Raw genomic sequence first — 57671 nt, forward strand, 5'->3', positions numbered from 1 at the left:
AGCGCCTCAGTACTGGGCACCCCGGCACGCACCTCGGCGTTGACCAGCGCCAGTTCCATGGCCAGGTCAGGCTGGCTGACGGCCATTTCCTCGGCCACCCGTTCAATAGCCTGGGGCAAGGCCAGGCCCGATTCCACACACACCACCATCAGGTCGAGGGCATCCGGGAAGGCAATGAGCAACCGCGACATGCGCGACTTCTTGCGTGAGCTGACATAGATCGCCGGTATCAACCAGCCCACCCCGAGCGCTACTGCCAGGATGCCGCCCCCCAGCAGCAGCGACATGTTGGGAATAAACGGCAATGCCAGAAGCGCAATACCCATCAGCAGCAGTGGCAGCAGCAGACGAATCGCCCAGTACACCTGCACCGCAGACGGCGAGCGATAACCGGCATGGATCAGCAGGGTCCGGGTGGCCGATGCCCCCCGGGTCTCACCGGAGCTGAAACGCTGCCCGACCTGCTCCAGCATCATTTGCAGATTGCTCGGCGGCGCCCGGTGGTCGACACCATGCCCGCGCTTGATCAACATCAAGCGCCGCTGTACCGGGCTTTGCAGGCCCTTGACCAGCACCGCCAGGGTGACCACCACCAACACCACACTCAGGCCGATAAGCCCGGCAAACAGCATGCGGGTCAGTTGCTCGTTACCCACCATCCGGTTGATCAGTTCGAGTAAATAGTTCATGTCACCCTCCAGGGCGAGCCGTGTTCAAACCTGAATCCGGATGATTTTGCGAATCCAGAAAATCCCGATGATCATGGCCACAAAAGCCCCCATGATCAGCTTCTGGCCCATGGGCTCCTTGAACAGCAGGGGCATATAAGTCGGGCTGGAAATCAGGATGGCCAACGCCAGCACAAAGGGCATCGACACCAGAATCCAGCCGGACATCCGCCCTTCAGCCGAGAGCGTCTTGACCTTGCGATGGAAGCGAAAGCGCCCGCGGATCAGGCTGCTCAAGCGGGTCAACACCTCGGTCAGGTTGCCGCCGGTTTCGCGGTGGATCAGCACCGTGGTCACCAGCATCATCACCGTCATGCTGGGCACCCGTTCCAGCAGGCCGAGCATGGCCCGGCGCACATCATTGCCATAGTTGATATCGGCAAAGGCCAGGCCGAACTCGTAAGCCACCGGCCCGTGATGCTCTTCGGCAACCAGTTGCAGGGTTTCGTTAAACGGATGCCCGGCGCGCAAAGCCCGGCACATGGCATCCAGCGCATCGGGCAAACCCTCTTCAAACTGGGCAAAACGCTTGATGCGATCGTGGGAAATCTTCCAGATGGGTAGCCAGAAGCAGACAAACGCCGCCGGCAACGCCACCCACCACAGCTGCAACAACGACCACAGCACCAGCCCCACCGCCGTAGCCAGCACCAGCCCCAGCAGCAACACGCGGTAGGCCCTGTATTCATGGCCGGCCTGCTCGATCATCTGCGCCAGGGTTTCCATCATCGGCAACTGCTCAAGGCGGGCCTCAAGGGGTGGCAGACGCCGCAGGTATTTCTGGCGCAGGATCGACTGCATATTGGGCAGGTTACTCGCCCGCTCCAGCAGGTTCAGGCGCCCGCGAATGCGCTTGCGCACCTGGTTGGCCTCACCGAACACCGGAATGGTCAAACCCTGACTGAGCAGGAACATGGCAGTGAACACCATGCCCAGGAACGCCAGGATAAATTCGCCAGGAACCTGATTCATGACTGCCCCTCCATCCATTCCGGCCGGAACAGGCTGAGCGGCAGCTCAATACCCCGTTTGGCCAGCACATCACGAAATGCCGGCACCATGCCGGTTGAGCGGAACTCGCCCAGCACTTCCCCTTTTTCGCCCATGCCGCTGCGTACAAACGCGAAGATCTCGGTCATGGTAATGATGTCGCCTTCCATGCCGTTGATTTCCTGCACGCTGACCAGGCGCCGGGTACCATCCTCCTGACGCTCCAGCTGGATGACCACGCCGATGGCCGAGGCAATTTGCTGACGCATGGCCTTGATCGGAAAGGTGGCGCCGCTCATCGACACCATGTTTTCGATCCGCCCCAGCGCGTCGCGGGCCGTATTGGCGTGAATAGTGGTCAGCGACCCGTCGTGGCCGGTGTTCATGGCCGTCAACATATCCAGCGCCTCGGCGCCACGCACCTCACCGATCACGATCCGGTCAGGGCGCATACGCAGGCTGTTGCGCACCAGTTCACGCTGACCCACCTCGCCACGCCCCTCGATATTCGAGGGCCGGGTTTCCAGGCGCACCACATGGGGCTGCTGCAATTGCAGCTCGGCGGAGTCTTCAATGGTGACGATGCGCTCGTTGTGCGGGATAAAGCTGGAGAGCACATTGAGCATGGTGGTCTTGCCGCTGCCGGTGCCGCCGGAGATCAGCACATTGAGCCGCCCGCGCACGATGGCCTTGAGCATCAGGGCAATGGCCGGGGTCAGGGTGCCCATCTGCACCAGGCTCTGGGTATTGAGCAGGTCTACGGCGAAGCGGCGGATCGACATGCTCGGCCCGTCGATGGCCAGCGGCGGGATGATCGCGTTGACCCGCGAGCCGTCCTTGAGCCGTGCATCCACCAGGGGCGAGGACTCATCGATACGCCGCCCTAGGCTGGAGACAATACGGTCGATGATATTGAGCAGATGATGATCGTCGCGAAAGCGCACATCGGTTCTCTGCAATTTACCGAAGCGCTCGACGTACACCGAGTCAAAACCATTGACCAGAATGTCCGATACGCTGCTGTCACCCAGCAGCGGCTCCAGCGGCCCGAGGCCCAGCACCTCGTCGGTAATCTGCTTGATGATCAACTGACGGCTGCTGGCACTGACCGGTGCCGAGTATTCATCCAGCAGGCGCTGACTGATCTCGCGAATCTGGCGCCCTGCATCGGCCAGCTCCAGGGTGTCGAGCAAGGACAGGTCCATGACCTTGAGCAACTGCTGGTAAATCTTCTCCCGCCACTCGGCCTCCATGGAGCTGAGCTTGGTGCGGGTTTCATACACCACATCCGGCACGCTGGCTTCCCAGGCCATCAATACACTGGTGCAATCGGCGCCCTCGACAGGCAGTGCCACCACTTCTGCGGAGGCCAGCTTCCCGGCTTGCTGACGCAGACGATTACGAAAGTCGCTGAGCATGGCTTATCCTCCGAATAGACGGCTGAAAGTACGTTTGAGCAAACCTGCTTCAGTGGCCTCGATGCCGATCAGGCTCTGGCTCAGCTCACGCAGGCTCAAGGTGATGCTGGCACGGGGAGCATGCAGCTCCAGGGGCACCCCGGTATTCTGGCTTTCACTGACCACCGCATAGTCATTGGGCAACTTTTGCAGTTCCGCGCAGCGCAAGGCTTCGCTGATGTCCTTGGGTTTAAAGGGCGACGCCTTGTCAAAGCGGTTAAGCACCACATGCAGACGATTGCCCTGCACGCCCAGGTCGTCGCGCAGAATGCGCACCAGGCGGTTGGCGTCCTGCAGATGGCTCAAGCTTTGCTGCAGCACGATATAGACCCGGTCCGACTGTTCCAGGGTGATGCCGGTGAGGTGATCAATATGCCGCGGCAAATCCACCACGACCCAGTCATAGGTGCTGCGCGCCAGTTTCAGCAAACTGTCCAGTTGCTCCAGGCGAATTTCCTGGGACAGGCACAGCTCATCGGTGCGGCCGCCCAGCACATGCAGACTGGGGCTGAAATGACTGCAGAAACCCCGCAGCGCCACGCTGTCCAGGGTATCGATCTGTTGCAGCACATCGGTATGGCTGTGGGTGGGCAACACATCCAGACTGTGAGCCAGGCTGCCGAATTGCAGGTCCAGATCCAGCAGCAGGGTTCTGCCGCCCTGCACACTTAATTGATGAGCCAGATTGCAAGCCAGCATCGAGGCACCCGAACCGCCCTTGGCATTCATCACCGACACCAGTTTGCCCTTGCTCCCATACTCGCTGTGCTGCTCCAGCTGCATGCGCTCCAGCGCCGACTGCAAGTCCTCGGCCGACACTGGCTCCGGCAAAAAGTCACGGGCCCCGGCCTGCATGGCCATACGCATGCCTTCATGCTCATCCAGCGACCCGCACACCAGCAGTGGCGGACGCTCCTTGAGCGGATGCTGCAACAAAGCCGCCAGTTCCTCGCGCCATAAATGACTGACGCGCAACAGCAGAAAATCAGGCTGCTGTTCCAGGCCGTAGAGCGGGTCAGTGTGGCCATTGCTCACCAGCCGCGTACTCACCTGCAAGTGGGCTATGCCCTGGCTCAAGGCCTTGAGATGATTCAAGGCCGCGGCATCACGGCCGCTGATCAACAGGCGCATTCCCTGGCGGTCTGATGACGTAGCCGCCGTCACTTCTCGGACACTTAACATGGCGTAATCCCCGGTGTAACCGCCGGATCAGGCTGGCGGCCAAGACTCTCACGAGGCACGGTCGACCTGAACGTGGGCAGAATGAAGACCCCCCTGAAGCCGGGGATCAACAGATTGAAACTGAAGTTGGTCACCTGCAGTTGCACATAACGAATGGCGGCAAAACCGCCGGCCCCCACCAGATCATTGGGGCTGGAGACCACTGCACCGTTGGCGTCCAGATAGATCAGGTTCAGATTGGCACTGGTCAGGCTGGCGATCAGGCTGCTTGGCCCGGCATTGCCCGCCGTGTTGAACATGGCACGACGCAGGATGACCGGGTCCTGGATATTGCACACCGCTGCCAGCCGCGCGCCGCGACGCACCGACTCGCTCAGCACATTGACGGTGAAGTACAGCCGGCCCATTTCCAGTGCGCCAAACAGCAGTGTGAAGAGCACCAGAGCGGTGATGGCGAACTCGACGATATACACGCCACCCATGCGTTTGCGGTTCATCACAAGGCCCTCATTACGACCGTTGAAGTCAACAGCAGGCCCAGTGGCACGCTGCTGCCATACAGCGCAGGAATGGCGCTGCCGAGCGCCGGGACAAAGGTGTAGGCAATGCTGACCCGTACATGGTTGGTGCCCACCGCACTCACCGTGACATCACCGGTGGTCAGGCCTGGTGCCGCCGCCGGATAACCGTTGGGGTTGGCCGGCAGGCCATAAACGGCAACGTTCTTGGTCTTGGTGACCAGCGCCGCGTTCAGGTCCAGCGTGCCCAGGGTGGCGTTCCACGCCTGGCTGGCCACATAACGCCCGGCATCACGGCTGGCCTGCTGCAGGCTGTTGTACTGGAACAGCATGCGGCCGAACTCGGCGAAGGCCAGCATCAGCAACACCAGCAGCGGCAGGGTCAGCGCCAGTTCGACCATCGCCAGGCCCCGCTGGGCGCGGGACGACCTGAATCCACAGCGTCTCATGAGACCTCCTAGGAGTCGGTGCTCGGCGTCTGGTTGTTGTCGATATAGGTTTTGTACAGCTGGATCACCTGTGGCCCGGCGTTGGCCGCAGGGTTGGGACCCGGTACGTTGTCGCCTTCGCACACGCTGACGAACTGGCCGAAGATTTGCGCTTCATTACCCTGCTGAGCGGCTGGCTGCATCACGAAATAGCAGCCAAAGCCCAGCACCGGAATCGCCGAGGCTCCGTCGTTCTTGCCCGAGCAATCGCCGATCACGATTTTCAGGATCCGTCGTTCAAATACACCATTGCCCTGGCAACCGGCGCCGCCGCCCACACAAGCTGCCTCGTCCTGCTTCCAGTTGTTGTAGTCGTACAGGGCACCGCTGCTGGTGGACAGGTTGCCGCTGCTGGACGTGACCGTATTGCCGTCATACAGAATCGGCGCAGGCGACCCGGCGTAGGTAAATGACTTGGGATTGACGGTAACCACCAGGTCCGGCGGATAGTCAGAAGCACTGAGGCCACCCTTGTATTCGTTAAAGCGCGTATTGAGGCCCTGGGAAGCCGGGCCCACGGTGTTGCCCGGCTTGGTCTGGGCAGTTGCACCGACGATATTGCACTGGTCGATCCCCCCCGCCAACGCTTCCCTGACCGTCTTGCCGCCCGAACCGAAATCCAGCAGCTGAAAATTGCCCGGACCGATGGGCGAATTGTTGTTGGCGGCAGTTTTCAGTACCTGCAGATCACCGAACGTGAAACCCCAGAACATCCCCGCAGCCGGATTGTTCTGCGCAGGGTTGCCGCACACCAGCAGCGGCGTCAGATCACAGGGGCCGCTGCTCGGGCTGGGCCCGGCAGTGGCCACCGCCGCGACGGCCTTGCCGGTGGCGTTACCGTTGTCCAGCGCCTGGAATACGCCCCAGAAAAAACTGCTCAGGGGATAGTTGTTCACCGTGACCCGAACAAAGGTCGCATTGGTCGGCCCCGGGAAAGAAAACGGCCCGTAGACACTGGTGGCCAGTTCCACCGAGGCAAAGCCTGACGGGTTGGCCGTGATGGCCCTGCCCAATTCCTCGTTGCCCGTCGCATTGGCATTGAGGCTCAGGGTATTGAGGGCCGCTGTTTGCGTCAGGCTGGCCGAGCCGGTCGCCCCCACTACCATGCTGAGCGTCTTGGCCCCGCTCAACGCCGCCGCATCCACGGCGTTTTGCAACCGGGTCTTGTTCAGCAGCATATGGCTGCCGTCCAGGGCCAGGGCGCCCATCAACAAGAGCGAAGCCATGGCAATCACCACCAGGACCAGCATGGCGCCGCGCTGTTGCCGGGGAAACGCGGTGTGGGGCTGTTGGATACGCGCGTTCATGATGGTTCACCTTGATAGTCTTGCGCGGCCGCTGCCCGGCCCTCTACATCGCCTTTTCTACCGTGGCCGCGACACCGCGGATGACAATCACGCCACCGTCATTGGCCGGTGCACGACGGCGAGCCACCGGCTTGGCCATCACGGTCGGCAGTACCGGCGCCGCCATGGCAACGGGCTCAGCCGCAATGGGTGTCTTGTTGTTATCCAGAGGGTTGCGCAAGGCCAGTTGCACCTTGCCAGCGCTCATGCCCTTGACCAGCACTTCGGCCTGGGCGGGGGTCATCTCCAGGGTTACCGCACGCACCACCACCGGTTGGGTCTTGTCAGTGCTGGCGGTCTGGTCAACAGCCAGTACCCGCAGGTCCTGGAGAATGGTCTTGGACTCGGCATTACCTTCGCTACCAACCTGCCGGGTTGCCAGCACGTCGACCCGATTACCCGGCAGCAGGAAGCCGCCGACGCCAACCACGTCATCCACCCGCACCGAGATGGCCCGTTTGCTGGGTTCGATCAGCGAGGCCAGGGTGCTGCCACCCATATGCTCGGCCAACCGTGCCCCCCGCAGAATGTCGCCGCGCAGCAGGGAGAAGGTGGCGATCTTGCCGACCACTTTTTCAGGGGTGTCGAAGGCGTCTTCGGGGGCTGCATCCCTGGGCATGCGCACCACCGTCACTTGCTGGGGCTCGATCATCTGCCCGAAAGCGATTTCCACCGTGGCAATCACCACGTTTTGCTGGTTATCGTCAGGGCTGGTGTTCAGCCGTGCCGTGAGCCAGTTATTGGCCATCCATGTAGCCCCCAGCCCGAGGATCACGGACAGGACAATCAAAGTCAGCGTGCGCGAGTTCATGACGGTAACTCCTTAGCCAAGAAAATCGAGTTGGACGAAATAGTTGCGCCACGCCCACTCAAGCTCCTGAGTAGTCAGTGGCCCCGCCCCCTCCAGATAACGCTGGCGATCGCACGCCATATTCAACAGATCCCGGGGATGACATGGCACCAGGGGCATGTTTTCGGCGCCATACAGGTCGTGCAGCACGAAACTGAGCAACAGCGGGTCATAGGGGATACCCAGGCGCTGCGTCTCTTGAATCCAGATGCGTTCGTATTCGCCAGGCTTGAGGTAGCCAAATTGCAGCTTGTAGCCAATGCGCCGCAAAAATGCTTCGTCAGCCAGCTCCAGCGGATTGAGGTTGGTGGAGAACACCAGGATCAGGTCAAACGGCAGTTCGCAGTGGCGCCCGCCCCCCAGGTTGAGGAAGTCTCGCCTCTCTTCCATGGGCACAATCCAGCGGTTCAACAACTCGCCCGGGGTCATGCGCTGACGCCCCAGATCGTCGATGATCAGCAGGCCGTTACTGGCCTTGAGTTGCAACGGTGCCTGGTACTGACGGGCATAAGGGTCATAACGAACATCCAGTTGTTCCATCGTCAACTCACCACCGGTGATCACGATCGGCCGTTCGCAGCACAGCAAGCGGCGGTCTATGCCCTCGTTGAGCATCAAGCCGTTTTGATGTTCGTCATCGCCCAGGCGCTTGTGTACCTGAGGGTCAAAGATCTCGATCACCGATTCATTGATGGCGATGGCATGAGGCACCCAGATCGCTTCGGCAAACAAGCGGATCAGCCGACTGCTGACATAGGTCTTGCCGGTACCCGCAGGCCCGTAAATCATGATGGCGCGCCCGGAATTCAAGGCAACACCCAGTTGATCGAGCATGCTTTGCGCCAGCACCATCGAACCGAAACAGTGGTGCATGTCATGGGCGCTGATACGCCCGTGGTGAATGGTCTGCAACTTCAGCAGCGAGCGGTAGGCACTCACCGGGTAAGGCGCTGCACCTATGTAGCCACTGCGGGCCAGGGCATCGCGGGCACTGTTGCGGCCGCGCTCGGTCAAGCCGTAGCGCATGGCCTGCCCCCCTGCCTGGCCCAGTACTTCGACGCGACGGTCCTTGCGCAGGAACGTGAGGATTTCTTCCATTACCGCACCGGTAAGCGCCAGTCGCGCCACCAGCTGCACCATGTCCAGCACACCCGCATCGTATAAATGCTTGCACACCAGATCACCGAGAAAATTGTCTGCCAATCCGGTTTCAAGGATGGTCCGTGGTTGTGGAGCCAGTAGTTGTACCGCTTCGCGCTCATCGAGAGAAACACGGTTGCTGCTGATGGCGTACATGGTGTTCTCCTGAACTAGTGGCCCAAGGTCAGCCAAAAGACGCTGGCCAAGGTGCCGAGCAAAACGGCGACCGAATAAGGGAAAGGTTTGCCGGCCACTTCAGCAGCGTGGGGGGGGAAGTAGGCGCGTGCCCTGAGCATCAACCAGTAGCGGCCCAGGGTTTGCAGGGCCTGGCCCTGCACCAGGACGATCAATAACCCGCATACCCCACCTGCAATCAGGCTGAAAAACGCAGCCCAGAGGGCGTCATGGGGGGTTAAAAATGCGCCGGCCATGGCCATTAGCTTGACGTCTCCGGCGGCCATCCCGCCAACGGCGTACATGGGCAGGAAAATTCCGAAACCGATCAGCATGCCCAGCAGTGAATGCCCCAACCCGATAAAGCCTGCGGCCCAGGTCTGGCCGACCAGGCCCAGTACCAGCCCCAGCAAAACAAGAAGGTTGGGAATGCGGTGACTGCGAAGATCGCTCACCACCGCAACTCCCAGCAGCCCTAAAAGCAATACGACAGGAGCAATCAGTAACTCGCTCATGGCTGCACCCTCAACAGGAGACATCGTGTTAGCAGACAGTGCCCTTGACAGCACATCCCAGACTGGTGATTGCTGTTTTCACATTGCCGCCCAGGGTGATAAACGCGGCGACAGCGCCCAGTGTTATCAGCCCGCCTGCCACTGCATATTCCACAATGGTCAGGCCATCTTCGTCGTTGATAAACTTCACTACGGAAGTCTTGATTGATTGCAGGCTCATTTCGTCCACCTCACTCAATGTTTGATATCAAGAAGCAGGGCTATTTGCGCTGCTTGATTGGATCTTAGCCAGAGGGTTATTTGAGGGTTAGGAGATTTTTGCTGACTGCTAGGACTTTATTGACATTACCCAGAAACAGTTAAACCCCACCTATTCAAGAGCAGGTAACTGCCACTAACAGACTCTTTATATGCAATCCGTACTACAACTAATCAGGCACAAAAAAACCGGCTTAAGGGTGCTGGGCTAGAGGGGACGTATAGCGCAACAGACTAAGCCGGGGGTTTCATAGCAGGATTTAATCTTCACAACCTCACAGCAACAGCGATACTTATGTACGGGTTGGTATCATTGGCGCTGCAAACCGGCAGCCAGCAACTGCAAAGGAGCCATGCCCCAGTGATCATTGCCCGTGCATCAGCAGGTAGTACCCTTGACCGCACACCCCAGGCTGGTAATGGCGTCCTTGACGTTGCCACCCAGGGTGACGAATGCCGCAACCGCCCCCAGGGTTATCAAGCCACCGGCCACGGCGTATTCAACAATGGTCAGGCCGTTCTCATCCTTAATAAAGGCCTGGACGGAAGTTTTAATGGTTTGCAAGTTCATTTTGTTCACCTCACTCGAGTGGCTTGCCCAAAGCGATTACTAAATGCACCGCCTGATTGAAGGCTAGCCATCGGTGGAAGGAGCGGTTAGGAGTTTATTGTCGAACAGCAGGATTTTTTTGCACTTATTAGATAGGCAAACACCCTGATCGGATCCAATTAAAACCAACTTGAAAGTGCGCGTACATATTGATTCGACCTATCAACCCGACAGCGCTCTGCACAAGAAAGGATTAGGTGAATGAAATCTGAAGCTGTCAAACAACCTCATCTCCTATGGTTCGACCTTACCCGCACTCAATCCACTGAAGCCCTCATGCTGCCCTTTCGTTCCGCCTGTCACTGCCTGCTGGACACCCCCCGGGCCTGGGCCAACAAACACCGCGAACCGGTGCCAGACATGATCTGCATGCATTTTGACTGCCCCGACCTGGCGGGGCTCAGCCTGTTGCAGGAAATCAAACTCAAGTCGCCCTCTATCCCGATCACCATGTTTACCGTGCAGCACTCCGAAGAGCTTGCGATCTGGGCCATGCGTTCGCGAGTCTGGGAATACGTGGTGCTGCCCCTGAGTGCGGCCGAGATCAACCGTTACCTCAACGCCCTTGAGCAACTGTGTACATTGAGAAGCGCCGCCGGGAACAACAAGGCATTGCCGATCGAACATGGTCCTGCTCTGCCCGACAGCATCCGCCTGACCACCGACCATCAAAAGCACAACGCACTGCACAATGTGCTGCAGTACATCGATCAGCATTACTGCGAAAGCATTGACCAGAAAGACCTGGCCAAGCGCTGCGGGATGACCACTTTTCGCTTTAGCCGCCTGTTCAAGGAAGTCTACGGGCTGGGCTTTATGGACTACATACTGGGCAAGCGCATGGACAGCGCCAAGGACCTGCTCGACAACAGCCAGATGCCCATTACCAGTATCGGCTATGAAGTCGGCTTCAAGGACCCCTCCTACTTCGCCCGCGCATTCAAGCAATACGCGGGCAGTACCCCCAGCGAGTATCGCCAGGCGCGACGCAGTGATGTGCCATTATCGGATGAAATCCTCACCCAGGTCATCCAGAGCCTGGCGCGCAGTGCCGAGGGCTGAAGACCTCAGCGTTGCAGCGGTGCATAGGGCGTGAAAAAGTCCGAGCCCAGCCACTGCGGGGTTTTTTCATCCACCGCGTTTGGGCTGCGCACATAACTGTCGGCCGATTTAACATCGCCCTTGCCGTCATACACCGCCACATCCGGGTACGGAAACACCAGGCGTGTACGCCCGTCGTTGGCAGGGTCCTGGGCGACAGACCGGGGCGCCATCATTGACGGTTTTTGGTCCGCAGCAGCCCGGCCCGGCAGATTGGTCGGTGCGCCAAACTCGCTGGCAGCGGCCTGTTTGCTGCTGGCCTGCAAGGTCACAATGGCAGCGGGGGCCTGACCCTTTTCGACCCATGACATCATGGGTGTCAGCAGGTCCAGCAGGCTCGGGCCTTCACCGCCACCACAGTGGTAAACCCCTGGCAGCAGATAAAGCCGCTCGAAGGACTCGGCCTTCGACTTGCCCATCTGCACCTGCACCGCCTGGTGGTAGGCGATGGTGTTCAGTGGCGAGATATGCTGATCGGCCCAACCGTGCCACAGGATCAGCTTGCCGCCGCGGTCTGCGAATGCCGACAGATCCGGGTTGGTGGCGTCATACAGTGGGTGCAGGGCGCGCAATTGATCCAGGGTGCTGCGATCAAACTTCACGTCCGCCAGGCTGTAATCTGCTCCCGGATTGCGCTCGAAGGCCAGATTGCGCAAGACATCCAGGGCCATCTTTTCACTGTTGATCGGCTGATCGACGCTGTCCGGCACAAACACCCCGGCCCAGGCCAGTTCGGAACCCGGCTGTGGCCCGGCAATGGTCAGGCGTTCACCGGTAGCCGGGTCACGCGGGCCGTCATAAAGGCTTCGGGCCGCCTCCACCTCCCTGGCGCTCAGGCAGTCCGAAGTATCCGTCGCAGAGGCCTTGCACTGCACAGTTGCAGGATCAAAACGGCAAGCCCGGGGGTCGCTGATCAGACCATCGACCTGCCCGTCCAGCGCGTCGCACTGCTGCAGCACAGCCTGGTGCAGGATCGGCAGGCGCGAGGCTACAAGAATCGCCTTGCCCTCCCCGTCCTGATTGGCGCGGGCCTGCCAGGCATGATAAATCGAATTCTGCACCAGAAAATTCAATGCCGGCGCCCCGGCAATGATGCCGTTGAAATCGTCGGGATAGCGCTGGGCTTCGATCAGGGCTTCGCGCCCGCCATCGGAGCAGCCGGTAAAATAAGCGTACGCAGGTTGCTGGCCGTAATAGGCGCCAATCAGTTGCTTGGCGGCCAGTGCCGTCAGGTGGACGCCGCGATGGGCGAAATCAGCACGTTTTTGTGCATCGTTGCCCCAACTGTTGTCCATGCCCTCGTGACCCATATCGGTAGCTGCCAGCACAAAGCCGCCGCTGTTCAGGGGGGCACAGCCTTCGGCCGCGCCCACCTGCAATGAAATCCGCCCGCACAGGCCGCCGCAACCCACTTGCAGATAACGCTGGGTCCAGGTGTGGGTTGGCAGCATGACCTTGAAACCGATGCTCGGCGCCAGCGTGCCTTGCACTTCACAGGCGGTAACCCCATTGCTGGTGGTTTCGCTGGCCGACTCCACCTGGCTGCCCTTGCCGCCGATTGCCTGCAGATCAACCCGGGTCAGGGCCGCGCAGCTGATGGCGGGTTTGACCACGGGCAGCGCGGCGATGGTCGTTTCGGCATGGGCCAGGTTCGGCAGTTGCAGGAGAAGCACTGTGCTGCCGAGTAATAGCCGGCGCAGGGTTTGGAGGGCGATCATGACAGCTCCTTTTCAATGAAAAATCCGGGGTAAACCTGCGCTCAGTTCCAGCCACCGCCCAGCACTTTGTATAACGTCACGCGGTTGCTTTGTTCGGCCAGTCGCAGGGTGATCAGGTCTTGTTCGGCGCTGTACAGCGAACGCTGGGAAACCAGTGCTTCAAGAAAGCTTTGCGAACCACTGCGGTACAGTGCATCCGACAACTCGTAGCTTTTGCGACTGGCCTCGGTCAGCGCTTGCTGGGCGCTCAGGCGCTGGTCCAGGGTGCTGCGCACCGCCAGTGCATCGGCCACTTCCTTGAACGCAGTCTGCAAAGTCAGCTGGTAGGTCTGCGCCTGTATCTCGCGCTCCACTTTGGCTGAGTCCAGCGTAGCCCGATTACTGCCGGCGTCGAAGATCGGCAGGCTGATACTCGGCGCAAAGCTCCACGCGCCGCTGCCGGCCTTGAACAGGCTCGACAGGCTGGTGCTGGCTGACCCGGCACCGGCGGTCAGGGTGATGCTGGGGAAGAACGCCGCCCGCGCCGCGCCAATGTCGATGTTGGCTGACATCAAGGTATGTTCAGCGGCCAGTACGTCCGGGCGACGCTGCAACAAGGTGGACGGCAACTCGGCTGGCACTTGCACCAGCATCGCCGCCGATTCCAGGCTGTCGCCCGGCAGCAGGCTGGCCGGGATGTCGCTGCCCACCAGCAGACGCAACGCATTCTGATCTTGCAGCACCTGACTGGCGTATTCGGCCACATCGACCCGCGCCGATTCCACGGTGGTTTGCGCCTCAGAGACTGCCAGCCCCGATGAACCACCCAAACCATGGCTGCGCTGGGTCAGTTCGTAGGTGGACTGCTGGCTGGTCAGCGTCTCTTGTGCCAATTTCAGGCGCTCGTTGTCCGCCGCCAACGTCAGCCACGCGGTGCCCACTTCGGCGACCATGCTGATCTGAGTGCTGCGGCGGGTTTCGGTCAGCGCCAGATAGGATTGCAGCGCTTCGTCCTGAAGGTTTTTGACTCGCCCGAACACGTCCACTTCGTAGCTGCTCAACCCCAGTTCGGCACTGTAGCTGTGGCTGGTGCTGCTGTTGGCCCGACTGGAACTGCCACTGACGCTGGCGTCGATCCCCGGAAACGAGGCGGCACGCTGAATACGGTATTGCGCCTGCGCTTTTTCGATATTCAGGCTGGCCACCCGCAGGTCGCGGTTATTGGCCAAGGCCAGGGTCTGCAACTGCGCCAGACGCGGGTCGGTGAAAAACTGCTGCCATTGAATGTCCGCCGCCACCTGCCCTTTGGGCGTAGCGGTGCCCGGCAGCCATTGTTCGGCCACCGGGGCTTGCGGGCGCTCGTACTCAGGCGCCAGATTGATGCAGCCGCCCAGCAGTGCGAAAACGGCCAGCAGCGACCAACGAAAGCGACTCATGCTTCACCTGTACGGTCAGTGGTGGGGGTCGACACGCGGCTGAAACGGCGGCGAATCAACACGAAGAACAGCGGCACAAAGAAGATTCCCAGCACCGTGGCGCTGAACATGCCGCCCAGCACCCCGGTGCCGATGGCTTGACGCCCGGCCGAACCTGCACCGGAACTCATGGCCAGCGGCAACACGCCAAACATAAAGGCCAGCGAGGTCATCAAAATCGGCCGCAGACGTTGCCGTACCGCGATCAGCGTGGCGTCGATCAAACTGTTGCCCTGCTCTTGCAGATGCTTGGCGAACTCGACGATCAGAATGGCGTTTTTCGCCGCCAGCCCCACGGTGGTCAACAGCCCCACCTGAAAGTACACGTCATTGCTCAAGCCGCTGAAGCGAGTGGCGAGCACCGCGCCCACCACGCCCAATGGCACCACCAGCATCACCGAAAACGGCACCGACCAGCTCTCGTACAGCGCCGCCAGGCACAGGAACACAAACAGCACCGAAATCGCATACAGCAACGGCGCTTGCGAGCCGGACAGGCGCAGTTGATAGGACTGCCCCGTCCATTCGTAGCTGATGCCTTCAGGCAGTTGCTTGATGATCGACTCCACAGCGTCCATCGCCACCCCGGAACTCACGCCCGGTGCCGGATCACCCACCACTTCCAGCGACGAACTGCCGTTGTAGCGCTCCAGCAGCGGCGAACCCGAGGTCCATGAGCTGCTGGCGAACGAGGAGAACGGCACCATTTCGTCATTGCTGTTGCGCACAAACCAGTGATCAAGGTCGTCAGCCTGCATCCGCGACGACGCCTGCCCCTGCACATAGACCTTTTTCACCCGGCCCTGATTGAGGAAGTCATTGACGTAACTGCCGCCCAACGCCGTGGATAACGTGGTGTTGATATCGCTGGTGGTCAGGCTCATCGCCCCGGCTTTGCGGTCATCAATCGTCACCTTGAGCTGCGGCGTGTCGTCCAGACCGTTGCTGCGTACGCCTTGCAGGCGCGGGTCCTGTCTGGCCAGCTCGATCAGTTGCTCACGCGCCGCCACCAGCGCTTCATGGCCCAGCCCGGCGACGTCCTTGAGTTGCAAATCAAACCCCGAGCTTTGCCCCAATCCGCGCACGGCTGGCGGCTGCATGACAAACACATCGGCATCGCCGATGCTCGACAGCGCCTGCGTGGCGCGCTGCGCGATCGACGCTGAATCCTGCCCGGCGCCGGTGCGCTCGCTCCAGTCCTTGAGACGGATAAACGCCCGCGCCGAGTTCTGGCTATTGCCACCCATGCCCATGCCGGAAATGCTGATCATGGCCTCGACTTCCGGCTGTTGCAGGATGTAGCTCTCGAACTGTTTGAGCACAGCCTGGGTGCGGTCATCGGTGGCGCCTACCGGCAATTGCATCTGCGCCATGAGGATGCCCTGATCTTCATCGGGCAGGAACGAGGTGGGCAGTTTGGTGTAACCCACCGCCATCGCGGCGACCACCAACACGTACACCATCAGGCTGCGGCCACTGCGCTGCAAAATCTTGCCGACTACCCGTTGATACGCCTGGGCGCCGCGTTCAAAGGTGCGATTGAACCAGCCGAAGAAGCCGGTCTGCGGGCCGTGCCCGTTTGGGTCAACCGGCTTGAGCAAGGTCGCACACAGGGCCGGGGTCAGGGTCATGGCCACCAGCACCGAGAGCACCATCGCCGACACAATCGTCACCGAAAACTGGCGGTAGATAATCCCGGTTGAACCGCTGAAAAACGCCATGGGGATAAACACCGCGCTCAGCACCAGGGCGATGCCGATCAAGGCGCTGGTGATTTCATCCATCGACTGGCGCGTTGCCTCCAGCGGCGACAAGCCCTTCTCGCTCATCACCCGTTCGACGTTTTCCACCACCACAATGGCGTCATCCACCAGCAAGCCGATGGCCAATACCATGGCAAACATGGTCAGGGTGTTGATCGAGTAACCAAACATCGCCAGCACGCCAAAGGTGCCCAGCAGCACCACCGGCACGGTGATGGCGGGGATCAGCGTGGCGCGAAAATTCTGCAGGAACAGGAACATGATCAGCACCACCAGGACGATGGCCTCGCCCAGGGACTTGACCACTTCTTCGATGGACAGGCTGACAAACGGCGTGGTGTCGTAGGCGATCACGTTTTTGAGCTGCATTTCGCTCGGGTAGTACGGTTCCAGTTCGGCGAGCTTGGCCTTGACCGCCTCACCGACTTCCAGCGCATTGGCGCCGGTGGCCAGTTGCACGCCCATGGCGGCGGACGGTTTGCCATTAAGGGCCGAGTTGACGTCATAGCTGTCACTGCCCAGCTCCACCGTGGCCACTTCGCCGAGCAACACCACGGCACCGGCGCTGTTGGACTTGACCACCACATTGCGAAATTCTTCGGCGGTTTGCAGCTTGCTGCGCGCGGTGATGGTGGCATTGAGTTGCTGGCTGGCCACGGCGGGCAAGGCGCCCAATTGCCCGGCCGACACTTCGGTGTTTTGCGCCTCCAGGGCGGTGGTCACGTCAGAAGGCATAAGGGAATATTTTTGCAACAGCGCCGGGTCCAGCCAGATGCGCATGGCGTAGCCCGAGCCCATGGCTTTGACTTCACCGACGCCGTCGATGCGGCTGATGGAGTCGAGCAAGGTGCTGGAGATGTAATCGCCAATCTGCGTGCCGGTCACGCTCGGGTTATCCGAGGCCAGCGCGGCAATCATCAAGAAATCCGAGCCGCCCTTGGTCACGGTCAGGCCTTCGCTCTGCACCGAGCTGGGCAGGCGCGATTCCACTTGCTGGAGCTTGTTTTGCACCTGCATCTGCGCCACGTCGGGATCCGTGCCGGCCTCAAAGGTGAGGTTGATACTGGCGCTGCCCGCCGAACTGCTGGAGGCCGACATATAGGTCAGCTTGTCGATGCCGGTCATTTGCTGCTCGATCACCTGGGTCACCGAGTCCTCGACCGTTTTGGCCGATGCGCCGGTGTAGGTGGCGGCGATTTTCACCGTGGGCGGGGCAATGTCAGGGTACTGCTCAAGGGGCAATTGGGTGATCGACAGCGCGCCCGCGAGCATGATCACGATGGCGATCACCCAGGCAAAAATCGGCCGATCAATAAAGAAGCGCGCCATGTTCAACCCTCCCGGGCAATTGCAGTGGGTGCCGCACGGGTCGGCAGCGAACGGGTTTCGCTGTTTTGTGCCAATACCTCGTTGCCCACCCGGACTTTCTGCCCGCCCTCGACAATCACCTGATCACCGGCATTCAACCCGGAGGTGACCCACCATTGATTGCCCACGGCACGGTCAATGGTCAGCACGCGCTGTTCGACCTTGCCCTCGACCACCACCAGCACCGAGGTCACGCCGCTGGCGCTGCGGGTGACGGCTTTTTGCGGGATCAAAATCGCCCTGTCGTCGGTGGCCTGATCCAGCACGGCGCGTACATACATACCCGGCAATAACAGGTGATCGGGGTTGGGGAAGACAGCGCGCAGGGTCACGGTGCCGGTGCCTTCAGTGACGGTGACGCCACTGAACTTGAGGCTGCCGGCGTGGTTGTAGGTGCTGCCGTCATCGAGTTTGAGCAACACCGGGGTTTCGCCCTGGCCATTGTTTTGCAGGGTGCCGCTGGCCAGGTCGCGTTTCAGGCGCAGCAACTCGCTGGTCGACTGGGTGACGTCGACATAGATCGGGTCCAGTTGCTGCACGGTGGTCAGCGCAGTGTCCTGGCTGGCCACCACCAAGGCGCCGGGGGTCACGGTGGAGGTTTCGATGCGGCCACTGAGCGGCGAACTGATGCGCGTGTAAGCCAGATTGATGCGCGCGGTTTCGACGTCGGCCAAGGCCACTTGCAGGTCGGCCTCGGCCGTTTGCAGGCTGACCTGCGCGTCTTCATTATCTTGCTGGCTGATGGCGTCTATTTTCGCCAGTTGCGCGTCGCGCCGGGCCGTGGCCTGAGCCGATTTGACGGTGGCGCGGGCCTTGGCGGCGGTGGCCTGCATCTGGGCAAAGGCGGCCTTGTATGGCGCCGCATCAATTTGATACAGCGCCTCGCCGGCCTTGACCTCGGCCCCTTCGACGAACAGGCGCTGCTGCACAATGCCGCTGACCTGAGGACGGATCTGCGCAACCATAAATGCCTGGGTGCGACCGGCCAGCTCGGTGGTCAATGCCTGACGCTGCGGTTGCACAGTGAGCACCGAAACCTTGGGTTTTTCGGCAACGGGCGCGGAATCACCGGCCGAGCATCCGCTCAACACAACGAGAACCAGCAAAGACACAATAACAGCGGCGGTTACCAGGGATTTGGTAAACAGTTTGATCGACATGGCGGCCTCTACAAGACAGTTGGCTGATGTCATGGTGCGAGGCAAATGTGCAGGAAAATTGAAGATTGCCCGCAAGCCTTGAATCTTCCCCGGCGCAGGGCCTAAATGAGCAGGCCATTTCGCCAGTAAGCCGAGCCGATGAAACTGAGTATCTCCACCAAGCTGTTTATCGCCGTCCTGGCCAGCGTGCTGTTCGTGATTCTGAGCATGGGCCTGGCCACCAGCTGGAGTTTCACCCGGGGCTTTCTCGGCTACCTCAATGAACAGGCGCTGGAGCGCATGGAATCCGTGCAGCCGCGTATGGTTAGCGCCTGGCAGCGCGAAGGCAGTTGGGATTTTTTGCGACACAATCCAGAGCGCTGGTTTCAACTTATGCGGCCAGACGCAGGGGATGAACCCAAACGCGGCGACCTTAAAAACCCGTTGCCCTCGGACCTGACCGGCGCGCTGTTTCGCATTGCCCTGCTCGACCAGGATAAAAAGCGCGTCACCGGCTACCCCTCCATCGGCGACGATGCTCTGCTGCGGCCAATTGAAGTCAATGGCAAAACCGTCGGCTGGCTGGCCGTGACCCCGTTCCAGAGCGTGACCGAGGCCGGTGGCGAGCGTTTCCAGCAATACCAGTTGCAAACCAGTCTGGGCATGGGCGTGCTCTCGCTGCTGCTGGCCATGCTGATTGCCTGGTGGATCGCCCGCACCCTGCTCGACCCGGTCAAGCGCGTGGCTGCGGCCACCCACAAACTGGCCACCGGGGAATACAGCAACCGGGTAGCCGTATCGTCCAATGACGAAGTCGGCCAGTTGGCCCGCGACTTCAATCAACTGGCCTACACCCTTGAGCGCAACGAAAAAATGCGCCGCGAATTTATGGCCGATGTCTCCCACGAACTGCGCACGCCGCTGTCGATCCTGCGCGGCGAACTGGAGGCCATCGAGGACGGTGTGCGCACCCTTGATCACAGTTCGATGAAGTCACTGCAAGGCGAAGTCGGCATGCTCAGCAAACTGGTGGACGACCTGTATGAGCTGTCACTGGCCGATGTCGGTGCCCTGACCTACCGCAAAAGCCAATGCGACCTCAACGACCTGCTGCAGACCTCGGTGGCCATGTATCAGGAACGCTGCAAGGCGGCCGGCTTGCGGGTTGAGCTGCGCCTGCCATCCTGCGCCCTGCTGCTGGAAGCCGATGCCAAGCGCCTGCAACAGCTGTTTGGCAACCTGCTGGAAAACGCCGTGCGCTACACCGATGCCGGCGGCATGCTGCTGATCAGCGCCTCCATTGAAGATGAGCACATACTGGTCAGCTTTATGGACTCCGGCCCCGGCGTAGACCCGCAGCAACTGCCGCGGCTGTTCGAGCGCTTCTACCGCGGCGAAGCTTCGCGCAATCGCGCCAGTGGTGGCGCCGGCCTGGGACTGGCGATCTGTCACAGCATCGTACTGGCCCACGGCGGCAGCCTCACGGCCGACCACTCACCCCTGGGCGGCCTCTGGCTGAGCCTGCGCTTGCCACGCAAGGTGTAAAGCATGGACACGATTCTGATCGTTGAAGATGAGCCTAAACTGGCCGCATTGATGCATGACTACCTGACCCTCGCCGGGTACGCCGTGCATTGCCTGGACAACGGCCTGGACGTGGTGCCGTGGGTACGCAGCCATGCGCCACGGCTAATCCTGCTGGACCTGATGCTGCCCGGTCGCGACGGCCTGGAAATCTGCAAGGAGCTGCGGGATTTCAGCGCAATCCCGGTCATCATGATCACCGCTCGCGTAGAAGAAGTGGACCGCCTGCTGGGGCTGGATCTGGGCGCTGACGACTATATCTGCAAGCCGTTCAGCCCGCGTGAAGTGGTGGCCCGGGTCAAGGCCATCCTGCGCCGCAGCCCGCAGTTCGAGCAGGTGGCCCGGGCCCGCCTGCAGATCGACGAAGCGCAGTATCGCGCCTCGTTCGATGGCGTGGCGCTGGACCTGACCCCGGTTGAACTGCGCCTGCTCAACACCTTCGCCCGCGCCCCGGGGCGGGTATTTTCCCGTGACCAGTTGCTGGACAAACTCTACTCCGACCATCGCGTGGTCACTGACCGCACGGTGGACAGCCATATCCGCAACCTGCGGCGCAAACTGGCCCAGGCCAGCCCCGGGCACGACCCGATCCAGTCGTTGTATGGCGTGGGCTACAAGCTGGAGTTGTAATGCCAGCGCCCACAATAAAGCGACTCACCCGGTCAGCGCTGACCACCGTGCTGACCACCGCCACCATGACCGCCACCACCGCCCCCGCCACCGCCGCCTGGCGGCATAAACATCCAGCAGCCCGACAAGGCCGATACCGCCACCGCTACAACCATCGCTTTAACAACAGACTTCAATTTCATGACCGAACGCTCATTTTCAACAGGGAAAAAACGCCGCCCTTATACCAGTGCGAGCAAGGCTCGAAGCCAAGATTTACCCAACTTTACAGTCCTTGCACAACTGCCAAGCACCTGTAGCCGCTGTCGAGCGGAGCGAGGCTGCGACGAGCATCGGGTGATTGTCAGCTACCCATTGAATATTCTGTAAAGGAACCGGCCTCAGGGGCTATCGAGCAATCCGTCATTGGCGAGGGGTTCAGGATTGCCCCCCTCGCACTCCGGTTTCAATTGAAACTTTTCAACCCCAGATGCCCACGCAAGGTCGGGTGTTCATAGGCGCTGCGCAGGTAACCGCGGCGTTGCAGGATCGGCACCACCGATTCGGTGAACTCGGTGAAAGTGCCGGGCAGATAGGCAGGCGACACCACATAACCGTCACAGGCACCCAACTCCAGCCAGTCGATCAATTGCTGCGCCACGCTCTCTGCGGTCCCCGCCAATTGCGGCACGCGGATACTGGCGGCCATGATCGCACCGTACTCGCCAAGGGTGATGTCACGTTCCAGACGCAGTTTTTGCGCAATCACGTCGGGGGTGGCCGAGTGCCGGGCGATATCCAGCAGGCGGGTGTCCAGCGGGAATTGGGCAAAGTCGAAATTGGACTGGGTCGACAGGGTGATAACCCCCAGTTCAGGGTTGGCCAATGCATTGTGCTCATCGCGCTTTTTGATCGCTTCAGCTTCAGTGCCGCCAATAAATGGCATGACCGCCGTGAGGATTTTGCAGTCATCCGGGTTGCGGCCAATGGCGCGCATTTGCTGGTGGATATCCTGGCGGAATTCGAGCATGCGCTCTACCCGGCTGTTGATGCTGAAAATCACTTCAGCCCAGCGTGAACCAAACTGGCGACCCCGCCCCGAGGCTCCGGCCTGGATCAGCACCGGCTGGCCCTGTGGCACTCGCGGAATATTGAGCGGGCCTTCGCAGTCGAAGTAGGTGCCGCTGTGCTTGAAGGCATCGATCTTGCTCGGGTCGGCGAGGATGCCGCGCACCTTGTCCAGCACCAGCGCATCCGGCTGCCAGCTGTTCCACAGTTTGAGCACCAGTTCGACAAACTCATCGGCGCGGGCGTAGCGCTGATCGTGGGCCAGGTGCTGGGCATGGCCGAACAGACGCGCTTCGCTGTCGTTCATCGAGGTCACGATATTCCAGGCGCTGCGACCTCTGGAGATATGGTCCAGGGAGGCGATGGCCCGCGCCACATGGGGCGGTTGGTAGTAGGTGGTAGAGCGTGTCAGCCCCAGGCCAATATGCTTGGTGTGACCGGCCAGCAAGCTGAGAATCGGTAGCGGATCGAGCCGCGCCGCATCCTGCGCACCCAACTCGAAGGAACGCGCCCGGGATTGCCCGGCCTGATCGCCGACCGCCAGGCGATCAGCGAAAAACAACAGGTCAAAACAACCCTCTTCCAGGGTCTTGGCTATTTCGATGTAGTAGTCGGGGTCGAGAAAGTGGCTATGGGTTTGCGGGTGACGCCACACCGCGTGGCTATGTACCACGGGGCCCGAAAGCATAAACCCCGCCAGTGCCATTTGCTTGGCCATAAGGTTTTCCTTGGTTGTCAGAGTGCGCGGTCAAACATGGGAGTGACGTCGTACGGCTTTTTCAGCAGTTTGGCGTCGTATAGAAAGTCAGAAGTGGCCTGGGCTTCGCTGACAATGGTGGGCGAGATCGGCAACACGGTAATGGCGTCACGCTTGAACCAGGCCTTGGCGATTTCCGGGGAGGACTGGTTGGCCTTGGACCAGGCGGCAGCGTATTCATCAACATGGCTTTGGCTCCACTCCCGGGCGCGGGTCAGGCGCGCAACAAAGTCCTTGATGATCTCGCCCTTTTGCGCCAGCACCGGCTCATAGGCAACCACATAAGTCGGTGCGCTCATCAGCCCCTTGGCGTTGCGGATCAGGGTGCTGCCTTCTTTTTCCTGCAGCGACACATAGGGTTCCCACGTGCCGAAGGCATCGATATCGCCCTGGCTCAAGGCCATGCTGGCTTCCGCCGGCAACAGGAACTTGTAGTTCACGCTGTCACGTGGCACGCCTGCTTCATCCAGAGCCTTGAACATCATCTGCTGACTCCAGGAGCCGTTCCAGATCGCCACGGTCTTGCCTTTGAGATCCGCCACCGAATGGATGCCCGGGCGGGCCACAATGCCGACACCGTTAAGGCTGGTCTGGGTGCTGGCCACGACTTTGACCGGGGCACCGTTGGCCGCCAGGCTGATCACCGGGGTATCGCCCACCACGCCAATATCCAGGGCGCCGCTGGCGACGGCCGAGGCTACCGGCGAACCGGTATTGAAGCGCTTGAAATCGATGGTATAGGGCAAATCTTTAAGCTCACCCGAGAGTTCGAGAACAATGCGGTTGGAGAAGAACTGATCGCCCACCACCAGGGTCTGCGGGGTAGCGGCGCAGGCGGGAGTGCCATGCAGCACCAGAGAGGCCAGACCCAACAGGCCGAACAATTTTTGACGTGTTGTCATTAAGAATTCCTACAGAGTTAACAGCTGAATCAACCATCTGTAGGCATGCAGTCTGGCTTTGAGAAAAGAGGCTTTTTGAGTCGCCAAGCGTGGCGTTTTTAGAAGCTAGCGCAATAAAGACATAAGCAACCAATACTTTTAAGGCATATCCATAGAACCCTGTCCGGGTATTTGGTTAGCTGTTTTTGGTATTAAGCATTTGACCAATCTAGTATTAGGGTGGCTTCACCAGACCACTGGGCCTAACCGTATTTACTTCACTCATTTCAGCGCCAGCGCGCCTTTGAGCGCAGGCCCGGCAAGGTCAGACTGCATGCCTAATCCACAACTTGATATCTGGGGCAGCGCCCCAAGCGCCCGTTACGAACAACTGGCCGCTCCCTTTCGCCCGCTGTTTGCCCAAATCGGCGCACAAGCCGCCGAAGCTGATGGTTCGCGCAGCCACCTGGGCAAGGTTATCCAGCAACTGAACGCCCTGGGCTTGCCGCGCTGGCGTCTGCCGACCAGCTATGGCGGTCAGGACGCCACGCTGGTTGAGTTGCTCGCCCTGTTGACCGAATTGTCCGCAGCCGACTCCAACATCACCCAGGCCTTGCGCGGGCATTTTGGGTTCTGCGAAGAAGTGCTGGTCTCGAAAAATCTCGACTGGCAGGCCCGCTGGCTGGACACACTCAGCCAGGGCGTTTTACTGTCGCCGGGCAGTACCGAGGTGGGCACCCAGACCCGTGGCGAATTCGAAACCCGCATCCACCGGGCTGAAGACGGCTCGCTGCGTATCAGCGGGAAAAAGTTCTACACCACCGGCGCCCTTTACAGTGACCTGATCAACACCATCGGCACCGGTGACGATGGCACGTTGTACAGCGTAGTGGTCGATCTCAAGGCCCCCGGCGTACAAATCATTGATGACTGGAACGGCTTTGGTCAGCGTCTGACGGCCAGCGGCACCTGCATTTTCGACAACGTGCGGGTGAACGATGAACCCCGCGCCACCGACCAGCGTTTTGCCTATGGCCAATCGTTCTTCCAGATCTACCACCTGAGCACCCTGGCCGGCATCGCCCGCCGCGCCGCCTTGAGTGGTGCCGACGAACTGCACAGCCGCTCCAGAACCTTCTCTACGGGCAATGCCGACAGCGCCGCGCAGGACGTGCAATTGCTGCAAGTGATTGGCGAGGTGGCCAGCCAGGCCTATGCAGCACAGGCCATTGCCCGGTACGCGGCGCAGCGCCTGGAAAGCACCGCGCAATACACCATTGCCAGTGAGCAGCCGCTGACCCATGAAGACCCGCAGGTGGCACTGGCCGAACTGGAAGTGTGCCTGGCGGTCAACCCCGTGGTAGACGCCACCCTGGCCGCGACTACGGCGCTGTTCGATGCCCTGGGCGCCAGTGCCACCGCCAGCAACAAGGCGCTGGACCGCCTGTGGCGCAACGCCCGCACCCTGGCCAACCACAACCCCCGGGTCTACAAGTCACGCATTGTCGGCAACTACCTGGTCAACGGCCTGGTGCCCCCTTCGCAGTGGCGGGTGGGGGTGGCCAAGGGCTGATTATTGCGCAGGCGCGGCTTTCAGCTCATTGCCACCCTTAACGGTAATGAGTTGGCCTGCGCTCGCCAGATAAAACCCGGGCAACTTGTAAACGCTCATCAAACAACTGTCGTGAAAAACAAATACAGAATGAGCCGCTGGTTTTTCCGACTACAAATCCTCTAACAGTCTGGAAGTTGACGCTTTCAGCCAGCTTGAGCATAACTTCGTCGCCCATTTAGGCAATTGCGATGTACACCCGTACGTGTACGCTCAACCCACTGCGATGAAGATAAAAACATGAGCACTCTTGTTAAAATCCTGGCGGGGTCAATCCTCGCTGTATCTATAGGCAGCGCGTTCGCAGCAACTGACACCGGTATTGAACACAACACCCGGAACTTCCTTAATGCATTGAATTCCAGTGGCGGTACACCCATCGAGAAGCTCTCGCCTGAAAATGCGCGTGCGGTGCTGGCGGGTGCCCAGTCGGGGGTCGAGCTGACCCTGCCCAAAGCCGATATCAGCCAAAAGACCATTTCCGTCGAGGGTCAGGATATCAACCTGACCATCGTGCGCCCGGCAGGCGTGAAAGGCATCTTGCCCGTGTTCATGTACTTCCACGGTGGCGGCTGGGTGCTGGGAGACTACCCGACCCACGAGCGCCTGATACGCGACCTGGTCGCGGGTTCCGGGGCAGTGGCGGTGTATGTTGACTACACCCCCTCCCCCGAAGCCAGGTACCCGACAGCCATCAACCAGGCCTACGCGGCAACCCAGTGGGTGGCCGAGCACGGCAGCGAAATCAATGTAGACGGCAAACGCCTGGCCGTTGCAGGCAACAGCGTGGGCGGCAATATGGCCGCTGTGGTCAGCCTGATGGCCAAAGACAAAGGCACACCGGCGATCAAATACCAGGTGCTGCTATGGCCAGTGACTGATGCCAACTTTGATACCGGATCCTACAAGCAATTTGCCGAGGGCCACTTTCTCACCCGCAACATGATGAAGTGGTTCTGGGACAACTACACAACCGACCCCAAGCAACGTGCCGACCTCTACGCCTCGCCACTTCGCGCATCGGTGGATCAGTTGAAGGGGCTGCCACCTGCACTGGTACAAACCGCCAGTGCCGATGTACTGCGTGACGAAGGCGAAGCCTACGCCCGCAAGCTGGATCAGGCAGGAGTACCGGTCACTGCGGTTCGCTATAACGGCATGATTCACGACTTTGGTCTTTTGAACGTGGTCAGCCAGGTGCCTGCAGTACGCTCTGCCATGTTGCAAGCCTCGCAAGAACTCAAGGCACATTTGCAGTAACGCTGAATGCTGGCAATGGCATGAGCGGGCAACCAACCCCATCAGCGCTCACCAAAAGTCCGTCTCGATCAGCCGGGCTTTTATAACCCATAAACAAATTGTTAATTGTCCAGAGCCGCTCCCCCGCAGAACATGGCTGCCTGTCACGTCAATTCAGCACAAGGGAACCCTGCTCCATGCATAAGCACACTCGCGCACCGCAGCGCATTGCAATCCACCGCCTGGGCCTGCGCACGGCGGCGGCGGTAGCCATTACCCTGGCGACCCTGAGCGGTGCCCAGGCCGCCACCTCCACTACCGACACCATCAAGGCCTACAAATTGTGTACGGGTGCGGACAACGCCTCCCATGTTCTGCAAGGCCGTATCGACCAGAACATGCGCAACGACGTGACCGCCATCCATTTCAAGCAAAGCCCGGCGCATGCTTCCTATGACTGGCACAACGACCCGGAGCCGCAGTACGTCATCACGTTGTCGGGCACGCTGGCATTCGCGACCCGCAATGGCGAGAAATTCACCCTGCATCCGGGCGAAGTGCTGATCGCCGAAGACAACACCGGTACGGGGCATCGCTGGAGCATGGTCGATGACCAGCCCTGGCGCCGCGGCTACGTGGTGCTTAAACCCTCAGCCAAGGACTCGTTTATCCCCGACGACCCGGTTGCTGCCAAGGTGTGTAGCGGTTCTTAGAAGCGAGCGAAAGGCTATTTGAAAAAATGGCTGGGGGTTTTGCCGAACTGCTTTTTGAACATGTTGGTGAACGCACTCGGACTTTCATACCCCAGTGAAAACGCCACATCGATAATCTTCTCCCCCACCGCCATGCGCTCAACCGCCAGCAGCAAACGCGCCTGCTGGCGCCACTGGCCGAAGGTCATGCCGGTCTCCTTGCGAAACAGGCGCTGGATGGTTTTTTCGTCGAGGCCCAGATGGGTACTCCAGTCAGCCAGCGTCGAACTGTCGGCGGGATTTTTTTGCAACCTGAGGCAAATATCGTTGATGCGATGATCGGCTGGCCGGGGCAGATGCAAGGGTAATGCGGGCAGTAGAGCCAACTCGTCCAGAATCAGCTGCATCACCCGACCTTCGCGGGTGTGCGCGGTATATGGCAGCTTCAGGCCCACGGCAACCTTGATCAACTCGCTCAACAGCGGCGAGATGCTCACGGCCCTTATCTCGGCAGGCAGGTCCACAAGTGCATCGGGTCGCACAAACACACTGCGCATTTTCAGCGGCCCCACACAGCGGATCGAATGAACCCTGCCGCTGGGCATCCACACCCCCCGATTGGAGGGAACGGTCCACTGGCTCGACTCGCTGTAAACCACCATGACACATGCAATGGCATACAGCAGTTGATGCTTCTCATGAGTATGGGCCGGGATGATCCAGTCCTGAGGATAATCGGTCGCGCTGCCGATCACCGTCCAGTTGCTCCGATCGATCTCCAGCAAAAAATCATTGAGTGGTTTGATCGCGACGCCCCTTTTGCGATGGTTTGCTCCCTTATACAGCGAGACAGGCATGCAGGCGAATTCTAGGATAGCGTCGAGCATTGAGCTCGCACCCCTATCGCCCCGGAAGATTTGCCATGTCTACAACAACCGCATCCCCGGCCTCTGCGTCTGCGTCAGCCTCAGTGGCCCAACAAGCGAGCCCGCTGGTCATGAAGGTGATCGGCGCCTGCGCGCTGGCACATTTGATCAACGACCTGATCCAGGCCGTGCTTCCCTCGATCTATCCCATGCTCAAGGCCAACTATGGGCTCAGCTTTACCCAGGTGGGGCTGATTACCTTGACCTTCCAGCTGACAGCCTCCCTGCTGCAGCCCTGGGTGGGTTATCACACCGATCGCCACCCCAAACCCTGGCTGCTGCCGGCGGGCATGGTGTGCACCTTGATCGGCATCCTGCTGCTGGCCTTTGCCGCCAGCTTTGCGTCGATCCTGGTGGCCTCCGCCCTTGTCGGCATCGGCTCATCGACCTTCCACCCCGAGGCCTCCCGTGTGGCGCGACTGGCGTCAGGCGGGCGCTATGGCCTGGCCCAGTCAACCTTCCAGGTCGGCGGCAACGCCGGTAGCGCATTCGGCCCGCTGCTGGCTGCGGCCATCGTGATCCCTTATGGCCAGGGGCATGTCACCTGGTTTGGCCTGTTTGCCGCCTTCGCCATCTTCGTGCTGTACGGCTTGAGCCGCTGGTATCGCAACCACCTGGCCCTGTTCAAGCTTAAACAGGGCAGCCAGGCGAGCCACGGCCTGTCCAAGGGACGAGTAACGTTTGCACTGGTGGTGCTCGCAATGCTGGTGTTCTCCAAATACTTCTACATGACCAGCTTTACCAGTTATTTCACGTTCTACCTTATCGAGAAATTTCACCTGTCAGTGGCCAGCTCTCAACTTTACCTGTTCTTGTTCCTCGGCTCAGTGGCAGCAGGTACCTTCTTTGGTGGCCCGATTGGCGACAGGATCGGGCGCAAAAAAGTCATCTGGTTCTCGATCCTGGGGGCAGCCCCTTTTACACTGGCCTTGCCTTATGTGGACCTGTTCTGGACAGGCGTATTGAGCATGGTTATTGGATTTATTCTGGCGTCGGCGTTCTCTGCCATCGTCGTCTATGCCCAGGAACTGGTACCCGGTAACGTCGGCATGATTGCCGGTGTGTTCTTCGGCTTGATGTTCGGTTTTGGCGGGATTGGCGCCGCGTTGCTGGGGCATCTGGCGGACATCCAGGGCATCGAGTATGTGTATGGACTCTGTTCCTACCTGCCGCTGCTGGGGGTATTGACCATCTTGCTGCCGAATACCAAAGGGGTTTAAGGGAGGGCCGCGCTGGGAAATCACTACCAGCCTGACGCAACGCATGCAATTAATGGGAGTCACGCAAGAGCTCGGGTTGGGCTCTTGGTGTTCCCTAAGTTAACTCTCAAAGGCTAAGAACCTGCCCCAAGCCTCAACGAACTCAGTAGCCGGTTGGACACCATCAAACCCTTGCCCTCGGGCCAACTCCAGTTGCGCCTGAGCTATTTCATCACCCGTAGCGTCCTTGCTTTACATATCTGCTGCGAGGGTAGTGGCTGCTTGTCCATACTCAACCAAACCAGGCGGCAGATGGTTCAAGAAGTTGTATTGCGTCAGGTTCTGCGCAATCCATTTGCCTTTCTCAAGCTTGCTGGCGTCCACATCATGTTGAGCGGCAGCCGCCAGCACACCAACGATCTGGGAACTCATGGTCAGCAGTTTTTCACCACCTTGGACCAAGCCATTCAAGTGACTAACCAGCGCTTCGTTGGCACCGCCCGCCAAAGCCCCGGTTTTGAAGTCTCCCCCCATGGTTTCAGCCAGCAAGCCTCCGACCATGGGTTTACCGGTCGTCAACGTGACATTCGGGGTGTTGATAAAACCGCAGCCATTACAGGTAATACCGTACGGGTTGGCCACGATCACCCTGGCCGACTGACGACAATGTTTTCGGCCTGCACAAGCAAAGGTTGCCAGAACATCGTGTTGGCCAAAATAAGGGCCAGGCCACGTTTGGGTACTCCCAAAAAGGATTCCCAGGGCTGAAGGGTTGCTGAAGGCTGGCGGGCCAAAAAGGCTAAATGTCGATCATCCATGTCTGTTTCTCAATACAACACAGCGTTGAATTACAGGAAAAAATCCATACGGAAATAAATCGGTGCCTCAGGCTCGCTGAGCACATCCGGTCGCTCCAGGGAATGAGCCAGGGTCACACTGGCGCTGAGGTTGCGGCCCCGGGCAAACAACTCCAGCGAATTGCTGGAGACCCGGCCATGTACCTCGCGGTTGTAACGCCCGTGGCGAATCACGCCCTGGTCGTAGCCAAGGCTGGTGCCGTAATCGGTAAATACCGGGCGCAGCCACCCCCACGTCACCGGACGCCACCAGCGCAGGTCATTGCGCCAGTAACCTCCGCTGTCGCCGGACAGTTGCTGGTCCTTGTAGCCCCGTACCGAGGCTGTACCGCCCAGGCTTAAGCGTTGTGGACTAAACAGCACATCCTCACTGCGTTGACCGGTGGCCATACTGGTAAAGCTGAAGGACTCACCCCACAGCTTGAAAGGCTGTAAATAGCTGATGGTCGCGGTGTATTTGCGGTAGCGGGCCTCTGGCATGCCCCGCTCGGGGCTGTGCTCCCCCTGGGCATCGAAGGCGCCGATACCGTTTTGCATACCGACATCGAGGTTGACGAAGGAACTCGCGATACGTCGACCGTGGTTGATGCCAACCTGGAATTCGCTAAGACGGTGGCTGCTGTTGCGCAGTCGTGAATCGCTTACGTAGTTATTGGAACGCATATGCGCCAGACCGGTGTTGAGGGAGGTTTTACTCATCGCGTCGCGATGGACCACCCGCTCGGCACGCAGTTGATGGTTTGCACTGTCCCCGGTTTGTTTGAAATCAAACGTATTGGCCTGGCCGACCGAGCGATAATCGCTTTGGCTGTAGCTATAAGCGAAGTTCCACCAGCCCCACGGCAGGTTGTAGTAGAAGCTCGCATTTTTCGAAGTTTTCCGGTGGTCACTGATTGCATCGTGGCCCCCACGCAGCACCAATTGATCGGCCAGACCCAGCGGGCTGTCCCACTCAAACCCCGTACCCCACTGCTGTTCACCGGTACTTTTCTGACCGTCGTTAGTACGCGACAAGCCGACACGCCAGGGCTTTTGCGGCGCGTTTTTGACCACTACCGCACTCCCCCCCACCTCACTGCCCGGTGCCAGTTCCATTTGTGCCTGGTTGGATGGCAAGCGGTTGAGCTGATCAATCGCCTGCTCGATTTCCCGCAAATCCAGCTGATTACCAGGCTGACCGGGAAAGCTCATGGCCAATTCGCGGCTGGATAGCTTGCTGTTGTCGTCGCCCTTGAAACTTTCAAGCTTGCCTTCAACCACCAGGACTTGCAGATGCCCTTGGGAAAGGTCCTGCTGCGGCAAGTAAGCACGACTGGTCACCAAACCCCTGTCGATATATTGGTTAGTGATGACCTTGAGTAGTTCATTGAGCTGAGACACGCCCAGACACTGGCCGATATAGGACTGGAACACCGATTCGCGCTCACTGGCGGACAGGATGTCGGCGCCCTTGAGCTCGATTTCTTCTATGGGGAAACAGCGACTGTCGGCTGGCTGAGCTGGAGCCGTAGGAGAAATCTGTTTGCCGGGAAGCTCCTGAAGCTCCTCAAGCCGGCGCCGTTGCTCTTCGAGCAGACGTTCTTGACGATCACGAATCAGATCCTGCTCACCCGGCGTCGGGCCCGCTTCGGCCACAAGGGAACTCACCCCGGCCAAGCCAGCCAGTAAAGTTGAACAGTAAAACCTCTTAGCGAGGTGAGATGCCGACATGCTTGCTCCATCCTTGGTTCGCAAACCTTGCTGTGTGAGCCAAAGCCTTTTGACAGGGGCAACTCGTAGGCAAATGCCTAGGAGCGCCCGTGGATGGCGTAAGTTTTAAGCTTCTCAGAGGGAAATGATTTAGGACGTTTCCTATACCAACGACGAAACCTCTCGCCAGGGAACTAGATTTTTCGAAGCAGGTAGATCTGGTAGTTGAGGGGGTCCGCTTGCCCCCATGTGCAAAGCCAAATTGTCAGAGCGCCCAAGAGCACTGCGTTGGCCTTATCGATGAGTGCCGATCCGTGGTTGATATCAACGGCCAACGGGGTGAGCAGATTAAAAATCCGCCGCTCTTTGAATATTTACTGCCGATCGCATACCGATAAACCACTCACGGACACCATGATTAAAATCAGTCACCCAATCATCTGCCGGGTAAAAAAGGGACTGCCCCGCCTGACCTCTATGCTTGGTGAATGCTAAAAATGGGGGGATTACCCGCCCTTCTGAACGAACGTTGGCCGCTCATCCTGAAATAAGCACTCAGACGCGCCGTCGCGATGCCCTCACGATGCATCGGCGAATATTTCGCTCAACCAGTCGACAAATACCCGAACCCGTGGCGACATGTGCCGGTTCTGCGGGTAAAGCACAGAAACCGGCATCGGTGGCGGTGGCGTTTCGGCGAGAATTTTCTGCACCAGGCCTTGGGATATCTGCGTTTTCATCCGGTAATGCGGGCACTGGATGATGCCGAGCCCGGCAATTGCCGACGCCGCATAAATTTCTGCACCAAACACCGACAACGCCCCGTCAATGACCACTTCCTTGACTTGGCCATCGACCATGAACTCAAACGGAAACTGCCTGGCGGTGGTGCGCGAGACGTAATTCACGGCGCGGTGATGGCCCAGGTCGTCGAGGCTTTTCGGTACACCGTATTGGCGCAGATACCCCGGACTTGCACAGGTGATCTGTTCAAGGTTGGCCACACGCTTGCCAATCAATGCCGAATCGCCAAGGGTTCCGGCACGCAGGACACAGTCCACACCTTCGGTAATCAGGTCGACAAAGCGATCGGCCTCGCTGATGGACAACTCTATCTCCGGATACCGGGCCATAAACTGCGGCAACGCCGGGATAACGAAGTGTTTGGCCAAAGTGCCATGCAAATCTACGCGCAACTGGCCTTTGGGGGCCACGCCGCGAAATGCCAGCTCGGCCTCCTCCAGTTCCGCCAATAACTGCACACAACGCTGGTAGTACGCCTCGCCATCAAGCGTAGGGCGCACTTTTCGCGTACTGCGTTCCAGCAGACGCGTACCAAGCCAGGCCTCGAATTGATTCAGGGTATGGGTCAGCGTCGCCCGCGGCAGGTTCAAGTCATCGGCGGCTTTCGTGAAGCTGCTGCGCTCATAAATCCGCACAAAGGCTTTCATCGCCTTGACTTGATCCACGCAGAACGCCCTCTTTTTGATTGTTGGTATTTATTGAACAGTTAAGCCAACTTTCATGCATTTAACACCAAGAGTAAACATGTGAAATTAGCCTCGTCCCCAGCAACCCCCCCCACTGACACAAGGAATGACAGCCATGACGACTCACAATTTGAAAGTTGCCATTATCACTGGCGCCTCCCGCGGCATCGGCGCTGTTATTGCCAAACAACTGGCCACCGAAGGTTTCGCAGTCGCAATCAATTATGCCAACAGCGCCAACGAAGCCACGGCTCTGGTTGCCCAATTGCGTCAGGCCGGACACCAGGCCATCGCGATAAAGGCAGATGTTGCCAGTGCCGAAGATGTACGCCGCCTGTTTGATGAAACCGAAGCGCAACTGGGTAAAGTCGACGTGCTGGTCAACAATGCGGGCATCCTCAAAGTCATGCCGCTGGCGCAACACAGCGACGAGCTGTTCGATCAGAATTTCAATATCCACGCCCGCGGCACCTTCAACACGCTGCGTGAAGCCGCTACCCGCCTGAACAATGGCGGCCGGATCATCAACTTTTCCAGCAGTACCGTCGGCATGAACCTGCCGGGTTACGCCGTGTACATCGCCAGCAAAGCAGCGGTGGAATCCCTGACCCAAGTGTTCGCCAAGGAAATGCGCGGTCGCAACATCACCGTCAACGCCGTGGCACCTGGCCCGGTCGCCACCGATCTGTTCTTGCATGGCAAGAGCGAAGAGCAAATCCAGACCTTCGCCAAAATGCCTCCGCTGGAGCGCCTGGCTCAGCCAGAAGATATCTCTCGCGTGGTGTCCTTCCTCGTCGGCCCTGATTCGGCCTGGGTGAACGGACAAATCCTGCGCGTCAACGGCGGCCTCGTCTGAACCGTCCTGCTTGAGACTCAGGGCAGGTGAACATGCTGCGAGCAATCGCAGCGGATGTTCACATTGCTCAGCGCAGTGACGGCAGGTTTTATCTGCTGATTTTGGAGAGGTCTTTATCTTGAAATCCGTCATTCTGATTACCGGTGCCTCCAGCGGGTTTGGCGCGCTCACCGCACGCGCCCTGGCCGACGCTGGCCATACCGTCTACGCCAGCATGCGTGAAACCCTGGGCCGCAACGCAGCGCAAGTACTCGAAGCACAGCGCTACGCGGACGAACACCGGGTTGACTTGCGCAGCGTTGAACTGGACGTCGCCTCAACCGAGTCGGTCCAGGCGGGCGTCGCGAAAATCATCGGCGATTGCGGCCAACTGGACGTGATCATCCACAATGCCGGGCACATGTCCTTTGGTCCCGCCGAAGCCTTTACGCCCGAGCAGTTCGCCCAGCTCTACGACATCAACGTATTGAGCACTCAACGCGTTAACCGAGCGGCCTTGCCGCAACTGCGCAAACAGGGACGGGGGCTGGTGCTGTGGGTTTCCTCCAGCAGTGCGCGCGGTGGCACCCCGCCGTATTTGGCTCCGTACTTTGCGGCCAAGGCGGCCATGGACTCGCTGGCAGTGTCCTACGCCAGCGAACTGACGCGTTGGGGGGTGGAGACGTCAATCATCGTGCCGGGTGCGTTCACCAAGGGCACCAACCACTTCACCCATTCCGGTTCCCCTGCAGATCAGGTTCGAGCCGCCGAATACAACGAAGGCCCTTACTCCGGTGTGCCGGATCAGGCACTCAAAGGTCTGGCAGCCCTGGAACCGGCTGACGCGGATGTCGGTGAAGTGGCCAAAGCCATCGTCGAAATCGTCGGAATGCCATTGGGTACCCGTCCATTTCGGTGTCATATCGATCCATCCCAGGACGGTGCCCAGGTCGTCAATGCCATGGCCGACCGGGTACGCGCTGAAATGTTTCGCCGCATAGGCCTTGAAGACCTGCTCAAGGTCGCTACTCGCTGAGTCTGCCCTCGCGGCCCGAGGGGTACTTCGGCGACTAAGTGGAATACACACACTCCAGGTTTTACGCAAAGGCCAAAGCCCCCCGGCGACCTCCCACAAGACCGCCAATCACATAGGGCATGACTATGATGAACATCAACTTGAGCCACGGTACGGCTACCCTGCGCAGGCGCTTTCGAAATGCGGGTCTGAGCGTTTTGACCACCATGGGGTTTGCAGCGTGCGGCGATCATCGTACGCCCGATGCCATGCAGGAAATGACCATGAAACCTTCAATCACGTATCTGCATTTGCTACGCCACACGCCGTTTTTCACGTCGTTGACGACCGAACAACTGCGGTGGGTCATCGACCACTCAAACGAATGGGAAACCGAAGCCGGAGCGGTCATCGCCAAGAAGGACCAGGGTGGAGCATCGGCACCGGACACCTGGATCCTGCTCGATGGTGGATGGCAGGTTCATTACAACGGCCATACCTTCGCAAGCGGGCATGGTGATGCGGGCAAATGGTTCAATATGGGCGAAACACAAGGTGCGGACTGTGCGCTGATCACGACCGGGCACAGCTACATCATGCGCATTACCGAGGCCGACATGAACACAATGCTGGAACAAGGTTTTACGTTCGGGCCTCATCTTGAAGCCGGGCGAAGGTACTACCAGTCGATATTCACTACGACGCAAGGGCTGAACTGCCCCTGTGAAGTTGGGGATTTTGCAGCTGGTTTGGATTGAGGCTATGACTGAGGACGATGCTGGCAATCAAAGCTACGGGTTGGCCCCACTCTTGAATGACCTGGGCTTTGAAAGATCTGGAATACGAACGTCATTTTGGCTGCATTAAATACCCGCTTAAAAGGCTAGAACTGCTGCCCACTTAAATCAAAGTGCACACCATGTCACAGCTTTGGGAGCTGGGTAGATGACGTGGATAGACGCATACGGTAAATTGAGTGTTGACGTATATTTTTACACCTTATATTCAGACTGATATATAAATCCGAACCAGTCATTTGAGCGTAGATCTTTTGAAGACTCCCCCCTTTATTTCGCTTGAATCCCCTGATCAACCGGAAGTGATTGCCCTCATTGAGGAGCTTGATGCTTACCAAGCCCCGCTTTACCCCGCAGAAAGTCATCACGGCATAAACATCGAAGCTCTTTCTTCGAAAAATGTGCTTTTCGCTGTTGGGCGTTCCAGTAACGGAGAGGCCGTGGCATGTGGAGCCTTGGTGGTGCACCCGACGCACGGCGAGCTGAAGCGGATGTTTACAAAACCAACATTCCGGGGACAAGGGCTGGCCAGTCGGCTTCTTACAACCCTAGAAAACGAAGCTCGAAAGGAGGGCTGCTTTCATTTAATGCTTGAAACCGGCTATCGACAACTGGAAGCAATTTCATTTTATGAGCGCAACGGATATCAGCGTCGAGGGCCATTCGGCGGGTATGAATATGATCCCAATAGTATATTTTTGGAAAAGCATCTCGAATCATAGCGTCCATATGCAGCTGTGCTGGCCGGACAGATATTGCTATAAGCGCAGCATTGAATTACTGCGATGAAACCCTCAGCAATCATCGCCTGGGTTCGCGGAGGTGTCTTTACACACTTTGTGCCGAAAGCAGACTCTCAAGCTATTTTTATTAGCTTCAACATGCACCTGGCGGCCCATTGGCCCTGGCGAACCAAACCACGGACAGACCGAGCAGCGCCAGTATCAGCCGTGTTGGGGAAAAAGAGCTCGGCCCCGCCTGTTCCAGCAACAAGTCACCAGCAATGCCACCTCCGGCCACTGCCAGATTGAAGATGGCGACCAGCATCGACTGCGCTACATCGGCCCCGTCACCGGCGGTATCGGCAATGGCCGTCTGTAGTAACGAGGGAGCGCCACCAAACGTCAGCCCCCAGGTCGCAACGCTGAGGAGCACAATGTTGGGCGAGCTGCTTGCCATTCCCAACACCTGCGCCGCCATCGCGAAAACCGCCAGACTAAGAAGCGTCAGCACATGCAACCCACCCACATGCCTGTGACCCCGTTGCCGACAATAAGGCGGCACCGAAGACCATTAGCACGAGATCTATGCGCTGAGCAATCCCGACGGAGTCCAAAAATGGCCCGATTCAAGGTTAATCTTGCTAATGCCGCAGCATGAGTGCAAAGAGTTTTAATTACTCGACCTTATTACCTGGCAGTGGGGCCGTATGAATTTCGTCATACATAGCGGTTGTCACTGAAGCAGCATAAACAATGTACTTTACATCACCCTCTTGGCTGCTGACTTCATAAATTTCACAAAGAAGACTTCTGTTATCCTTAGGTAACGCTATAGGCGACCAAGATGAAGGGCTCTTGAAGTTATACTCAGGGCCTTTGTACGTTAAAGACCTTAGACCAACCACTACGCGTTTATATTGTTGCCTATCAGATCTTTTGGAGTTTTTATAGTCACCTATAAATGACCCTAAAGAACCAGAGACAACATCTATGCACGCCCTGTCTAGCTCGGCCTCATAATCAGTAGTCGCGTATATTCCAACGCTGCCATGATTGGAATAGAATTTTTGGCGTGGCGACAATTTCTCTTCGGGGTACGCGGGGATATATTTATCACCCTCGAAATAGTATTCGATGTACCCTCGCGAAATATCAACTCTGTTATATCTGCTTCTCTTTTCTATCACATCTTCGAAAGTATACCAGCGCTGCTCAATTAGCTTGTGCTCGACATCTAACCCGCTCGCCAAAACCTTTAAAGAAAGCGCGGAGCCGAACAAGACAGATGCAATCAAAATATTTTTCACGAGCTCACCTAACGCATGGTTTTTAAATTTTATTTTATTTTATTTTATTTTATTTTATTTTATTTTATTTTAATCAGCACTCGATAGAGCTGTAAATTTATTCAATAGAAAAATCAACCTTATCAATTGAGTTGCCTTGCTTTTTTATAAGCAACCTATGAGCACTTTTAGCCGATAGCTGCCTGTAACGAAGGACAGCTTTCGGCCAAACCAGTGGCGATTCATTTCAGGTCACCCACTAAATGTGTCGCGTATCTGCTTGTGAGCGTGCCTCAGTTACGCCCACTCTTGCATGAACCCACTCGGTTATCGTTTCAAGGGCACCGGGGGCGTAGGCATGACGACCTTCCATCAGGAATCTCAGCGTGGTTAGCCAGGGCCATTCGCTGGTTAGTTGTGTGTTGTAGGGATCCGCCCTCAAGAGTCCATGACTTGCATTCGGTATGACTTCAATCCGGTTTGCGGGATGATTGCCTCCTACAGTCTTTCGGTAAATATCTGCATTGACCTCAGAGTTTACATTCAAATCTTCCGCCCCCCACAACGCAAGCAATGGAATCTCGAGTTCTTTCAAATCATGGGTTGCATCTTCGTGAAGATTTCGTCGCACAAAAGCCCACCGCTCGGGGCTCATATCGCCCAGAAGGGCTGCTGACGGCACTTGCGAAGAGGCAAACAAACGTTCGTCATCTGCGGCAATCTCCGCCATCACTCGCTCAATGTCAGGCTGAGACATCCCTGTGCGCTGCAACCGCTGCCTGGTGTAATAGTCTCCTTGCCGTTGCCAAGATACGGCACCTCCGACAAGTACAATAAAGTCCGCACTATTCGGCTTAAGGCGGGGTAGTACCCAACCGGCTTGCGAAAACCCAAGAACACCCACAGGAATCCCTTGAAACTTGTTGCGCAGGGTAGAAATCGCGCTGCGCACGTTAACAGAGCGGTCAGTCATCGATTGATTGAGCCAATTCCCTTGCGAATCCCCAATGCCTGGTTTGTCCCACGATACAACTGCAATGCCTGCATCAAGAAGAGCGTTGATGAGTGGATCGAAACCCTGCTGTGATGTGCGATCTTGTGGGCCATCCCCATGGACTAGAACGACTGCCGCGGTTGTAGTTTGGTCAGGAAGCCAGAGCGTACCCGCCAGGAGCAGTCCATTTGCTTCGAATGCAAAAGGCTCACTTACTCTGCTATCCAGGCCATAAGTGTCAAGACGGGATAGAACAACAAAAGCGATTACCATGGCGAGACAAACGACGGAAATCAACCATCCGCGATTACGCTTCGCCCAGATTACTTTATTCATAGTCACTACCTTTTCGTTTCATGAGCTCCGGCCAACTAGCCCAAATCGTCAGCGCCAGACGAAGCAGAGCTTATGGTTCGTGACTGCAATGCTTTGCGCAAGGACGGGAGCGTTCACACCGGTCAGGCTAACCCCATTTTTTCGACCTCAAATTACTCGGCGCTCCGTCCTTGCCAGGCCCCAGCCATGTGCGGCGCCCGTCATCATTAATCACCCCTAGCTTCTTAGAAGCCTTCGAGAGGCTACGTATGGCCGAGAAGCAACTGAACCGCCCGCAGATTCTTCGTCCTGCGATAGATCAGTGATGCCTTCGTACTTCTCATTGTGTGCGTGCCATACATGGTTGGATCAAGGCCCACAGCTTTCACCCTGCCATTGACGATACGAGCGTATTGACGAGTAGATAGATGGTCTGAAGTATGCAGCCGGCTAGGAAAAAGGCAGTCCTCGCTGCGTAGCTGGGCCCAATGTATCCAGGCCGTGAGAGCAGACCGTGTTTGCTCAGTGATATCAAACTGCACCGGCTGCCGCGTTTTCTGCTGCATCACCATGGCTCGTGCTAATGCGTGCTCGCCATGAGCGACATCGCACACGCAGAGCTTGGTTAAGTCGCAGGCTCGAAGCTTGCTGTCGATGGCCAGATCGAAGAGAGCCAGATCACGGGTTCTTTACGCAATTTGAAACCTTACTCGGATGGCCCAGACATCTCTCAGTCGGAGTGGGGTTTTCTCCCCGACCAGTTTTCCTTTGTGCCAGGGCTGACGGCTGCAGGTAGCGTTGATGTTCATGACAGGTCCTCCACGTGTGGGGGGAACAAAGATGGCTAATCGGAGAAACGCTCCCTAACCGGCCAAGGTCGGTTGTTCAATTCAACGAAGCACGAGATTGAGAGCTAGTAAAAGTTACAGCGCCAGTGCGTACGCAAGCTTGTAGCATTGGCTTACGCTTCGACCTTTGTAGCCCCATCGAAGCCTCCATCCTGCGATACATTTCGGACGAACCATGCGTATAGAACCTCTTCCCCCGCTGCAAAACCTAATCGCATTCGAAGCCACCGTACGACACGGCAGCTTCACTCGCGCCGCGGCCGAGCTTCATCTGACACAAAGCGCGATCAGTCGGCAAGTTGCGCAACTGGAGGAGTTTCTTGGTCGTGCGCTGTTTCGCCGAGAGCACAAGCGTATTCATTTGACCGTGGCAGGTCAGATTTATGCTGAGGAGGTGCTCCGAGTACTGACGCATTGCGCAGAAGCAACAGCACAGGTCATTACCCACACCGGAGAGCAGGAGTTGACCTTGGCCAGCTCAAGTGGTGTGGCTGCTTTGTGGCTCGGGCCTTTACTAGGTCGTTACTCTGATGAATTCCCCTCAGTGGAGATCCGATTACGTGTTGTAGACAGTCTGGAATCACTGGTTCGTGCCGAATTCGACTTGGCTCTGTATTTCCTGCGCAAGCCATCACCGCCAGGGTTCGACAGCCGGTTACTGTTCGTCGAATCCGTGGGGGCCTATTGCTCGCCGGATTTTCTCAAGGGCGAAGTACTGGAACCGGAGCAGTTGACTGAGCACCGCTTGTTGATGCTGGAAGACGGGCAGCGCAAATGGCTTTCCTGGGTTGACTGGTTTAGTTACTACGGTGTTGATGCGTCGCTGATCCGGCAGCGCATGAGCGTCAACCACTATCCGGTATTGGTAGATCTGGCCATTGCCGGACATGGGATCGTATTAGGCTGGCGCCCGATGATCGACCGTCATCTGCGCTCCGGCGCGCTGGTTCCTGCGTGCAACGTGCATGCGGGTGCAGCCGGTGGCGGTTATTACCTGCTCAATCCCCAGGGACAGGTTCCCAGCCGCGCTGCGCGCGCGTTCGAGAAGTGGATGATGAGTACAATTGCAATTTAGCCCTTAACATTTGCATGCGCCTGACGCATGCAAACCTGCGTAATAAGCGTTTTCCGTCTTTTGAGGCTCCCTTTATTCTCAATCAAAGGGCACGAGACTCGATTGATTCGCACCTAAATCGACTCTCCTCCAATACTGCAGGGTCAATCCCTGCGCGTGATGCATGCAGGAGCCATTCGTGAACACTATAAAAATAAACACAACGGCAACACACAACAAACAGGCTCGTCGCGCCATTGTTGCCACTGTAATCGGCAACGGTCTGGAGTGGTTTGACTTCACCGTTTATAGTTTTTTTTCGGTCATTATCGCTAAGGTATTCTTCCCCACCGATAACGAACTCACTTCTTACCTAATTGCCCTGGCCACATTCGGCGTGGGATTTTTCATGCGCCCTGTTGGCGGCATTGTCATTGGTGTTTATGGGGACAAGCACGGGCGCAAAGCCGCCTTGTCTCTGACCATCCTGCTGATGGCTCTAGGCACACTGATCATCGCGATAACCCCCAGCTATGCTCAGATTGGCCTCATGGCCCCCATACTGATCGTGTTGGCGCGATTACTACAGGGCTTTTCTGCCGGTGGCGAGATGGGGAGTGCCACTGCCTTCTTGATCGAGCATGCACCCGCCGGCCGCAAGGCATACTACTCCAGCTGGATTCAGGCGAGCATCGGTGTCGCGGTGCTGCTCGGCTCTGCACTGGGCGCAGCACTGTCGAGCTACCTGACGCAGGCACAATTGGAAAGTTGGGGTTGGCGCGTACCGTTTATCATTGGCACCCTGATCGGTCCAATCGGGTTCTACATCCGCAGCCGGATTGACGAAACTCCCGCCTACACCGAATCCAAGCCTGTCGACTCTCCTCTTCGTGAGGTATTGCGCACGTACCCGCGCCAGACCTTAATCAGCTTTTCGCTCGTGGTGCTTTGGACTGTCTGTACCTACGCCATTCTGTTTTACATCCCGTCGTACTCCACACGAGTGCTGCAACTGCCTTCCTGGATGGGGTTTTGTGCCGGAATGATGGGTGGCGCCGTGTTGATTATCGTCACTCCGATCGTCGGCGCGCTGGCAGACCGATATGGCCGTCGTCCGTGGCTGCTGTGGTCGGCCTTGGCCATCTTCGTCACGGTGTATCCGATGTTTGTCTACATCAACCAGATGCCTGGGCTGATTTCATTACTGGTGTTCGAGTTAGTACTCGGCGTGCTAATCGCCGGTTACATCGGTTCGATACTCGCAGCCTTCGGAGAATTGCTTCCAACCCACGTGCTTTCAACAGGACTTTCGGTGGCCTACAACGTCGCAGTGACCATCTTTGGCGGCTTTGCGACCTTCACCATCACCTGGCTGATCGCCCAAACGGGCTCAAATGTCTCACCGGCCTTCTACATCATGTTTGCGGCGCTCATCAGCAGTATCGGCGCGATGCTATACCGCGACCATGAGCCTGCATTGCGCCCTACCCTGACGGGAGCTTACTAGTGAATACTCAGACCTCTAACCGCTTGATTCTGCGCAACGGCCAACTACTCGACTTGCAGCAAGGCCGATTGATTGCCGGCCAGGAAGTGCTGATCGAGGGCGATCGAATTATCGCTGTACGCCCCCAAAGCAGGGTGCCCGAGGCTGGCGTACAAGCCTATGATCTGAACGGCAAGACCCTTATGCCTGGCATGATCGATTGTCACGTACATGTGCTTGCGTCCAACGCTAATCTGGGCCTCAATGCACTACAACCGAATGCCATCATCATGTACCGAGCCCTGCCGATTCTCGAGGCAATGCTTGGCCGAGGCTTCACCACTGTACGTGATGCAGGAGGCGCCGATTGGGCACTTGCCCGCTCAATCGAGCTTGGACTGGTTCCCGGACCGCGGATTTTCGCCTCAGGCAAGGCGCTATCGCAGACGGGTGGTCACGGCGACATGCGCGCTCGGGGCTCGTTACTGCTTAACGAACCCTGCTCGTGCTGCTTCCGGGCCGGAGCCATCGCACGAATTGTGGACGGTGTCGACAACGTCCGCCTGGCTGTACGCGAAGAGCTTCAGCAAGGGGCCAGCCAGATCAAGATCATGGCGTCTGGCGGCGTGGCGTCTCCCACAGACCCCATCGCCAATACGCAATACAGTGAGGCAGAAATCCGCGCAATCGTAGATGAAGCCGAAGCCGCCAACACTTATGTAATGGCTCATGCCTACACTCCCCGTGCGATTCGACGTGCCATTGAATGCGGCGTACGGACCATAGAACACGGCAATCTGGTTGACGCTGACACCGCCCGCCTGATGGCAGAGCGAAACGCCTTCGCAGTACCGACTCAAGTCACTTACGAAATGCTGGCGGAGCACGGTGCACGCTTCGGATTGGCGCAAGAGTCTGTCGCCAAGATCGAAGAAGTGCGCCTGGCCGGGCGCAATGCTTTGCGGCTTTTCGCCGAAGCGGACGTACCGATGGGTTATGGTTCCGACTTGCTGGGTGAGATGCATGAGTACCAAACGCATGAACTGAAAATACGCGCCGAAATCCTGGGCAATCTTGCCGCCTTGCGAAGCGCCACAACCGTGGCTGCACAGATATTACAACGTGAAGGGGAACTGGGCTGTATCGCCCCAGGAGCGCTGGCCGACTTGCTGGTAGTCAACGGCAATCCGCTCACGGATATCGATTGCCTGATCGGTCAGGGTGAAAACCTGGCGATGATTATCCAGGACGGCAGTATTAAGAAAAACACACTTACGTAGTAGTTGCGAACTTCGGGGCTCCCCCCATGCAACGGATGCCAACAATAACGCAGCCATTGTGAGTTGCTACAAAATTCAGTGCATTCAGGAAATCAGTTAATGAAAAAGCAACTACAGGGTTTTGCCTTGGGTACGGCTGTGCTTGGCTCATTGTTGGAAACTGCGAATGGCGCCGGTTTCATTGAGGACAGCAAGGCAACTCTCGACTTGAGAAACTTTTATTACAACAGCGACACTCGTGATACACATAAGGCTACCGTCGATGAATGGGGGCAGGCATTCGTACTCAACGTAAAGTCTGGCTTCACAACAGGAACCATTGGTCTGGGGCTGGATGTCATTGGCACCTATGCAGTCAAGCTTGATTCTTCCGGCCCTGGCGCTCTGTTTCCCCGTAAACGAAATGGCCAAGCGGTCGACGACTTCAGCCGTGGGGGCTTAACCGGAAAACTGCAGTTTGCCAAAACCGAAGCTCGTGTCGGAACGCTTCTACCGTCTTTGCCAGTGATCTCCGCCAACGATGGCCGGCTTATGCCGCAGCTCTTTGAAGGCGCCATGGTTACATCAAAGGATATTGACAACCTTAGCCTTACGGCCGGGCAGATCGAGCATGCCACCGGCCGAATGTCCAGTGATACCACCGGCCTCGCAGTCGCAGGCGGTACACGCCAGAGCAATAAATTCCGCTTTGTCGGAGGGAACTACACCCCATTCGACAACGTGTTGCTACAGTACTATTTCGCCAATCTGGAAGACTATTACAACCAAAACTTCCTCGGCGCCATGCACAGCCTGAAATTTGACAGTGGGCAGTCACTCAAAACCGATTTGCGCTGGTTCAGGACACGTGGCAATGGGGCGAACGCCATGGGTGCTCCCGGTTACAGAACTTCGGGCTTCACAAAGAACGGCGACGGGAAGATTGACAACAATACCTGGAGTTCGATGTTTACCTATGGCGTTGGCGGCCATGCTTTTAGCCTCGGCTATCAGGAGGTCTCGGACAACAGCAACTTTGTTCAACTCAACCAAGGCAGTTTGGTTGATAAGGACGCGGGCGGAACTTCGTTGTACTTGATTACCGACCGCATGACGGCAAGCTTCAATTATGCGGGTGAACGCACGGTCCTGGGCCAATACGGCTATGACTTCGCATCACTCGGCATGCCAGGCATTACCGCCAACCTCGCGTACCTCAAGGGTGATCAAATCAAGCAGATACGCGGTGCCGAAGAATGGGAGCGTGACTTTATTGTCGGTTATGTCGTGCAAAGTGGCGGGTTCAAAGGCGTTGGTGTTACGTGGCGCAACTCCAGTTTGCGCAGCGACATAGGAGGCGATGTCGACCAAAACCGGATGACGGTAAGCTATTCCCTAGCTCTTTGGTAAACATGGGTCGGCACGCTCAACTATTGACTCAAATCTATAGCGAACCAGTAATGTCTGTGGGTAGATTTATTCGTAGTCTTCAGGTGCAGTTCCACTTTGCTGACAGCGTCCTTTATGTAAGCTCAAGGTAGCAATCATCTGAAACGCTTTGCAGAGCAAAAAGAATGTTCCTGCAACAGCAAAATCCACCTTCCGACAGACATTGCTTAAATCGCTAAAAACAGCCAATAACTCGACCGCTCCATATTGACATCACCTGAAGTCGAAATTAGTGTTCGACTCAGACGGCTGCATGTCTGCAAAGTGTGTGTTGTGCTTTGTACACCTTCCAGCCCCCGCCCTACCAAATCCCAGACACAAAAAAGCCGGTTAATCCTGAGGACTAGACCGGCTGTTTTGGTGTAGCGATATGGTGGGTCGTGTGGGATTCGAACCTACGACCAATTGGTTAAAAGCCAACTGCTCTACCAACTGAGCTAACGACCCGCTTCGTTGTGGGGCGTATAATACTGATTTCTAACGAGAATTCAATACCCGCTCAGAAATAAATCGGAAATAATTCAAAAATAACGGGTTGGGTCGCTAATTCCGGCAGCTGCAAAGCCTTCTGCACGCAAACGGCAACTGTCGCATTTGCCACAGGCACGCCCTTGATTGTCAGCCTGGTAGCAGGAAACTGTCAGCGAATAGTCCACGCCCAGCTTTATACCAGCCTGTACGATTTGTGCCTTGCTCAGGTTTTGCAGAGGCGCCTTGATACTGAAGCCCTGCCCCTCTACTCCGGCCTTGGTCGCCAGGTTGGCCATGACCTCAAAGGCCTCGATAAACTCTGGACGGCAGTCCGGGTAACCCGAGTAGTCCACCGCATTGACACCGATAAAAATATCTCGCGCCTGCAGCACTTCTGCCCAACCCAGCGCCAAGGACAGGAACACGGTATTGCGTGCCGGAACATAAGTAACCGGAATGCCTTCACTCGGGGCCTCGGGCACATCTATGGAGCTGTCGGTCAATGCCGAGCCACCCATGCCGTCCAGGTTCAGGCCGATAACTTTATGCTCAACAGCCCCCAGATCCCGTGCAACACGTGCAGCAGCGTCCAGTTCAGCACGATGGCGCTGACCGTAGTCAAAGCTCATGGTGTAGCAGCTGTAGCCCTCGGCACGAGCCATGGCCACGACGGTTGCCGAGTCAAGGCCGCCAGACAGCAGGATCACGGCCCGTTTTTCAGTGACAACAGTTTGTTCAGTCATTTCAGCGCCCCGGCTCGTCATTCCACAGATATTTGTGCAGCTGCATTTGCAAACGTACTGGCAGGTTATCCGCCACGATCCAGTCGGCCAGGTCACGGGCTGACAGGTCATGGTGGCTCGGCGAAAACAGTACTTCGCCTGCACGTCGCTCCAGCCCGTATTCAATCAACTTGGACACTGCCCAGTCATAGTCTTCCCGCGAGCAGATCACAAACTTGACCTGGTCGTTGGGCGTCAACAGGGCGATGTTTTCGTAGAGGTTGCGGTGGGACTCCTTGGAGCCCGGCGTTTTCAAATCCAGCACGCGACTGACGCGCGGATCTACCGCCGAGATATCCAGCGCACCACTGGTCTCGATCGAGACTTCATAGCCCGCATCGCAGAGCTGCTTAAGTAGAGGAATGGCATTGGGCTGGGCCAGCGGCTCGCCGCCTGTCACGCACACATAACGCGGGCGAAAGCCGGCAACCTGCTCAAGAATGTCGTCCAGAGGGCGCACAGTCCCGCCACTGAAGGCATAAGCGCTGTCACAGTAACCGCAGCGCAAAGGGCAGCCAGTCAGGCGCACAAAAACGGTGGGCAGGCCAGCCGTCCGCGTTTCACCCTGCAACGAGTAAAAAACTTCGGTAATTCTCAATGTGTCTTGCATATTCGCCACGGGCGTAACAGCTAAACAGGCTGTCCGCCTCCGTCAGGCACTCCAAAAAATCTGCTCGCGCAGGATCCAGAAGAGCGTATTTCATAAAAGGGCGTGGATTCTAACGAAAAAACCCGCGACAGGCGCGGGTTTCTCGATTAAAGCCGGTTATTGCTTACATACGCTGCAAATCGCGTTGCGCCAACTGTGCAGCGGAAGTGCCTGGATACTGGGCCACAACCTGCTGCAGAATGCCTTTTACCTTATCGGTATGGCCCAGGCGACGCTCTACATCAGCAAGCTTGTAGAGCGAGTCCGGCACTTTGGCATGCTTAGGGTACAACTGGCTGACCTTGGCAAAGGCCTGGCCTGCCGCTTGCAAATCACCTTTGGCCAGGTTTACTTCTCCCAACCAGTACTGGGCGTTACCCGCGTACTGACTGTTGGGGTATTTGCGCAGAAAGGCAGTAAATGCCTGGCTGGCCTTGTCGAAGTCCTTGGCTTTGATCAGGTCGAAAGCAGCATCGTAATAGAGCTTCTCTTTCGCCGGATCGCCAGGCTCGGCACTGGCAGCGGCCTGGGAAGCAGGCGCTGCTGTATTACCGGCGGCATTAGCGCCACCAGCAGAAGAATTATCAGGGGCGGCAGCAGGAGCAATGCCAGCACCAATACGCCGATCAAGTTCCTGGTATCGCTCCAGGCTTTCTTGTTTCATGCGCGAAATGTCGTTCTGCAGAACTTCAATCACACCCTGTTGGCGTGCAATCTGTTCCTGCATTTGTTGCAGCTGGTTGAACAGCTCGCCCTGTGCCGAGACAGGGGTCGAAACCCCTCCCCCGGCATAGGCGCCGCTCGCACCATAACCCGGTGACGGATAACTCCCCCCGCTATTGTTATAGCCAGAGTTGTCATCGACCACAGGAACCGCAGCCCATGCCGATAGCGGCAGGAGGCTGAGAGTCAGAATAGTTACAGCACGGCGGCACGTTCGCATGACGAATTACTTACGCAGTTCGACGCGACGGTTTTGAGCCCACGACTGTTCGTCGTTGCCAGTAGCGATTGGACGCTCTTTACCGTAGGACACCAGCTCCAGCTGTGCTGGAGAAACGCCTTGCAGTACCAGGTAGCGTTGAACGGCTTTCGCACGACGCTCGCCCAGTGCCATGTTGTACTCACGAGTACCACGGGCGTCAGTGTTACCTTCCAGAACAACGCGAGCGCCGTTAGCTTTCAGGTCTTTGGCGTGAACGTCCAGAGCGCGCATTGCTTCTGGTTTCAGGTCCGAAGAATCGTATTCGAAGTAGAAAACAGTGATAGCGCGCAGAGCAGCTTCTTCGCTCAGGGAACCATCAACAGCGCCAGTGTTTGCGCCGTAACCAGCGTTTGGATCAACAGCAGCGCCTTCACCGGCATTGTCGCCGCCTTTGGACGAGCAACCTACAGCTACAGCCATGGCCAGTGCCAGCGCAGCAAATTTACCAAACTTCAGCATTTCCATCGTAAAACTCCTAATGAACCCCAAGTGTTATGTGCAACGTAAAGCTATCACCACGTCAGTTCAGGTAAGGGGACCAGGAAGGTTCTCTGACTTCGCCTTGAGCGGTAGGAAGAGGGAGCCTTACGCGTCCATTAATGGACACGAGCATCAAGACTCCCCGGCCCTGCTGGCGGGTGGCGTAGATTACCATGGTGCCGTTGGGCGCAACAGTAGCAGACTCATCAAGGTTGGTATCTGTGAGGATTTTCACGCTTCCACGCTGCAAATCTTGCGCCGCAACACGGAAATTGGTGAAGCCGTCCTGACGATGGATCATTACCAGGGTCTTTTCGTCAGCCGAAAGCTTAGGACTGGCGTTGTAGTTGCCGATAAAGGTCACGCGCTCTGCGTTACCGCTGCCAACGTTGGTCTTGTAGATCTGTGGTTTGCCGCCACGGTCGGAGGTGAAATAGATGGTAGAACCATCTTTACCCCAGAAAGGCTCTGTATCAATTGCAGGGTTGTTGGTAACACGAGTCAACCCTCGGGAAGCCAGATCCATCACATAGATCTCGGCATTACCGTCCTTGGACAATACGAACGCCAGTTTCGAGCCGTCCGGCGACCATGCTGGCGCACCGTTCAGACCTTCGAAATTGGTGATCTGCTCACGGCGGCCGGTATCAATGTTCTGCACGAAGATGCGAGGACGTTTCTGCTCGAACGACACATAAGCGATGCGTTTGCCATCGGGCGCAAAACGCGGCGACAGGATCGGCTCACGGGATTGCAGCAGGGTCACGGCACGAGCACCGTCGTAGTCCGAACGTTGCAGGGTGTAACGAGTGTTGGTGGCACTGGCACGCTCGGCCGTCACGTAAAGAAGACGGGTGGAGAATGCACCTTTGATACCGGTCAGCTTTTCAAACGACTGATCGGAGATGTAATGCGCCATGTCCCGCAGCTGTTCAGCCGTGCCCGACACACTGCCAGTCAGTACTGGCTGCTCGGTTGCAACGTTGAACAAGGCGTATTGCACCTGCAGGCGACCGCCTGCCGGCACGATATTGCCTACCATTACGTACTGGGCACCCAGGGCTTTCCAGTCGCGGAAAATGACTTCGCTGGCCTGGGTAGGCAAGCCGATCATGTTCTGCTTTGGAATCGGCGCGTAGTAACCCGAGTTGCGCAGGTCATTGCCGATAATTTCAGCCATGTCGTCCGGCAGCACTGTACCGCCCTGCCAACCAAAAGGGACTACGGCAATTGGCGTTGCCCGATCGCTGCCACTGGTGACCAGGATGTTCTTTTCATCTGCTACAGCCATCCCTGCCAGGCAGCAGACGACGACCAGCAGTCCTCGAAAAAGTTTAATCACAAGGCTAGATCCTCAGGTGTGAATGTCATCTTGAACGATCGATAAGGATTAAAATCGCTGGGCTTCATACCCTGCATTTCCGTTAAACGGCCAATATTCTTGACCGCTGCCACTGCGGAGCTGTCGAACGGTCCGTCACCGCTGGATTTGGCAACCGTAACAGAGGTTACCGTACCATCTGGCAACATGCCGATCTGCAGCACCACTGTCATGTTTTTGCGCGCCGATGGCGGACGGGCCCACCCTTCTGCTGCACGAGCACGAATCAAGTCATCGAAACTGCCGGCGACCTCATCCCCTTGCTCATCTGCCAGCGCCTGCTGGCGTTGCGGCGTATCGGAAAGCAAATCAGCCAAGGCTTGCGCCTTTTTCTCTTCGGTCGATTTACGAGCTGCTTCCACGGCCTTTTTCTTGGCGGCATCGGCAGCGGCCTTTTTCTTCGCATCTTCGGCGGATTTCTTTTTCGCCTCGTCTGCTACGGCCTTTTTCTTGGCGTCTTCAGCTGCTTTTTTCTTCGCATCTTCAGCCGCTTTTTTCTTGGCGTCTTCCGCGGCCTTTTTCTTGGCCTCTTCTTCCGCAGCCTTCTTGGCCTCTTCCTCGGATTTTTTCTTGGCTATGTCAGCCAGTTTTTTCTCTTCGGCTTTTTTGGCTTCAGTGGCCTTTTTGGCATCATCGGCTTTCTTGGCTTCATCAGCCTTCTTCGCCTCGTCTGCCTTTTTGGCCTCGCTCGCTTTGGCTTCGTCAGCCTTCTTGGCTTCTGCAGCTTTTTCGGCAGCCTCTTCTTTCTTTTGTTCCGCAGCTTTTACAGCTTCCTGCTCAACCTTCTTTTGTTCCATCTGCTCGACTTCGGTCTGGCGCGCGGCGGATTTCTTCGCCTCACCCGCAATCTTTTGATTGGTCTGGGTGGTCGCCTGACTTTTGGACTTGAGCTGGTACAAGGTCGCCTGAACAATCGGTTTGGAAGGCGGCAGTTCCGGAGTCATGGCAAAGCTGACAAACAGCAGGCCAAAAATCAGGACGTGCAACCCTACCGCCCAGACTGCAGGCCAAAAATAGTTTTCAGAGGCGGACGGCTCCCGCTGTTCGCGCATCAGGGAGCCTCGGTTATCAAGCCAACGTTACCGACCCCGGCCTTCTGCAGACCACCCATAGCCCCCATTACCGCCCCGTAATCCACGGTCTTGTCACCGCGAATAAACACCTGGGTGTGCTTGCCGCCTTCATTGCCTGCGCGGATGATCTTGGTCACGGCGTCAGTCATCTGGGGCAAGGTCATTGCCTTGTCCATCTGCTTGTCGGTGTCGACTTCGCTGCCAAGGTTCCAGAAATAGGTCTTGTCAGCCTTGATCGAAATGGTCAGAACCTGGGTATTGTTGTCTTGCGGCAAAGCCTCGCTGGAGACCTTGGGCAAATCAACCTTCACACCCTGGTTGAGCATCGGTGCGGTCACCATGAAAATGACCAGCAGCACCAGCATCACGTCGATGTAAGGCACTACGTTCATCTCGGCGACCGGCTTGCGCTTTTTACGCGCTCGAGCGATTAAAGCCATTGGAAATTACCTGCTTATTCTTCGCTGGTGTGCACTTTGCGGTGCAGGATCGCCTGGAATTCATCGGCGAAGGTGTAGTAGCGGCCGATCAGCGTTTCGCTACGGGCAGCAAAACGGTTGTAAGCAATAACTGCCGGGATGGCCGCGAACAAGCCGATGGCCGTTGCGATCAGTGCTTCGGCAATGCCTGGCGCTACAGTCGCCAGTGTTGCCTGCTGGGCAGTGGCCAGGCCACGGAAGGAGTTCATGATGCCCCATACGGTACCGAACAGGCCGATATACGGGCTTACGGAACCAACGGTGGCCAGGAACGGCAAGCTTTGTTCAAGCTTTTCTTCTTCACGGGAGATGGCCACGCGCATGGCACGCGCCACACCTTCCATAACCGCTTCAGGATCAACGCCCGGCTGCTGACGCAGACGCGAGAACTCTTTGAAACCGGCACGAAAGATTTGTTCCACGCCCGAGTCCGGATCCGGATTGCTACCTGCCTGACGATACAGTTTCGACAGGTCGATACCCGACCAAAAACGCTCTTCAAAGCTTTCAAGGGCACGTCGACCGGCGCGCAACATGGTGCTGCGCTGAAAAATCATGACCCACGAGGTAACCGATGCGGCCAGCAGGGTCAACATTACCAACTGCACAACAATGCTGGCATTGCTGACCAAGCTCCACATGGAGGAATGGTCGACGACGTTAGCTTCCACGCTTTATCTCCTGCTCTAAATGTTTACCCGCGCCGCTCACGTCGGCAAAGGCCGTACGTAGAGCTTCGGGAATGGCTCGGGGTTTAAAACTATCGGCGCGCACACAGGCCACCAAAAACTGCCCTTCACAGAGCAGCGTTGCATCTGCAGCCCGCCAGACCTGCTGCTTGAAACGCAGGCTGGCACGGTTGAGTTCCATCACTTGCGCACTTACCAACAGTTCGTCGTCCAGTCGCGCCGGTGCGTGGTAGCGCGCCTCGCTGGAATGCACGACAAATAACAGGTTCTCGCCTGCCAGCGCGGACTGGGCAAACCCCAATTCCCGCAGCCTTTCGGTTCGAGCCCGCTCCATAAACTTTAGATAATTTACGTAATACACGACGCCACCCGCATCGGTGTCCTCGTAATAAACGCGACAGCGATGTGCGAACGGCTCAAGCCTGTTTTGCGCGCGCATACTCTAGTGCTTACTCCTCAGGTTGCCAATCCGCCAAACCACTGTTTTTTACGCTTCTTGGCCTTTATGACCGAAGATTTTCAGCGCCAGTCCTTGAGACAGCAAAAACCTTAAAAAAATCGACCGCTAACGGCTTATTAATCATCCAAAGCATTCAGAAATTCGTCTACCACAGGCATATCGCCTAATCGTGACGGAATGTTTAAACCAAAGTGCAAATACGCATGCCGGGTCACAACGCGACCACGCGGCGTACGCATGATGTACCCCTGCTGAATCAGATACGGCTCCAGCACGTCTTCAATCGTATGACGCTCTTCGCTGATTGCTGCGGCAAGGCTATCGACTCCCACAGGCCCGCCATCGAACTTCTCGATCATGGTCAGCAGCAATCGCCGGTCCTGATGATCAAAACCATGCTCATCTACGTCCAGCAGGTTCAACGCCAGGTCAGCGACCGGCTTGGTGATATGCCCCTTGGCACGCACCTCGGCAAAATCCCGCACACGACGCAGCAAACGGTTGGCGATACGCGGTGTCCCGCGAGCCCGCCGGGCAATTTCATACGCACCTTCAGGGTCGAGCGGCAAACCGAAGATACCCGCCGAGCGACTGACAATCGTCGCCAGGTCGTCAGTACTATAGAACTCCAGTCGCTGAACAATCCCGAAACGATCACGCAACGGGTTGGTCAGCATCCCGGCGCGCGTGGTCGCCCCCACCAGGGTAAAAGGCGGCAGATCGAGTTTGATGGAACGCGCAGCCGGCCCTTCGCCAATCATGATATCGAGCTGGAAGTCCTCCATGGCCGGGTAAAGCACTTCCTCGACAATGGGTGAAAGGCGATGGATTTCATCGATAAAGAGCACATCATGGGGCTCAAGGTTGGTCAGCAGCGCAGCCAGATCACCCGGGCGCTCCAGAACAGGCCCGGAAGTGCTCTTGATCGATACGCCCATTTCCTGGGCGATGATGTTGGCCAGCGTCGTCTTGCCCAGCCCGGGCGGCCCAAAGATCAATGTGTGATCCAGCGATTCGGCACGCCCGCGCGCAGCCTGGATAAACAGCTCCATCTGCTCGCGAACGGTGGGCTGGCCAATATAGTCGGCCAGGCTCAGAGGCCGAATCGCCCGATCCTGAACTTCTTCCCGGTCCCGCCCGCTTGAGGCTGTAATCAGTCGATCAGCTTCAATCACTTAAATCATCCCCTTGAGGGCTCGGCGAATCATGTCTTCACTGCTCAACGTTTTATCCTTGATCGCAGAAACCGCCTTGCTCGCTTCCTGAGGCTTATAGCCCAGGGAGATCAAGGCACTCACCGCATCACTTTCAGCGCTGGCGACCGGCACCGGAGCATCCGGCTGATTAGGGACCAGGGCGAACATGCTGGGTACTTGCTCCCACGCCTTGAAACGATCCTTCAACTCTACCAGCAGTCGTTCCGCGGTCTTTTTGCCCACCCCCGGAACCTTGGTCAAGGCCGATGTGTCCTGAGCCTGCACACAGCGCACAAGCTCGTCGACTTCCAGGCTGGACATCAACGCCAGCGCCAGCTTGGGGCCGACGCCGTTGAGCCGGATCAGCTCACGAAAAAAGTCACGCTCGCGCTTGCCTATGAAACCATAGAGCAACTGGGCGTCTTCGCGAACCACAAGATGGGTATGCAGGGTCAGTGGCTCGCCGACAGACGGTAATCGATAAAGCGTGGTCATCGGTACTTCCAGCTCATAACCCAAGCCGTTTACATCGAGAATCAGGTGCGGCGGCTGTTTTTCAGCCAGAGTGCCGCGCAAGCGTCCAATCACGTTTCAGATCCTTTCACTGGCCAGATCAATGGCTGACAAATACAAAGACAGAGCCGCATCATTACAGATGAAGCCCTGCCAGGAAGCCCAATCCAGTTAAAAATTGCGTTTCACAGCCGCAAACGCCCGCCACGGCTACGGGCCGCACCCAGCCCGTGGGGCAGCAAGCTGGAGCGAGTGTGGGCATGGCACAAGGCAATCGCAAGGGCATCCGACGCATCGATTTGCGGCTTGCTGGTCAGCTTGAGCAGGTGCATGACCATCATCATCACCTGTTCTTTATTGGCGCCACCTGTACCCGCCACCGCCTGCTTGACCTGGGTTGCCGAATACTCGGCGATCTCCAGGTTTTCTTCGGCTCCCGCAACAATGGCCGCGCCCCTGGCCTGCCCCAGCTTGAGAGCCGAATCGGCATTGCGGGCCATAAACACCTTTTCGATGCCCATGGTGACAGGACCGTACGTCTGAATAACCTCACGCACCCCACGATAGACGATCTGCAACCGCTCATGCAGTTCGCCGCTCCCCGTACGAATACATCCCGAAGCCACGTACACACAGCCACGCCCAGTGTCTCGCACGACGCCATAACCGGTGATTCGCGAACCCGGATCGATACCAAGAATAAGAGTCATAACGCCTACAGCTTATGAAGTGATGCCCACCGGCACATACCCGGACAGCTTAAAGGCAGAAGCCGGAGGTGCCCAGCGCCGCGATTGTCGCGACGGAGCACCTCCGGCCTCTTGATTGACGCAATCGCTCAGGCAAGCTGTTCCAGGACGGCGTCAGGGATTTCAGCATTGGAGTAGACGTTTTGGACGTCATCCAGGTCTTCAAGCATGTCGATCAACTTGAGAACCTTTTCTGCGCCCTCCAGATCAAGCTCGGCACTGGTGGTCGGCAACATGACGATTTCAGCATCCGTCGGCTTGAACCCTGCCGCTTCCAGGGCGTTACGCACGGCATAGAAGCTGGAGAACGACGTGAACACATCGATGGAGCCATCTTCGTTGGTCACCACGTCGTCGGCATCGGCCTCCATCGCGGCTTCCATCAAGGCATCCTCATCAACGCCGGCTGCATAGGAGATCTGGCCCTTGCGCTCGAACAGATAGGCAACAGAACCGTCAGTACCCAGGTTGCCGCCACACTTGCTGAACGCATGGCGTACAGCCGCAGCAGTACGGTTACGGTTGTCGGTCATGCACTCGACCATTACGGCTACGCCACCCGGGCCATAGCCTTCGTAGCTCAATTCGACCATGTCATCGGTATCAGCCGCACCGGCACCACGGGCCACGGCGCGATCAATAATATCGCGACTCATGTTCGCCCCAAGGGCCTTGTCCAGCGCCAGACGCAGGCGCGGATTGGAACTCGGATCGCCGCCACCTTGACGGGCAGCAACGGTCAGTTCACGGATCCACTTGGTGAAAATCTTGCCTTTTTTGGCATCCTGACGCTCTTTGCGGTGCTTGATGTTCGCCCACTTAGAATGACCTGCCATAACGCACTCCGAATCCCTTTAAAAACCTTGCCAGGCCAAGGCCTGACAATAAAAATTCTCGACCCCAAATGCAAAGGCGCACCCGAAGATGCGCCTTTGAAGGTCAGACTTACTCTGCCTTGGCTTGTTCGCGCAAACGAATATGCAGCTCGCGCAACGCTTTGGCGTCAACCACGCCAGGTGCTTGTGTCATGACACAGGCAGCACTCTGGGTTTTCGGGAAGGCAATCACTTCACGAATCGATTGTGCACCGGTCATCAGCATGACCAGACGATCCAGACCGAAGGCCAGGCCACCATGGGGCGGCGCGCCGTACTTCAGGGCGTCCAGCAGGAAGCCGAATTTCTCTTCCTGCTCGGCTTCTTCGATACCCAGCAGGCGGAATACCGCTTGCTGCATTTCCTTGCGATGGATACGGATCGAACCGCCACCCAGCTCGGTACCGTTCAAGACCATATCGTAGGCACGGGAGATCGCGGTTGCCGGGTTGGCTTCCAGCTCTTCAGGCGAGCACTTCGGTGCAGTGAACGGGTGGTGCAAGGCGCTGAAGCTGCCGTCGTCGTTCTCTTCGAACATCGGGAAGTCGACTACCCACATAGGGGCCCACTCGCAGGTCAGCAGGTTCAGGTCGTTACCCACCTTGATACGCAGCGCGCCCAGGGCCTCGCTGACGATCTTGGCCTTGTCGGCACCGAAGAACACGATATCGCCATCGACGGCACCGACGCGATCCAGGATCACGTTCAGGTTGGCCTCAGGGATGTTTTTAACGATCGGCGACTGCAGACCTTCCACGCCTTTGGCGCGCTCGTTGACCTTGATGTACGCCAGGCCTTTGGCACCGTAGATGCCGACAAACTTGGTGTAGTCGTCGATCTGCTTGCGCGGCATGCTTGCAGCACCCGGAACCCGCAGGGCCGCAATACGGCATTTAGGGTCGTTGGCCGGGCCGCTGAACACCTTGAAATCCACGTCTTTGAGCTGATCGGCAACGTCAACAAGTTCCAGCGGGTTACGCAGATCGGGCTTGTCGGAGCCGTAGCGGCGCATGGCCTCTTCGAAGGTCATGTGCGGGAATTCGCCGAATTCCAGATCCAGCACTTCCTTGAACAGGTTGCGGATCATGCCTTCGGTAAGGCCCATGATGTCTTTTTCATCGAGGAAGCTGGTTTCGATGTCGATCTGAGTGAACTCAGGCTGACGGTCGGCACGCAGGTCTTCGTCGCGGAAGCACTTGGCGATCTGGTAGTAGCGGTCAAAACCGGCAACCATCAGCAACTGCTTGAACAGTTGCGGCGATTGCGGCAAAGCAAAGAACGAACCGGCGTGAGTACGGCTAGGCACCAGATAGTCACGGGCGCCTTCCGGGGTGGCACGGGTCAGGATCGGTGTTTCAACGTCCAGGAAGCCGTTTTCGTCCAGGTAACGACGAATGCTGGTGGTCATGCGCGAACGCAGGCGCAGC

The 57671-nt window shown here is 57.7% G+C and carries 54 protein-coding genes, 1 tRNA gene and 3 pseudogenes (2 of these 58 running past the window's edge); 15 read left to right on the top strand and 43 right to left on the bottom strand.

Annotation, left to right across the window (positions count from 1 at the left end; all coding sequences use genetic code 11):
• The 12 genes from FHL07_RS10870 to FHL07_RS10925 all read right to left on the bottom strand — a co-directional run.
• Window positions 1–689, bottom strand: partial view of a type II secretion system F family protein gene (locus FHL07_RS10870; RefSeq protein ID WP_095001733.1) — the 5' portion only. The gene continues 274 nt to the left of window position 1, outside the view; 689 of the gene's 963 nt are visible here — the first part of the coding sequence; it begins with the start codon at window positions 687–689; its stop codon lies beyond the left edge, outside the window.
• 24 nt (window positions 690–713) lie between these two features.
• Window positions 714–1700, bottom strand: a complete 987-nt coding sequence (locus FHL07_RS10875; RefSeq protein WP_095001734.1) for a type II secretion system F family protein — start codon at window positions 1698–1700, stop codon at window positions 714–716.
• Window positions 1697–3136 carry a CpaF family protein gene (locus FHL07_RS10880; RefSeq protein WP_095001735.1) on the bottom strand — a complete coding sequence of 480 codons (1440 nt, stop codon included), beginning with the start codon at window positions 3134–3136 and terminating at the stop codon, window positions 1697–1699. The genes FHL07_RS10875 and FHL07_RS10880 overlap by 4 nt, the downstream gene beginning before the upstream one ends.
• A gap of 3 nt (window positions 3137–3139) precedes the next feature.
• Window positions 3140–4357, bottom strand: coding sequence for an AAA family ATPase (locus FHL07_RS10885; protein WP_095001736.1), 1218 nt, complete (start codon window positions 4355–4357; stop codon window positions 3140–3142).
• Complete coding sequence (locus tag FHL07_RS10890; protein WP_095001737.1) at window positions 4351–4854, bottom strand: TadE/TadG family type IV pilus assembly protein; 504 nt, start codon at window positions 4852–4854, stop codon at window positions 4351–4353. The genes FHL07_RS10885 and FHL07_RS10890 overlap by 7 nt, the downstream gene beginning before the upstream one ends.
• A complete protein-coding gene (locus FHL07_RS10895) occupies window positions 4854–5324 on the bottom strand; it encodes a TadE/TadG family type IV pilus assembly protein (protein WP_095001738.1) in 471 nt (156 codons plus the stop codon). Before FHL07_RS10895 ends, FHL07_RS10890 begins: the two co-directional genes overlap by 1 nt.
• An 8-nt stretch (window positions 5325–5332) precedes the next feature.
• On the bottom strand, window positions 5333–6673 hold the full coding sequence (locus FHL07_RS10900) for a TadE/TadG family type IV pilus assembly protein (RefSeq protein ID WP_238705536.1): 1341 nt from the start codon (window positions 6671–6673) through the stop codon (window positions 5333–5335).
• Between the two features lie 40 nt (window positions 6674–6713).
• Window positions 6714–7520, bottom strand: a complete 807-nt coding sequence (gene cpaB, locus FHL07_RS10905; protein WP_095001740.1) for a Flp pilus assembly protein CpaB — start codon at window positions 7518–7520, stop codon at window positions 6714–6716.
• A gap of 12 nt (window positions 7521–7532) precedes the next feature.
• A complete protein-coding gene (locus tag FHL07_RS10910; RefSeq protein ID WP_095001741.1) occupies window positions 7533–8855 on the bottom strand; it encodes an AAA family ATPase in 1323 nt (440 codons plus the stop codon).
• A 14-nt stretch (window positions 8856–8869) separates the two neighbouring features.
• Window positions 8870–9388 carry an A24 family peptidase gene (locus FHL07_RS10915; RefSeq protein WP_095001742.1) on the bottom strand — a complete coding sequence of 173 codons (519 nt, stop codon included), beginning with the start codon at window positions 9386–9388 and terminating at the stop codon, window positions 8870–8872.
• Between the two features lie 28 nt (window positions 9389–9416).
• A complete protein-coding gene (locus FHL07_RS10920) occupies window positions 9417–9608 on the bottom strand; it encodes a Flp family type IVb pilin (RefSeq protein ID WP_016782274.1) in 192 nt (63 codons plus the stop codon).
• Window positions 9609–10025: 417 nt separating this feature from the next.
• Window positions 10026–10217 (bottom strand): Flp family type IVb pilin, encoded by a 192-nt coding sequence (locus FHL07_RS10925; RefSeq protein ID WP_095001743.1) that lies wholly within the window; start codon window positions 10215–10217, stop codon window positions 10026–10028.
• 240 nt (window positions 10218–10457) lie between these two features.
• On the opposite strand from FHL07_RS10925, the gene FHL07_RS10930 reads away from it, so the two are divergent.
• Entirely contained in the window at window positions 10458–11318 is an 861-nt protein-coding gene (locus FHL07_RS10930) for a helix-turn-helix domain-containing protein (RefSeq protein ID WP_138738461.1), read from the top strand.
• A 5-nt stretch (window positions 11319–11323) separates the two neighbouring features.
• Here the strand turns inward: FHL07_RS10930 and FHL07_RS10935 are convergent, their stop codons facing one another.
• The 4 genes from FHL07_RS10935 to FHL07_RS10950 are packed head-to-tail and all read right to left on the bottom strand — an operon-like array spanning window position 11324 to window position 18820.
• Window positions 11324–13075, bottom strand: coding sequence for a tannase/feruloyl esterase family alpha/beta hydrolase (locus tag FHL07_RS10935; protein ID WP_138738462.1), 1752 nt, complete (start codon window positions 13073–13075; stop codon window positions 11324–11326).
• Window positions 13076–13116: 41 nt separating this feature from the next.
• On the bottom strand, window positions 13117–14490 hold the full coding sequence (locus tag FHL07_RS10940; protein WP_095019336.1) for an efflux transporter outer membrane subunit: 1374 nt from the start codon (window positions 14488–14490) through the stop codon (window positions 13117–13119).
• Complete coding sequence (locus FHL07_RS10945; protein WP_138738463.1) at window positions 14487–17621, bottom strand: efflux RND transporter permease subunit; 3135 nt, start codon at window positions 17619–17621, stop codon at window positions 14487–14489. Before FHL07_RS10945 ends, FHL07_RS10940 begins: the two co-directional genes overlap by 4 nt.
• A 2-nt stretch (window positions 17622–17623) precedes the next feature.
• A complete protein-coding gene (locus FHL07_RS10950) occupies window positions 17624–18820 on the bottom strand; it encodes an efflux RND transporter periplasmic adaptor subunit (protein WP_138738464.1) in 1197 nt (398 codons plus the stop codon).
• Between the two features lie 138 nt (window positions 18821–18958).
• Between FHL07_RS10950 and FHL07_RS10955 the strand changes: the two genes are divergently transcribed.
• Together FHL07_RS10955 and FHL07_RS10960 are read left to right on the top strand one after the other, a co-directional pair.
• Window positions 18959–20344 carry an ATP-binding protein gene (locus FHL07_RS10955; protein ID WP_095038667.1) on the top strand — a complete coding sequence of 462 codons (1386 nt, stop codon included), beginning with the start codon at window positions 18959–18961 and terminating at the stop codon, window positions 20342–20344.
• A gap of 3 nt (window positions 20345–20347) precedes the next feature.
• Window positions 20348–21013, top strand: a complete 666-nt coding sequence (locus FHL07_RS10960; protein ID WP_138738465.1) for a response regulator — start codon at window positions 20348–20350, stop codon at window positions 21011–21013.
• A 32-nt stretch (window positions 21014–21045) separates the two neighbouring features.
• Here the strand turns inward: FHL07_RS10960 and FHL07_RS23640 are convergent, their stop codons facing one another.
• From FHL07_RS23640 to FHL07_RS10970, 3 genes are all read right to left on the bottom strand, one after another.
• Window positions 21046–21195 carry a hypothetical protein gene (locus FHL07_RS23640; protein ID WP_165484563.1) on the bottom strand — a complete coding sequence of 50 codons (150 nt, stop codon included), beginning with the start codon at window positions 21193–21195 and terminating at the stop codon, window positions 21046–21048.
• A 263-nt stretch (window positions 21196–21458) separates the two neighbouring features.
• Window positions 21459–22778: an LLM class flavin-dependent oxidoreductase gene (locus FHL07_RS10965; RefSeq protein ID WP_095032241.1), complete on the bottom strand. Its 1320-nt coding sequence runs from the start codon at window positions 22776–22778 to the stop codon at window positions 21459–21461.
• A gap of 17 nt (window positions 22779–22795) precedes the next feature.
• Complete coding sequence (locus tag FHL07_RS10970) at window positions 22796–23719, bottom strand: ABC transporter substrate-binding protein (protein WP_138738466.1); 924 nt, start codon at window positions 23717–23719, stop codon at window positions 22796–22798.
• A gap of 313 nt (window positions 23720–24032) precedes the next feature.
• On the opposite strand from FHL07_RS10970, the gene FHL07_RS10975 reads away from it, so the two are divergent.
• The 3 genes from FHL07_RS10975 to FHL07_RS10985 all read left to right on the top strand — a co-directional run bounded on the left by FHL07_RS10975 (window position 24033) and on the right by FHL07_RS10985 (window position 27262).
• Entirely contained in the window at window positions 24033–25271 is a 1239-nt protein-coding gene (locus tag FHL07_RS10975) for an acyl-CoA dehydrogenase family protein (RefSeq protein ID WP_138738467.1), read from the top strand.
• Between the two features lie 279 nt (window positions 25272–25550).
• Complete coding sequence (locus tag FHL07_RS10980) at window positions 25551–26570, top strand: alpha/beta hydrolase (protein WP_138738468.1); 1020 nt, start codon at window positions 25551–25553, stop codon at window positions 26568–26570.
• Window positions 26571–26746: 176 nt separating this feature from the next.
• Window positions 26747–27262, top strand: a complete 516-nt coding sequence (locus FHL07_RS10985; protein ID WP_095026558.1) for a cupin domain-containing protein — start codon at window positions 26747–26749, stop codon at window positions 27260–27262.
• Between the two features lie 14 nt (window positions 27263–27276).
• Here FHL07_RS10985 and FHL07_RS10990 read toward each other — a convergent pair whose 3' ends face one another.
• The gene (locus FHL07_RS10990; RefSeq protein ID WP_138738559.1) at window positions 27277–28098 is read right to left on the bottom strand and encodes an AraC family transcriptional regulator; all 822 of its coding nucleotides are present in this window, start codon (window positions 28096–28098) and stop codon (window positions 27277–27279) included.
• A 65-nt stretch (window positions 28099–28163) separates the two neighbouring features.
• Between FHL07_RS10990 and FHL07_RS10995 the strand changes: the two genes are divergently transcribed.
• Window positions 28164–29387 (top strand): MFS transporter, encoded by a 1224-nt coding sequence (locus tag FHL07_RS10995; protein ID WP_138738469.1) that lies wholly within the window; start codon window positions 28164–28166, stop codon window positions 29385–29387.
• Window positions 29388–29681: 294 nt separating this feature from the next.
• On the opposite strand, the pseudogene FHL07_RS23995 reads toward FHL07_RS10995, so the two are convergent.
• From FHL07_RS23995 to FHL07_RS11010, 4 genes and pseudogenes are all read right to left on the bottom strand, one after another.
• A pseudogene (locus FHL07_RS23995) lies at window positions 29682–29927 on the bottom strand (hypothetical protein); the annotation flags it as partial.
• Window positions 29922–30026, bottom strand: a pseudogene (locus FHL07_RS24000) (two-partner secretion domain-containing protein); the annotation flags it as partial. The pseudogenes FHL07_RS23995 and FHL07_RS24000, both read right to left, overlap by 6 nt.
• A gap of 188 nt (window positions 30027–30214) precedes the next feature.
• Window positions 30215–31933, bottom strand: a complete 1719-nt coding sequence (locus FHL07_RS11005) for a ShlB/FhaC/HecB family hemolysin secretion/activation protein (RefSeq protein WP_138738470.1) — start codon at window positions 31931–31933, stop codon at window positions 30215–30217.
• Window positions 31934–32490: 557 nt separating this feature from the next.
• Window positions 32491–33381, bottom strand: a complete 891-nt coding sequence (locus FHL07_RS11010; RefSeq protein ID WP_095022927.1) for a LysR family transcriptional regulator — start codon at window positions 33379–33381, stop codon at window positions 32491–32493.
• 136 nt (window positions 33382–33517) lie between these two features.
• Between FHL07_RS11010 and FHL07_RS11015 the strand changes: the two genes are divergently transcribed.
• The 4 genes from FHL07_RS11015 (at window position 33518) to FHL07_RS11030 (ending at window position 36771) form a co-directional block, all read left to right on the top strand.
• Entirely contained in the window at window positions 33518–34258 is a 741-nt protein-coding gene (locus FHL07_RS11015) for an SDR family oxidoreductase (protein WP_095001760.1), read from the top strand.
• Between the two features lie 118 nt (window positions 34259–34376).
• Window positions 34377–35273: an SDR family oxidoreductase gene (locus FHL07_RS11020; RefSeq protein ID WP_202979099.1), complete on the top strand. Its 897-nt coding sequence runs from the start codon at window positions 34377–34379 to the stop codon at window positions 35271–35273.
• Window positions 35274–35398: 125 nt separating this feature from the next.
• Window positions 35399–36010 carry a hypothetical protein gene (locus FHL07_RS11025; protein WP_238705531.1) on the top strand — a complete coding sequence of 204 codons (612 nt, stop codon included), beginning with the start codon at window positions 35399–35401 and terminating at the stop codon, window positions 36008–36010.
• A 278-nt stretch (window positions 36011–36288) separates the two neighbouring features.
• Window positions 36289–36771, top strand: coding sequence for a GNAT family N-acetyltransferase (locus tag FHL07_RS11030; RefSeq protein WP_232527639.1), 483 nt, complete (start codon window positions 36289–36291; stop codon window positions 36769–36771).
• Between the two features lie 154 nt (window positions 36772–36925).
• On the opposite strand, the gene FHL07_RS11035 is transcribed toward FHL07_RS11030, so the two are convergent.
• The 4 genes and pseudogenes from FHL07_RS11035 to FHL07_RS11050 form a co-directional block, all read right to left on the bottom strand.
• Window positions 36926–37228, bottom strand: a complete 303-nt coding sequence (locus FHL07_RS11035; protein WP_178084387.1) for an MFS transporter — start codon at window positions 37226–37228, stop codon at window positions 36926–36928.
• A 217-nt stretch (window positions 37229–37445) separates the two neighbouring features.
• Window positions 37446–38078: a hypothetical protein gene (locus FHL07_RS11040; protein WP_095019274.1), complete on the bottom strand. Its 633-nt coding sequence runs from the start codon at window positions 38076–38078 to the stop codon at window positions 37446–37448.
• Window positions 38079–38316: 238 nt separating this feature from the next.
• Window positions 38317–39387, bottom strand: coding sequence for an alpha/beta hydrolase family protein (locus FHL07_RS11045; RefSeq protein ID WP_095019273.1), 1071 nt, complete (start codon window positions 39385–39387; stop codon window positions 38317–38319).
• 245 nt (window positions 39388–39632) lie between these two features.
• Window positions 39633–40043 (bottom strand): annotated as a pseudogene (locus tag FHL07_RS11050) (tyrosine-type recombinase/integrase); the annotation flags it as partial.
• 346 nt (window positions 40044–40389) lie between these two features.
• Here FHL07_RS11050 and FHL07_RS11055 point away from each other — a divergent pair.
• The 4 genes from FHL07_RS11055 to FHL07_RS11070 all read left to right on the top strand — a co-directional run bounded on the left by FHL07_RS11055 (window position 40390) and on the right by FHL07_RS11070 (window position 45423).
• Window positions 40390–41289, top strand: a complete 900-nt coding sequence (locus tag FHL07_RS11055; protein WP_095019272.1) for a LysR substrate-binding domain-containing protein — start codon at window positions 40390–40392, stop codon at window positions 41287–41289.
• A 163-nt stretch (window positions 41290–41452) separates the two neighbouring features.
• Window positions 41453–42775 (top strand): MFS transporter, encoded by a 1323-nt coding sequence (locus FHL07_RS11060; protein WP_095019271.1) that lies wholly within the window; start codon window positions 41453–41455, stop codon window positions 42773–42775.
• On the top strand, window positions 42775–44034 hold the full coding sequence (locus FHL07_RS11065; RefSeq protein WP_095021333.1) for a metal-dependent hydrolase family protein: 1260 nt from the start codon (window positions 42775–42777) through the stop codon (window positions 44032–44034). The genes FHL07_RS11060 and FHL07_RS11065 overlap by 1 nt, the downstream gene beginning before the upstream one ends.
• A 99-nt stretch (window positions 44035–44133) precedes the next feature.
• Window positions 44134–45423, top strand: coding sequence for an OprD family outer membrane porin (locus FHL07_RS11070; protein ID WP_138738472.1), 1290 nt, complete (start codon window positions 44134–44136; stop codon window positions 45421–45423).
• A 410-nt stretch (window positions 45424–45833) separates the two neighbouring features.
• On the opposite strand, the gene FHL07_RS11075 is transcribed toward FHL07_RS11070, so the two are convergent.
• The 15 genes from FHL07_RS11075 to aspS all read right to left on the bottom strand — a co-directional run.
• Window positions 45834–45909 (bottom strand) — tRNA-Lys (locus tag FHL07_RS11075).
• A 74-nt stretch (window positions 45910–45983) separates the two neighbouring features.
• Complete coding sequence (gene queC, locus FHL07_RS11080; protein WP_095001772.1) at window positions 45984–46676, bottom strand: 7-cyano-7-deazaguanine synthase QueC; 693 nt, start codon at window positions 46674–46676, stop codon at window positions 45984–45986.
• Between the two features lies 1 nt (window position 46677).
• Window positions 46678–47325 (bottom strand): 7-carboxy-7-deazaguanine synthase QueE, encoded by a 648-nt coding sequence (queE, locus tag FHL07_RS11085; RefSeq protein ID WP_095001773.1) that lies wholly within the window; start codon window positions 47323–47325, stop codon window positions 46678–46680.
• Window positions 47326–47488: 163 nt separating this feature from the next.
• Window positions 47489–48307: a tol-pal system protein YbgF gene (gene ybgF, locus FHL07_RS11090; RefSeq protein WP_095001774.1), complete on the bottom strand. Its 819-nt coding sequence runs from the start codon at window positions 48305–48307 to the stop codon at window positions 47489–47491.
• Window positions 48308–48313: 6 nt separating this feature from the next.
• Window positions 48314–48814, bottom strand: coding sequence for a peptidoglycan-associated lipoprotein Pal (gene pal / locus FHL07_RS11095; protein WP_003441254.1), 501 nt, complete (start codon window positions 48812–48814; stop codon window positions 48314–48316).
• Between the two features lie 55 nt (window positions 48815–48869).
• On the bottom strand, window positions 48870–50120 hold the full coding sequence (gene tolB, locus FHL07_RS11100; protein WP_016782234.1) for a Tol-Pal system beta propeller repeat protein TolB: 1251 nt from the start codon (window positions 50118–50120) through the stop codon (window positions 48870–48872).
• A 47-nt stretch (window positions 50121–50167) separates the two neighbouring features.
• The gene (tolA, locus tag FHL07_RS11105; RefSeq protein ID WP_095001775.1) at window positions 50168–51262 is read right to left on the bottom strand and encodes a cell envelope integrity protein TolA; all 1095 of its coding nucleotides are present in this window, start codon (window positions 51260–51262) and stop codon (window positions 50168–50170) included.
• Complete coding sequence (gene tolR, locus FHL07_RS11110) at window positions 51262–51714, bottom strand: protein TolR (RefSeq protein ID WP_162200692.1); 453 nt, start codon at window positions 51712–51714, stop codon at window positions 51262–51264. The genes tolA and tolR overlap by 1 nt, the downstream gene beginning before the upstream one ends.
• 23 nt (window positions 51715–51737) lie before the next feature.
• Complete coding sequence (tolQ, locus tag FHL07_RS11115) at window positions 51738–52433, bottom strand: protein TolQ (RefSeq protein ID WP_048363571.1); 696 nt, start codon at window positions 52431–52433, stop codon at window positions 51738–51740.
• On the bottom strand, window positions 52423–52890 hold the full coding sequence (gene ybgC, locus FHL07_RS11120) for a tol-pal system-associated acyl-CoA thioesterase (RefSeq protein WP_016782230.1): 468 nt from the start codon (window positions 52888–52890) through the stop codon (window positions 52423–52425). Before ybgC ends, tolQ begins: the two co-directional genes overlap by 11 nt.
• A gap of 137 nt (window positions 52891–53027) precedes the next feature.
• Window positions 53028–54086, bottom strand: a complete 1059-nt coding sequence (gene ruvB, locus FHL07_RS11125; RefSeq protein ID WP_095001776.1) for a Holliday junction branch migration DNA helicase RuvB — start codon at window positions 54084–54086, stop codon at window positions 53028–53030.
• The gene (gene ruvA / locus FHL07_RS11130; RefSeq protein WP_095001777.1) at window positions 54087–54695 is read right to left on the bottom strand and encodes a Holliday junction branch migration protein RuvA; all 609 of its coding nucleotides are present in this window, start codon (window positions 54693–54695) and stop codon (window positions 54087–54089) included. It lies immediately after the preceding gene.
• 110 nt (window positions 54696–54805) lie between these two features.
• Window positions 54806–55330 (bottom strand): crossover junction endodeoxyribonuclease RuvC, encoded by a 525-nt coding sequence (ruvC, locus tag FHL07_RS11135; RefSeq protein ID WP_029611572.1) that lies wholly within the window; start codon window positions 55328–55330, stop codon window positions 54806–54808.
• A gap of 128 nt (window positions 55331–55458) precedes the next feature.
• A complete protein-coding gene (locus FHL07_RS11140) occupies window positions 55459–56205 on the bottom strand; it encodes a YebC/PmpR family DNA-binding transcriptional regulator (protein ID WP_016782226.1) in 747 nt (248 codons plus the stop codon).
• 109 nt (window positions 56206–56314) lie between these two features.
• Window positions 56315–57671, bottom strand: partial view of an aspartate--tRNA ligase gene (aspS, locus tag FHL07_RS11145; protein WP_016782225.1) — the 3' portion only. 419 nt of this gene lie beyond the right edge of the window; only the last 1357 of its 1776 coding nucleotides appear in the window; its start codon lies off the right edge, out of view — the gene reads right to left on this strand; the stop codon is at window positions 56315–56317.

The sequence above is a fragment of the Pseudomonas sp. FSL W7-0098 genome (assembly GCF_005930585.1).
Lineage (GTDB): Bacteria > Pseudomonadota > Gammaproteobacteria > Pseudomonadales > Pseudomonadaceae > Aquipseudomonas > Aquipseudomonas bubulae.

What these genes read in the sequence shown, in the direction of transcription:
- FHL07_RS10925 (WP_095001743.1), bottom strand. Translation starts at nt 10,217, where the DNA reads ATGAACTTGCAAACCATTAAAACTTCCGTCCAGGCCTTTATTAAGGAT.
- queC (WP_095001772.1), bottom strand. Translation starts at nt 46,676, where the DNA reads ATGACTGAACAAACTGTTGTCACTGAAAAACGGGCCGTGATCCTGCTG.
- FHL07_RS10980 (WP_138738468.1), top strand. Translation starts at nt 25,551, where the DNA reads ATGAGCACTCTTGTTAAAATCCTGGCGGGGTCAATCCTCGCTGTATCT.
- FHL07_RS23640 (WP_165484563.1), bottom strand. Translation starts at nt 21,195, where the DNA reads ATGAAATTGAAGTCTGTTGTTAAAGCGATGGTTGTAGCGGTGGCGGTA.
- tolB (WP_016782234.1), bottom strand. Translation starts at nt 50,120, where the DNA reads ATGGCTGTAGCAGATGAAAAGAACATCCTGGTCACCAGTGGCAGCGAT.
- FHL07_RS11045 (WP_095019273.1), bottom strand. Translation starts at nt 39,387, where the DNA reads ATGAATAAAGTAATCTGGGCGAAGCGTAATCGCGGATGGTTGATTTCC.
- cpaB (WP_095001740.1), bottom strand. Translation starts at nt 7,520, where the DNA reads ATGAACTCGCGCACGCTGACTTTGATTGTCCTGTCCGTGATCCTCGGG.
- FHL07_RS10950 (WP_138738464.1), bottom strand. Translation starts at nt 18,820, where the DNA reads ATGTCGATCAAACTGTTTACCAAATCCCTGGTAACCGCCGCTGTTATT.
- FHL07_RS10920 (WP_016782274.1), bottom strand. Translation starts at nt 9,608, where the DNA reads ATGAGCCTGCAATCAATCAAGACTTCCGTAGTGAAGTTTATCAACGAC.
- FHL07_RS11015 (WP_095001760.1), top strand. Translation starts at nt 33,518, where the DNA reads ATGACGACTCACAATTTGAAAGTTGCCATTATCACTGGCGCCTCCCGC.
- FHL07_RS10960 (WP_138738465.1), top strand. Translation starts at nt 20,348, where the DNA reads ATGGACACGATTCTGATCGTTGAAGATGAGCCTAAACTGGCCGCATTG.
- FHL07_RS10935 (WP_138738462.1), bottom strand. Translation starts at nt 13,075, where the DNA reads ATGATCGCCCTCCAAACCCTGCGCCGGCTATTACTCGGCAGCACAGTG.
- FHL07_RS11035 (WP_178084387.1), bottom strand. Translation starts at nt 37,228, where the DNA reads ATGGCAAGCAGCTCGCCCAACATTGTGCTCCTCAGCGTTGCGACCTGG.
- FHL07_RS11005 (WP_138738470.1), bottom strand. Translation starts at nt 31,933, where the DNA reads ATGTCGGCATCTCACCTCGCTAAGAGGTTTTACTGTTCAACTTTACTG.
- FHL07_RS10940 (WP_095019336.1), bottom strand. Translation starts at nt 14,490, where the DNA reads ATGAGTCGCTTTCGTTGGTCGCTGCTGGCCGTTTTCGCACTGCTGGGC.
- FHL07_RS10965 (WP_095032241.1), bottom strand. Translation starts at nt 22,778, where the DNA reads ATGGCCAAGCAAATGGCACTGGCGGGGTTTATGCTTTCGGGCCCCGTG.
- FHL07_RS11055 (WP_095019272.1), top strand. Translation starts at nt 40,390, where the DNA reads ATGCGTATAGAACCTCTTCCCCCGCTGCAAAACCTAATCGCATTCGAA.
- FHL07_RS10955 (WP_095038667.1), top strand. Translation starts at nt 18,959, where the DNA reads ATGAAACTGAGTATCTCCACCAAGCTGTTTATCGCCGTCCTGGCCAGC.
- FHL07_RS10945 (WP_138738463.1), bottom strand. Translation starts at nt 17,621, where the DNA reads ATGGCGCGCTTCTTTATTGATCGGCCGATTTTTGCCTGGGTGATCGCC.
- FHL07_RS11060 (WP_095019271.1), top strand. Translation starts at nt 41,453, where the DNA reads ATGCAGGAGCCATTCGTGAACACTATAAAAATAAACACAACGGCAACA.
- ruvC (WP_029611572.1), bottom strand. Translation starts at nt 55,330, where the DNA reads ATGACTCTTATTCTTGGTATCGATCCGGGTTCGCGAATCACCGGTTAT.
- ybgF (WP_095001774.1), bottom strand. Translation starts at nt 48,307, where the DNA reads ATGCGAACGTGCCGCCGTGCTGTAACTATTCTGACTCTCAGCCTCCTG.
- pal (WP_003441254.1), bottom strand. Translation starts at nt 48,814, where the DNA reads ATGGAAATGCTGAAGTTTGGTAAATTTGCTGCGCTGGCACTGGCCATG.
- ybgC (WP_016782230.1), bottom strand. Translation starts at nt 52,890, where the DNA reads ATGCGCGCGCAAAACAGGCTTGAGCCGTTCGCACATCGCTGTCGCGTT.
- FHL07_RS10875 (WP_095001734.1), bottom strand. Translation starts at nt 1,700, where the DNA reads ATGAATCAGGTTCCTGGCGAATTTATCCTGGCGTTCCTGGGCATGGTG.
- FHL07_RS10970 (WP_138738466.1), bottom strand. Translation starts at nt 23,719, where the DNA reads ATGACAACACGTCAAAAATTGTTCGGCCTGTTGGGTCTGGCCTCTCTG.
- FHL07_RS10975 (WP_138738467.1), top strand. Translation starts at nt 24,033, where the DNA reads ATGCCTAATCCACAACTTGATATCTGGGGCAGCGCCCCAAGCGCCCGT.
- FHL07_RS10995 (WP_138738469.1), top strand. Translation starts at nt 28,164, where the DNA reads ATGTCTACAACAACCGCATCCCCGGCCTCTGCGTCTGCGTCAGCCTCA.
- FHL07_RS10880 (WP_095001735.1), bottom strand. Translation starts at nt 3,136, where the DNA reads ATGCTCAGCGACTTTCGTAATCGTCTGCGTCAGCAAGCCGGGAAGCTG.
- FHL07_RS10885 (WP_095001736.1), bottom strand. Translation starts at nt 4,357, where the DNA reads ATGTTAAGTGTCCGAGAAGTGACGGCGGCTACGTCATCAGACCGCCAG.
- FHL07_RS11025 (WP_238705531.1), top strand. Translation starts at nt 35,399, where the DNA reads ATGATGAACATCAACTTGAGCCACGGTACGGCTACCCTGCGCAGGCGC.
- FHL07_RS11140 (WP_016782226.1), bottom strand. Translation starts at nt 56,205, where the DNA reads ATGGCAGGTCATTCTAAGTGGGCGAACATCAAGCACCGCAAAGAGCGT.
- FHL07_RS10985 (WP_095026558.1), top strand. Translation starts at nt 26,747, where the DNA reads ATGCATAAGCACACTCGCGCACCGCAGCGCATTGCAATCCACCGCCTG.
- FHL07_RS11070 (WP_138738472.1), top strand. Translation starts at nt 44,134, where the DNA reads ATGAAAAAGCAACTACAGGGTTTTGCCTTGGGTACGGCTGTGCTTGGC.
- FHL07_RS10890 (WP_095001737.1), bottom strand. Translation starts at nt 4,854, where the DNA reads ATGAACCGCAAACGCATGGGTGGCGTGTATATCGTCGAGTTCGCCATC.
- tolA (WP_095001775.1), bottom strand. Translation starts at nt 51,262, where the DNA reads ATGCGCGAACAGCGGGAGCCGTCCGCCTCTGAAAACTATTTTTGGCCT.
- FHL07_RS10910 (WP_095001741.1), bottom strand. Translation starts at nt 8,855, where the DNA reads ATGTACGCCATCAGCAGCAACCGTGTTTCTCTCGATGAGCGCGAAGCG.
- FHL07_RS10930 (WP_138738461.1), top strand. Translation starts at nt 10,458, where the DNA reads ATGAAATCTGAAGCTGTCAAACAACCTCATCTCCTATGGTTCGACCTT.
- queE (WP_095001773.1), bottom strand. Translation starts at nt 47,325, where the DNA reads ATGCAAGACACATTGAGAATTACCGAAGTTTTTTACTCGTTGCAGGGT.
- FHL07_RS10915 (WP_095001742.1), bottom strand. Translation starts at nt 9,388, where the DNA reads ATGAGCGAGTTACTGATTGCTCCTGTCGTATTGCTTTTAGGGCTGCTG.
- FHL07_RS10990 (WP_138738559.1), bottom strand. Translation starts at nt 28,098, where the DNA reads ATGCCTGTCTCGCTGTATAAGGGAGCAAACCATCGCAAAAGGGGCGTC.
- FHL07_RS10895 (WP_095001738.1), bottom strand. Translation starts at nt 5,324, where the DNA reads ATGAGACGCTGTGGATTCAGGTCGTCCCGCGCCCAGCGGGGCCTGGCG.